The following is a 57,272-nucleotide window of genomic DNA, read 5'->3' as shown; positions in this document are numbered from 1 at the left end:
CCCGCAGAAGGAATGGAAGCAGAGCCATTCGGACCGCGAGAAGCTCGACGGCCTCTACGAATGCATCCTGTGCGCCTGCTGCTCGACCTCGTGCCCAAGCTATTGGTGGAACAGCGACCGCTTCCTCGGTCCGGCTGCCCTCCTTCAGGCCACCCGCTGGGTCAAGGATTCGCGCGACGAAGCCACCGGCGAGCGCCTCGACAATCTCGAAGATCCGTTCCGGCTCTATCGCTGCCACACCATCATGAACTGCGCCAAGGCGTGCCCGAAGGGTCTCAACCCCTCTGAAGCCATCGCCGAGCTGAAGATGAAGATGGTCGAGCGTCAGGTCTGACGTTTTAAGGATCCGGGTTTGCCGATTGTCTTTGGACAATAAAGTTCTTACTAAACAATAGAGTCCTTACGGCGCCATGACGAAAGTCGCGGCGCCGTAGCTCGTTCAGGGATAGAGCCAATTGTCGGCGCACAAATAGTCGTTTCTGCTCTTCGTCAGCCGCCCATCAAGGGCCGGTATTACGAACCGTAAGGGCCGCCTGCGGGTCGGGTAGCTTTTCCGAAACCGTATAAAATTGTTTGACCTTCTCATGATCCGTCAGGTTTGACGGCCGGTACCCGGCTCGTTGGCACGCACTGCGGCGGCTTGGACCGCTAAGGCGTGTTCGAATGCGTCGGTGTTACCCGGCGCGATGGTGAGTTCGACCCTGATCCCAATCATCGTATCGCCTCGCATCTACGGCCGACGGAAACCCGGCCCTATAACCGGGCCGGGTCCAGCGGCGGATTATGCCTTAGCCACGAACTCCTGCGTGGTGACGGCGTTGGCGTAAAATGGGGCGATCTCGGCGACGAAGTCGTCCTGCTGTTTGCGAGTATAGCCGGCTGACGCGTCGTAGATGACGTTGGTGTGGTAGCCGAGGTCGTGCGCGTTGCGCATCGAAGACTCGACGCACTGTCGCAGCGAGAAGCCGGCGAGGTAGATGTCGAAGATGCGGTTGTTGCGCAGGTAGCCGTCGAGCGTGGTTCCAACAAAAACGCTGCTGCCGCCGGCGCGCTCGCGAACGACATGCTCGCCCGCCGCCGGCTCGAAGCCGGGGAAGAAATCGGCCTGCTCGCCCAGGAACGCGCCATGGTCGCGCGTGATCTTGCGCAGGCCGTACTTGGCCTCGCCCAGCACCTTGAAGGTCGGCTCGAACTTCAGCGCTGCGTGGATCACGTGCAGGCCGCGACGGCGGGCCTCTTCGAGGATGATCTTCGAATTGGCGATAGCGGTGTCGACCTGCTCCCGGTCCTGAAACACCGGATAAATGCCGCCGGTCGGGGAGAGCCAGTCGTTGACATATTCGACCAGGATCAGCGCGCTCTTGGATGGGTCGGTCATGATATCACTCCTTGGAATTCTGGTTGTTAAGCCGCGATCATTGCGCCCTGCTGGCGCAGGTGATCGCGAAACAGGTCGGGATAGGTGTCGATCACGGCGTTCTGGACGCTGGATCGCTCGGCAAGTGCCGCGCGCCACGCCGTCACACGTGGCAGGCCAGCAAAGATCGGGTCCGCTACTTCCGGATCGGTGATCCCGAAATAGCGAAACAGCGGTGCGTAGACCGCATCGACCAGACCAAAGTCCGCCCCGGCGAAATAGGGGCCGTCGCCCAGTTCCGCCTCGATCTTGCTCAGCCGATCACGGAAGGCGGCCCGCTTCGCGTCGGCGGTCGCAATGTCCTTGGCGTGGAGGAACTGCCAGCCCTCCGTAAAGGTCTGGGTGGCGAATTCGATCCAGGCGCGATGCCGCGCACGCAGCAATGCATCGTCGGGGTACATCGCCGCGCCACCCTGCGTCTCGTTCAGATATTCGCAGATAACCACGCTTTCGAAGAGGATCGCATCCTCACCGTTCGGCTGGTGCACCTTCAGCACCGGCACCTTGCCGGTCGGCGACAGGGCCAGGAACCAGTCGGGCTTGGCTGATAGATCGACGTTGACCCGGTCGAACCCCACCCCCTTTTCGAGCAGGACGATCGCGGCACGCTGGACGAACGGGCACAGTGGGTGGCTGATGAGAGTAAGATCGGTGTCGGTCATGATGGTTTCTCCGATGGAGCCGGATGCAGCATCAGAGCGACTGACCACCCGAGACATCGAAGGTAGTGCCGTTGGCCCAGCCCATGTCATCGGACAGGATCGCTGCGACTGCGCCACCGATATCATCGGGTTGACCGGCGCGGCCGAGCGCGATCTTGCTCGCGACGAAGGCATTGGCCTGTTCGTCGTCGCGGACCCGGCCACCGCCGAAATCGGTGGCGATGGCGCCGGGCGCGATGGCGTTGACGCGGATCTGCCGCGCGCCGAGCTCGAGCGCCATGAACCGGGTCAGCGTCTGGAGCCCAGCTTTGGCCGCCGCATAAAGGCCGAAGCTGGCCATCGACGTGCGCGTGAAGCCCGTCGAGACGTTGAGGATGCGTCCGCCATCGGCGATGATCGGTAGCAATGCCTGCGTCAGGAACACCGGTCCGCGCAGGTGCATGTCGATCATCATATCGAACTGTTCCTCGCTTGCGTCAGCGACCTGCACGTGGACGACCGCACCGGCGTTGTTGACCAGATAGTCGAACCGGTCGCTGCCGAAGCGGCTCCGGAGCGTCTCGGCGAAGGATGCGGCGAAGGCTGGGAAGCTTGCTACCTTGGTGACGTCGAGCGCGAGCATCGCCGCTGTGCCGCCCAGCGCCTCGATCTCGCTTACCAGCGTCTGGGCTTCCGCGGCGCCCTGGCGATAGGTGCCGACGATGCCGACGCCGCGACGGGCGAGGTGCAGCGCCATGCTGCGACCGAGGCCGCGGCTGGCGCCGGTAATGAGTGCGATCTTCTGAGACATGGCTACATTCCTTGTGATTTGGATTTTCCGGACGGCGCGCCGCTTAGGCGTCACGTTCGCTGCCAGCCAGATAGGCGCTTGCTGTGTCCAAAGCCCCGCCTGATGCTCTCAATTACTTGCCTGATTGTCTCAGGCTCTTTGCGGACGTGAGGATTGATGTCATACTCCTTGGCATGACCGACAGCCTGAAGCCCCTTTGCGATCTCGCGCTCCGCCACGGGCGGACCGGAATGCCCCTCACGCCCATCCCGCGCCTGGAAATCGGCGTCGGACAGGCGACCTCGGGCACGTCGCCATGTCTCTACCGTTCGATGATCTGCTTCATCCTGCAGGGATCGAAAGAGGTGGCCATCCACGACGAGTTGCTGCGCTATGACGCGTCTCAATATCTGGTCAGCGCACTCGATCTTCCCTTGAGCGGACAGATCCATGACGCTGACGACGGCAGTCCTTTTGTGGCGGTTTCGCTGGTCCTTGATCCGGCACTTCTCGCCGAGGTCGCATCGACGATGCCGGCGGTGCGCGACGCGGAATCGCCAGGCAGCGGCATCGCGATCAATCCGATGACGCCCCAGCTACGTGATACGCTGCTACGACTGCTGGCGTTGCTCGACACGCCGGCGGACATCCCGGCGCTCGCGCCGATGGCGGAGCGCGAATTGCTCTATCGTCTCCTGCAAGGCCCGCAGGGGCGACTGTTGCGCCACATCGCCCGCCCGGAAGGCGCGATCGGCGGCATCCGCCGCGCGGTTGAATGGATTCGCGACCGCGGCAACACGCGGCTGCGGATCGAGGCGCTATGCGAAGCCGCCGGCATGAGCCGCGCCAGCCTGCATCGCCACTTCGTCGCGCTGACTGGATTGAGCCCGATCCAGTATCAGAAGCAGATACGCCTTCAGGAAGCACGCCAGTTGCTGCTCGCCGGCGACCATAGTGCCTCCGACGTCGCCTATGCGGTCGGCTATGAAAGCGCCTCTCAGTTCAGCCGCGAGTATCTTCGGCAGTTCGGGGCTCCGCCCGTCCGCGACGTGCGCAAGCTCAGGCAGTCAATCGACAATCAAATGATCAATTAGACGGCTGTCAACTTCGATGCTGTTGACGCCAGGCTGTTCAAGGGATCCGGGGGGCATCGCCCAATGCGAGCCGTCGCGCTGGACTTACCAAGTCACCATCCTCTCCGGAAAGCGTGAGGCGCAACGTCATGCCGATGGCACAGGACCCAATGATCGGGACGGACGAAGACGGCCGCCTACTAGGGCGTGTACTCATAAATCGAGGATCGTGAGCAAGCTCAACCCATTTCGCTATCCGGCGGATTGCAGACTCAAACCTGACATCGCCTCAGGTCCCTTTGGTGCCAATAAGAGACATGCTCCCTTGGAGTTTCCGCGCAATTCGGTGTCTACTTGCAGGACATTTGGAGGACTGCATGTCGGCGCAGCAATATTCTCGTCGTAGGGCCGTTTCATCCCTGGTTGCTACACTCGCCTGTGCGATGGGCGGCCCCATCTTCGCAACCGCAGAACCAACATTCCCCGACGCGTCGCAAGACTGCACTGGTCCGATTTTCTCCACAACAGGTCCAAACGCCGAGCTTTACGGCGCAAAAGATGGCTATCCCCTTCCCGACATTGGGGAAGCGCGGAGGCAAGGCGGCCCTTGGGAGCCAAGACACCGTGTCGGTGCATTTACCCACATCGACCGAATCTATCCTACACGGCTCATCAAGCGATCTATGATGCCTTGGAAGTTCAAGTGCTCAAAGGCGGAAGTTTACTACAATTTTCAGGGAAGCAAGTTTTCTCCCCTCGACTACATGTCGCGCAATCCGGTTACTGGGCTGCTGATCGCCAAGGACGATCAGATTATCTTCGAGCGCTATCAGTACGCGCGAACTGATCAAGATCGGTTCGTGTCCCAGTCGATGGTCAAGTCAATAACCGGACTGTTGATCGGCATCGCTATCTCAGAGGGTGCGATTAAGTCGGTCGATGATACCCCTGAAATCTATGTGCCGGGCTTTGTAGGTACCGAGTACGGCAGGACACCAATCCGCGATCTGTTGCACATGTCTTCCGGCGTCGATTTCGGTGAAACGAGAGATGGAGGACGCGACCTTAATCGCCTGTGGAACGGCATGGGGATCGCGTTCCCGGAATGGAAGTTGGGCACTGTTAAGAGCATCGTGCAATTCAATCATCGTATCGCCCCATCGGGAACGAGATTTTACTACGCCAGCATCGAAGCCGACGTGCTCGGCATGGTGCTTCAAGGTGCTGTCAACAAGTCAGCCTCCGATTATCTGCGCGAGAAAGTGTGGGAGCCTATCGGCGCGGAAGCCGATGCTAATTGGTTGATAGACGCAGAAGGATTTGAACTAGGGCACTTTGGCTTCAATGCCGTTCTGCGCGATTACGCCCGGCTTGGGCGCTTGCTGGCGCATGATGGCGCATGGGATGGCAAGCAAATCGCTCCGGCGCAATGGATGATTGATGCAACAACAGTCCGAGCCTCGGATCGCTATTTGCTGCCGGGCGCGGCGACGAAAGGATTTGGCTACGGTTATCTCTTGTGGCTGTTTCCCGGCGAGAGGCGACAGTTCGCGTTGTTAGGATACAAGGGCCAGTATATTTGCGTTGATCCGCCCTCTAAGATTGTCATGGTGCACACTGCAATTGAGGACCCGGTACATCGAGCCGAGCCATGGGCCCTATGGTCGGCACTGGTCGATCAGCTAGGCTGACAATAGCTCGCGGCAGACCCGGCATCGACCGCTGTTGGTTATTCGCGTCGCTTTTGACATGTCTGCGGAATGTCCGCTATCCGACTCATTTCGGACCTTCAAGTCGGCGTTGCAAATACTAAGATAGGCATGATTCAAGCTCCCGAACCGGGGCCTCGAATCATGAGATATGAACTCACGGACTTTGAGTGGGCTGTCCTCAGACACCGATCAGGACACCGGTCTGCGCAAGCAGGCCGGTGTTCTTTTTTGCTCACGATTTAAGCATATTGCCTCCTCGAACCCGATCCCTCGGAGCCGCGGCGCTATTTCTCGTTGAAAAGGGGACTCGCCAAGGTTGGCACGGGCTGTGCTAGCCTGTGCCTGATAATTGATCAGGGGGAGTTTTTCATGTTTCGTCAGCTGGGTTTGAGCGTCATGGCGGGTGCAGCGCTGCTGGCGTCTGCGCTATCTGCGAGCGCCGACACCGATGTCAAATTCGCGCTCGACTGGAAATTCGAAGGTCCGTCCGCGCCGTATTTCGTTGCGCTCGACAAGGGCTACTACAAGGCCGAAGGCCTCAACGTGACCATCGACTCCGGTCCAGGCTCGGTCGCCGGCATCGCGCGGGTCGCGGCGGGCACCTATCCGATCGGCTTCTTCGACATCAATTCGCTGGCGCGCTTCCGCGACCAGAATCCGGACAAGGACGTCAAGGGCGTCCTCATGGTTTATGACAAGCCGCCCTTCTCGATTGTCAGCATCGCGAAGTCCGGCATCAATGGGCCGAAGGACCTCGAAGGCAAGATCCTCGGCGCACCGGCGCCGGACGGCGCCTTCGCGCAGTGGAAGGCCTTCGTCAAAGAAAACAAGATCGACGACAGCAAGGTGAAGATCGAGAATGTCGGCTTCCCGGTACGCGAGCCGATGCTCGCCGACGGCAAAGTCGATGCGATCACCGGCTTCTCGTTCTCGTCCTACTTCAACCTGATGTCCAAGGGCATCGCCGAGAAGGACATCAAGGTGATGCTGATGTCGGACTACGGCATCGTGCTTTATGGCAACGCCATCATGGTGAACCCCGAATTCGCAAAGGCCAATCCGAAACTCGTCGCTGGCTTCGTGCGCGCAACTGTCAAAGGCATCATCGACACCATCAAGGACCCCGACACGGCCATCAAGTCGGTGATGAAGCGCAACGAGACCGCCGACGAGAAGATCGAACTCGCCCGTCTCAAGATGTCGCTGAAGGACAACTTCGTGACCCCGTGGGTGAAGGCCAATGGCGTCGGCGGCATCGACGAGAAGCGCATGACGGATGCCATCGATCAGATCGCCGTGACCTACGAGTTCAAGAATCCGAAGCCGAAGGCAGGGGATCTGTTCACCTCGGAATATCTGCCCCCAGCCGACGCGCGAAAATTCTAAGCGTCACGACAGAAGGCCAGGTCGTCGCGCATGGAAGCGTTCGTAGATATCGACGGCGTCACGCTCAAATACCGTGGCGCCTCGGGTGACATTGTCGCGCTCCAGGATGCGACGCTCAAAGTCCAGCGCGGCGAATTCGCCGCGGTGGTCGGCCCCTCCGGCTGCGGCAAGTCCACCTTGATGCGGCTTGTCACGGGCCTGCACAAGCCGACGGCCGGCACTATCGCCATCGACGGCAAACAGGTGACAGGCCCGGTCAAAATGGCCGGCATGGCGTTCCAGAACGCCAACATGCTGCCGTGGCGCAAGGTGATCGACAACGTCCTGCTGCCGCTGGAAATCGTAGAACCACATCGCTCGCAGTTTCGTTCCAAGAAAGTGGAGTTCCGCGCCAAGGCCGAGCAGCTTCTGGCTACCGTCGGTCTCGCCGGCTTCAGCGACCGTTATCCCTGGGAATTGTCCGGCGGCATGCAGCAGCGCGTGTCGCTGTGCCGCTCGCTGATCCACGAGCCGGCGCTGCTGATGCTCGACGAGCCCTTCGCCGCCCTCGACGCGTTCACGCGCGAGGAGCTGTGGTGCGTGCTGCGCGATCTCTGGCAGCGACTGGGCTTCACGGTGATTCTGGTGACGCACGATCTGCGCGAGGCGGCGTTCCTCGCCGACAATATCTACGTCATGAGCGCGCGCCCCGGTCACATCGTCCAGATCAAGCCAGTGGATTTCCCGCGCCCGCGCGATCTGCAGGTGACCTATGAAAAGGATTTCGGCGACATCGTGATGGAGCTGCGCATGAAGATCGCACAGGTGCGCCAGTCATGAACCCGCGGACTCTCGAAAAGCTTTCGCCCTGGCTCTTCACCATTGCCATCTTCCTGGTCTGGGAGCTGGCCTGCATCGTCTTCAAGGTCAACACGTCGGTGCTGCAGCCGCCATCGGCCGCCTTTGCGGCGATGTTCAAACTCTGGCGTGTGTTTCTCTATCATTCCTGGGTCACGCTCTGGGTGACCATGGTCGGATTTGCCCTGGCCGTGGGCTTCGGCATCATTCTCGGTCTCGTCGTGGGCTGGTCGCGGGCGATCTATCGCGGGCTCTATCCCGTGATGATCGGCTTCAACACGATCCCGAAGGTCGCCATTGTCCCGCTGCTGATCCTGTGGTTCGGCATCGGCGAAGTGCCGGCAATCGTCACCGCCTTCCTGATCTCGTTCTTCCCTATCGTGGTCAATATCGCCACGGGTCTGGCGACAACCGAACCGGAACTCGAGGACGTGTTGCGGGCGCTCGGCGCCGGCAAGCTCGACATCATGCTCAAGGTCGGCATTCCGCGTGCGCTGCCATATTTCTTCGGCTCGCTGAAGATCGCTATCACGCTGGCTTTCGTCGGTACCGTCGTGTCGGAGACGCTCGGCGCCAATGCCGGGCTCGGCTATCTGATCGCGCTGGAGGGTGCCAGCTTCCGTATGGCGAATGTCTACGCCGCCCTGCTGCTGCTCGCCTTTGAAGGCGTGCTCATGTACGCGGTCTTCGCGGGGATCGAGCAGCATTTCACCAAATGGGCCTTCCGGTCGCAAATGAGCGCGGCCGGCTAACGCCACAGGACCTCCTCCCGGCTACGGCGGGTTCCCGCCCGCGGAGCGGTTGGTGAGACACCGCCCTTGCGCTAGACTGCAGGGAGTCGGGCAGGTGCTGTGAAGACCGAACACCAAAATTCGTTGAGAACGCTGCAATGGATGATGGCCGCTTCGCTGGCCCTTCCGCTTGCACTGTTTCTGTTCGCGGCGGCGACATCGTGGGTGTCGACCCGCGAAATCGCCGACCGTGAGATCGAGCGTGCGCTCGATGTGGCGCATGAACACGCTTTAAAGGTGTTCGAGACGATCGACCGCAGCCTGTCGGAAATGAACGAGATCGTACGCGGTAAATCCGACGACGAGCTGCGTGCGCAATCGGACCGGATGGCGGGCCGGCTGAAGCAGCTCACCGATGCGCTGCCGCAGTTGAAGTCGGTCTGGGTGTTCGACAATAAAGGTCGCGCGCTGGTCAACAGTCTGGATCTGACGCTGCCGGATCTCGATTTCTCTGATCGCGATTATTACAGGGTCCATATCGCAGGTGATGCCGGCACGTTCATCGGTCAATCATTGTTGCCGCGCCCGCCCTATCAGGGGGCGCCGTTCTTTGGTGTGAGCCGCAGGCGGGTCTCGGCCGACGGCAGCTTCGCCGGCGTGGTGCAGGCCTCTGTCTTTCCGGAATATTTCGATCGTTTCTATGCGCGCATCGGCCACGATGCCGGGAGCTTCTTTGCGCTTGGTCTCACCGATGGTTCGATCCTGGCACGTTATCCGCAGCTCGACCGTGAGGTGCGTCTCGATCCCAAGGGGCCCGTGGGCCGCACCCTGTCGGCCCATCCTGCTGGAGGATTGGTCACGCTTGTCTCGCCCGGCGACAATGTCGAGCGCCGTATCGGCTATCAGCAGCTCGCCGGCTATCCGGTCTATGTCGCGGCAGGTCTTGAGACGTCAGCGATCCGTGCGCGCTGGCTGCGCACCATCAGCTATCATCTGATCTTCGGCGTTCCTGCGACGGCATTGCTGTTCCTGTTGCTGGCATTCGCGATCCGTCGCACCCGCCGGCTCAATTTCGAAGCGCTGAAACGGCGTGAGGCCGAAGAAGCGCTGAAACATGGCCAGCGCCTCGAAGCACTCGGCCAGTTGACTGGCGGCGTCGCGCATGACTTCAACAATTTGCTGACCGTGATCCGCTCGTCAGTCGACTTGCTGCAACGGCCCGATCTCTCGCCGGATCGTCGTGCCCGCTACATTGCAGCGATCTCCGAAACAGTGAATCGCGCCGCCAAGCTGACAGCGCAATTGCTGGCCTTTGCGCGGCGCCAGACGCTGAAGCCTGAAGTATTCGACGTCGGCCAATGCGTGCATTCGGTGAGCGAGATTATCGGCACGCTGACGGGGGCGCCTATCGAAATTATGACCCATGTGCCCGATGAGGCGTTGTTTGTGGATGCCGATATCGGCCAGTTCGAAACCGCGTTGATCAACATCGCGGTTAACGCGCGCGATGCCATGGCGGGCGAGGGGCGGCTGACGATCGCCGTCAGCGCGGCAGAGCAAGTCCCCGTTGCGCTTGCCCTGAGGTCTGACGGCTATGTGGCGATCTCAGTATCCGACACCGGCAGCGGTATTCCTGCCGATCAGTTCGAGCACATCTTCGAGCCATTCTATACGACCAAGGAAGTCGGGCAGGGCACAGGCCTCGGACTTTCGCAGGTGTTCGGCTTTGCCAAACAATCCGGCGGTGAGGTCGTGGTCGCCAGCGAAGTCGGCAAGGGCAGCACTTTCACGCTTTATCTGCCGCGCGTCTCCGGCGACAGCATCGCGCCGGCGCTGTCGGCGAGCGAAGCGCCCGTCGTCGATGGCCACGGCATGTCGGTGCTGGTGGTGGAAGACAATCGCGACGTCGGGACTTTTGCGACCGATGCGCTGAGCGAGCTTGGCTACACCACGGTGTTGCGGCCGAACGCTCAGGAAGCGCTCGTCGAACTCGCCCGTCATGCCACGCACTATGACGTCGTGTTCTCCGATGTCGTGATGCCTGGAATGACCGGCATCGAACTGGCGCAGGAGATTCGAAAACTCTATCCGGATCTGCCGGTGGTGCTGACCTCCGGCTACAGTCATGTGCTGGCGCAGAACGGTACCTTCGGGTTCGAGCTGCTGCATAAGCCCTATTCGATCGAGCAATTGTCGCGGGTGCTCACCAAGGCCGGCACCTGGCGCAAGGCTCAGCGCGAGGCTGTCTGAGCCGCTGGGAACTCCAAGGAACCTTTTGATTTCCTTGGCGTTATCGCGCCATGAGCAAACATTCAGTTAACGAAGCCAAGCCTGCATCCGACGCGTCCGATCTGAAGGGGCCGATTGTCGGGGTCGTTGGCGAGGACGGCAAGCATATCGAGCCGCCGCCGCCTGAAGTCGTGGAGCCCGATCCGGACCTGACGCCGGAAGAGGCCGAGCAGGCACGCAAGGACTATCTGCTGACGCGATTCTGGATCAGCGCGCGTGGCTTCTGGGGCAAGTCGGGCGACAGATTAGCCTGGGTGTTCTCGGTCGGGCTGCTGCTGCTCATCGTCGCCAATGTGGCGTTTCAATACGGCATCAATGTCTGGAACCGCGCGATCTTCGACGCCATCGAGAAACGCGATGCGGCCAGCGTGTTTCATCTCACTGGCGTGTTCTTTCCGCTCGCCATCGGCAGCGTGTTGCTGGGTGTCGCGCAGGTCTATGGCCGCATGGGTATCCAGCGTCGCTGGCGCGCATGGCTGACCAATTCTGTGGTGTCGCGCTGGCTCACCAGCGGCCGCTATTATCAGCTCAATCTTGTCGGCGGCGATCACCAGAATCCCGAATATCGGATCGCCGAGGATCTGCGCATCGCGACCGACTCGCCCGTCGACTTCGTCTCCGGCGTCATCGCGGCATTTCTCTCCGCCACCACCTTCATCGTCGTGCTGTGGACCATCGGCGGCGCGCTGACGCTGACTGTGGGCGGCAGTCTCATCACCATTCCCGGTTTCCTCGTCATTGCCGCGATCATCTATGCGGCCATTGCGTCCGGCTCGATCATGGTGATCGGCCGGCGTTTCGTGCAGATTTCCGAGGACAAAAACCAGGCTGAGGCGGAGTATCGTTATGCGCTTACCCGCGTGCGCGAAAACGGCGAGAGCATCGCGCTGCTCGGCGGCGAGGAAGAAGAGCGCGACGGCATCGACAAGACCTTCGGCAATGTCCTCAGGCAATGGGCACGTCTCGCCGGACAGCATATGCGTACCACGTTGGTGTCGCAGGGCTCGAGCCTGATCGCGCCCGTCGTACCGCTGTTGCTGTGCGCGCCGAAGTTTCTCGACGGCAGCATGTCACTCGGTCAGGTGATGCAGGCGGCGTCTGCCTTCACCATCGTGCAAAGCGCATTCGGCTGGCTGGTCGACAACTATCCGCGCCTTGCCGACTGGAACGCCTGCGCGCGCCGCATCGCCTCGCTGATGATGTCGCTGGACGGCCTCGAACGCGCCGAGCTCGGTGACGGTATCGGCCGTATCAAGCGTGGCGAAACGACGGATGAGACGATGCTGAGCCTGCATGATCTCTCGGTGACGCTCGACGACGGCACTGCCGTCGTCGGCGATGCCGAAGTGAAGATCGAGCCTGGCGAACGTCTGCTCGTCGCGGGCGAGTCCGGTACCGGCAAAAGCACGCTGGTGCGCGCCATTGCGGGCCTGTGGCCATGGGGCGGCGGCAGCGTCAATTTCCATCCGGACCGGCGGCTCTTCATGCTGCCGCAGAAGCCCTATGTGCCGTCAGGCACCTTGCGCCGCGCAGCCGCCTATCCCGCGGCGTCGGAAGACTGGACCGTCGAGCAGATCGGCGAGGCCCTCGACAAGGTCGGGCTCGGCCATCTCAAGGAGAAGATCGAGGAGGATGCGCCGTGGGACCAGACACTGTCCGGCGGCGAGAAGCAACGTCTCGCTTTCGCACGGCTGTTTTTGCACCGCCCTGATATCATTGTGCTGGACGAAGCGACCTCGGCGCTGGACGCGAAGAGCCAGGACAAGATGATGGAGCTGCTCACCAAGGAGCTGCCCAACGCCACGGTGGTATCTGTCGCGCATCGCGTCGAGCTTGAAGCCTTCCACAGCCGCAAGATCGTGCTGGAGCGCCGCAAGGGCGGCGCCAAGCTGGTCAGCGACATCGATCTCATCCCGCGCAAGGGTAAGCGCCGTCTGCTCGGCCGCTTCCTGCGCCAGCGCAAGCCGGCCAGGAGCGCGGCATGACATCAGGCGCTATGAGGTGCTTGCTGCGTGTTTCGACTTAGAAGAAGTTGATCTTCAGCGCCGGCGACAGGAAGATCGCGATATTGGCGAAGAGGCCGCCGGCATAGGCGGCTGAGCGCAGCGACGATTTATCCGCGATGTACAGCAGCGCGTGCGCAATCCGAAACGCAAGATAGAGAGCGGCCAGCACGCTTACGGTCGTCGCCGATGCGCCAAAATTCAACGCTGCAACGACCGAGACTGCGTAGAACGGGAAGCTCTCGAAGGCATTCTGGTGCGCAGCATAGGCGCGGCGTTTGGCACCTGAGAGGTTCTCGGCGCTGTCGCGCGGTGCGCTGTTATCGCGCGATCCCGCTTTGGCATAACCAATAATGATCAGCGGCAGCAGTGCAGCAATCAGAATGCTCCAATAGGCGAACGGCATCGAAATCCCCCAGGTCAAATAGTATGGCCAAACTGCGTCTTGATGGGCGGTTCCTGTTCCGCTGTCAAACCCGCCTTCATCCGGCCCGTTGTCGCGGAACATCGCATCGATCGCGCCGTTGTTAGTTCAGCCCCAAGGGAGACAGATGATGGACAATGACAATACCCGTGATATCGAACGCGCCTGGGAATTGATGAAGAAGATCGGTTTCGCCATGCTGGTGACGCATGATGGCGACAAGCTGCGAGCGCGCCCGATGGCCGCCTATGTGGATCGCGAAGCCGATGCGGTCTACTTCCTCAGCGATGCGCGCAGACACAAGGATGATGAGATCAAGCGCAATCCGAACGTGAATCTCTCTTTCGCGGATGCGAGCGATCAGAAGTATGTCTCGGTGAGCGGTACTGCTGCCGTCTCGAACGATCGCGCCAAGATCAAGGAGCTGTTCACCACCTCCGCAAAGGCGTGGTGGGACAGCGCGGAAGATCCGAATATTCGTGTGCTGAAGTTCACGCCTGACGATGCCGAGTTCTGGGACTCGCCGGGCACTGTGATCAGCTATGTGAAGATGGCCGCTGCGGCTGTGACTGGTACGCGTCCGGACATCGGCACCAACCGTAAGGTCGCAATCTAGATGCCTAAAGACGATTCACCCGGCATCGATCCCGTCGAGGATCCGCCGATCAAGCCCGGTCAACCCTCCGAACCGCCGCAGGAGAGCCCGCCGGGCAATCCGCGGCCCGAGGTACCGCCGCCGGTGCGCGATCCCGGTGAGCCGTCGCGACCCGAAGAGTTGCCTGGAGATGTGCCTGATGAGATGCCGGTGCCAAATCCTGATATCAATCCGGATCAGCAACCGCCTGCAGTGATGTAGCGAACTACAGATCGATGGCCTGAACGCGCAATGAACAAAGCGCGTTTGGGCCATTGTCGTGTCGAAAATAAAAACGAATTTGCATTTGCCTGTCGCCACATTCCGGCCCAATGCATATCAGTTGATCAATGTGCCGATTTGTTCGGCCGACAAAAATCAGTTTGTTGAAGATCCTTATCCGGGGGCCCAAGGTCTATCATGACAAAACTTCGTCTCGTATTACTGGCCACGACGACGCTCGGCGTTGCGCATATCGCAGCGACCGCTGCTTATGCGTCGAGTGTCGATGCGCCGATCGTGCTCGCGCAGGCCGCACCTGCTGCGCCTGAAGGTGAGCCCAAGGCTCCCCCGAAGGCACCACCCAAGGCTCCACCAGCTGCTGCGCCTCCCGCCGCTGCGCCGCCAGCCGCACGCCCTGCGGCGCCTCCGCCGCCGCCACCGGCTCCCCCTGCTGCGCGTCCCGCGCCTCCGGCACCTCCTGCTGCGCCGCCGCCTGCGGCTGCACCTCCGCGCCCGGCACCGCCGCCACCCCCACCACCTGCGGCCGCTCCGCCGCCGCGCCCAGCTCCGCCGCCGGCTCCCGTCGCGCCTCCGGCCCCGCGCGCCGCACCTCCAGCGCCCGCCGTTGCGCCTGTAGCTCCGTCCGCGCCAACGCCGCCCGCTGCGCGTCCCGAACGTCGCGAGCCCGGCGAAGGACGTCCTGAGCGCCGTGAACCCGGTGCAACGCCGCCGGCCGGCGCACGTCCCGCGCCTGCAACGCCACCAGCCGCGGCGCCGGCGACACCGCCTGCAGCAACTCCGCCTGCCGCGCGTCCGGCACCTGCTGCTGCGCCGACACCGGCTCCAACACCGGCGACGCCGCCAGCGGCTGCGACTCCCCCTGCGGCAACGCCTCCTGCAGCAGCACCGGCGCCGTCCGCAGCTCCGGCTGCGCCGGGCACACCGCCTGCTGCGGGTGCGCCTCCGTCTGGTCGCCCCGGTGGCCCTGATGGCCGTGGTCCTGACGGACGAGGTTCGGATGGCCGCCGTGGTCCTCCTGGTGGTCCGGGCGCAGGCGCGCCCGGTGCACCCGGCACGCCGCCCAACGCTGCTGCGCCCGGTGTTACGCCGAACGCTACGGCGCCCGCTGCTGCGCCGCCCACGAGCACTGCTGCACCTCTCGTGGTCGCCCCCGGTGGCGGCAATATCAAGGTCGTGCAGCCGCCCGCACCGACCGTGACGGCACCGATCCCTCAGGCGCCGCCGCCGGCAGTAGCGCTGACGCCGATCGCACCGGGCGCTGCCCCCCAGGGGCCGCGCAACATGGGCGATTTCCGCGGCCAGCGCAGCGAGCGCCAGGAAGGTGGTCGCACGATCATCACCGAGCCTGGACGCATCATCGTGCAGGATCCGAGCGGTCAATCGTTCATCCGCCACAACGAGGTCGATCGCTTCCGCTACGGCGCGCGTGACATCCGTACGGATCGGGTCGGCGGTGAGGATCGGACCATCGTGATCCGTCCCGACGGCTCGCAGATCATCACGGTGGTTGGCCGCGACGGTCAGCTGCTGCGACGTATCCGCAGGGACCGCGAGGGACGCGAGATCATCATCATCGATAACTCGTTCCGTGGTCCGCGTGGCCCCGGCGGTCCGGGTGGTCTCGGCTTCTATGTCGATCTGCCGCCGCCGATGATCCGGATTCCGCAGAACCGTTACATCGTCGATTACGATCAGGCCTCGCCCGATCTGGTCTACGACACGCTGATCGCGCCTCCGGTGGATCGCATCGAGCGCCGCTATACGCTCGATGAAATCCGCTACAGCCCGATGGTGCGCCAGCGCATGCCGTCGATCGATCTGGACTCGATCAACTTCGAGCTAGGCTCGTGGGATATCCCGCCGGATCAGGCCTCGAAGCTGCAGGTGATCGCAGACGGTCTCAACCGGGCAATCTCGCGCAACCCGCGTGCGGTGTTCCTCATCGAGGGTCACACCGACGCGGTGGGATCGGACGTCGACAATCTGTCGCTTTCGGATCGCCGCGCCCAGTCGGCGGCTGAATTGCTCACCCAGCAATTCCAGGTGCCGGCGGAAAACCTGACGTCGCAGGGTTATGGCGAGCAGTATCTGAAGATCCAGACCGACGGTCCGGAGCGCCAGAACCGCCGCGTCACGATTCGCAACATCACGCCGCTGTTGAACGGCGGTCAGGCTTCGCTGCCGCCGCCGCCTCCGGGTACCGCACCGCCGCGTCGCTGAGCGGTTTGATATGAAAGAAAATGGCCGGGAGCGATCCCGGCCATTTTTGTTTTGATAGTACGCTGCTGCCAATGGCTTCCCTCCCCATTGCGCGGCTGAGCCGCTTGAGGGAGGGAAAGACGCTACTACTTCGCCGCCAATCCCAACGCATCCACCATCACGCGAAACACGTCCGTATTATCCATCGAGCCCTTCACCCGGTCGCTGCCGGGGCCGATGGCGGTGAGGATGACGTCCTCGCCGGAATGCACGCTGGCGCCCATCATGGCCGGCAGGTTGCCGAGCCGCAGCATGCTGCCCGGCGCATTCTTGTATTTCTCGTTGGCCTTGAAAGTGCCGGGCTCTTCGCCCTTCTCGGTGGGATCGTTCGGGTTGTCGAGCTTCGGCCGCAGCGTCTCGTAGTGATCGGGAAGGCTCGCCGACATGATCGCAAGCCGCCGGCTGACATCGATGCGTGATGGATAGCCTTCGGCATCCGGCGCGGGATAATTAGGGAAGCCGGCCTTGTCATAGACGCCAAGCCGTTCGCGCAGCGGCAGGTTTGGCTCCTTGCTCATGTCGTCATTGACGGTGCCGACGAGGCTGTTGGGATGGCTGTGGTCGGAGACGACGAGGATTAGCGTGTCGTCGCCGCGCTTGGCTGCCCAGTCGCGGGCGAGCTTCACGGCATTGTCGAGCATGATGACGTCATAGACGGCGCGGTCCATGTCGAGCAGATGGGCGTATTTGTCGATCAAGCCGGACTCGACCATCAGGAAGAAGCCGTTGTCGTTGCGCGACAGCACCTTGAGCGCGGCATGCACCTGCTCGGTCAAATCAGGCTGCTGCGGATATTTCTTCACGCCGCCGCCGCCGAGAAACTTGCGGTCCAGCACGCCGTCCATATTGCCAGGCGTAAAAAGTCCAAGCAGCTTGCGCGTCTCCGGCTTCTTGGCGAGGCCGTTCAGTTCGGGCGCCGTGGTCGCCACCGAATAACCCGCATCGCGGAAGCGCGCGACATAGTCGATGTCATCCTTGCGCTTCGAGGTGGCGGCTGCCTGCGGCAGGTAATTTGCGGCGCCGCCCCCCATCAACACGTCCGGCTTGGCCGCAAGGAACTGCGCGACGATCTCGTCATAGGCCGCGCGGCGGCGGGTATGCGCGATCATCGCGGCGGGCGTCGCGTCCTCGACCTCGGTATTGGTGACGATGCCGATCGCCAGATCGAGCTTGCGCTTCGCGAGGCTGGTGATGGTCTCGACCTGCGGGTCATCGAATACATTCGCCGTGCGATCCGCATAGACGCCCATCGCATTGGTTGCGGTCTTGTGGCCGGTGGCATAGGCGCTGGCCGAATTCGCGGAATCGGTGATGATGGAATCGGAGCCCGCCGTTGCTACCATCGCCATATGCGGCATGTCGTCCATGGCGAGCTTGCCGCGGCTCTTGCCTTCGGTGATGCCCTTCGACAGCAAGCGTGCGCCGACGCGATGCGCCAGCGACATGCCGTCGCCGATGAACAGGATCACGTTCTTCGCCTTGCGCGGGCCGGTATCGTAGACGTTCCACGTCACCGCGCGGCCGCGTACGCCGTCGCTGACTTCGATCTTGTAAGTCCCGGCTTTATCGAGCGTCACGTCGCGCAGCAGCAGCGCGGACTGATCCTTGCCGTCTTCCTTCGCGATGTAATCAGCGGATTTGCCGAACGCTGCGGTCTGATCGGCGCCGTTGATCGTCACCTTGATGTCGGTGACCTGAACGAGTTCGGGAAACTCGACCTTGAAGTCGAATTTCGCGCCCGCGAGGATATCAGCGCGGTCGAGCGGATAGATCGTCTGCGCGCAGATTGGCGCGCTCATGAAAAAAGCCGCAAACGCGGCCAGCAACGACGTGTTTCTCATGGTGGACGTCCCGAGCGAGAGCCTGCGTGAGGCGATGTCCTTCCAATACGACGGCCGGATGACGTGACGACGACATCCGGCCGCTAGATCGTAGGGCAGATTAGCGAAGCGTAATCCACCGCCGAGGCTGTAACGACGATCGGCGGGCTACGGCTTCGCCTAACCCGCCTTACTTGTCACAGCCGCACCGCGCAATTCAGCTCTTGTCGTTCTCGAGCTTCGGAATGTTTGACCCCTCACCGGCGCTCAATAGACCCGTCTTCGAATACAGATCCAGCTTGGCGCGGGTATCGGTGATGTCGAGATTGCGCATGGTGAGCTGGCCGATGCGGTCTGCAGGCGTGAACGGCGCATCCTCGACCTTCTCCATGCTGAGCCGCTCCGGTGCATAGGTCAGGTTGGGGCTCTCGGTGTTCAGGATCGAGTAGTCGTTGCCGCGGCGCAGCTCGAGCGTCACCTCGCCGGTGATCGCGCGGGCCACCCAGCGCTGCGCGGTCTCGCGCAGCATCAAGGCCTGGGAATCGAACCAGCGGCCCTGATAGAGCAGCCGGCCGAGCTTCATGCCGCTCATGCGATACTGCTCGATGGTGTCTTCGTTGTGGATGCCGGTCACGAGACGCTCATAGGCGATGTGCAGCAGCGCCATGCCCGGCGCCTCGTAGATGCCGCGGCTCTTCGCCTCGATGATCCGATTCTCGATCTGGTCGCTCATGCCGAGGCCATGGCGGCCACCGATCACATTGGCCTCCAGGAACAGCGCGACAGGATCGGTGAAGGTCTGGCCGTTCAGCGCAACCGGCTGGCCATCCACAAACCGCACCACGACCTTCTCGGCCTTGACGGCGCAGTCGTCGCGCCAGAACGGCACGCCCATGATCGGGTTGACGATCTTGATGCCGCTGTCGAGCTGTTCGAGATCCTTGGCTTCGTGCGTTGCGCCGAGCAGGTTGCTGTCGGTCGAATACGCCTTCTCGGCGCTCATCTTGTAGGCGAAGCCGTGGGCGGTCATGAAGGCCGACATTTCGGCGCGGCCGCCCAGTTCGTCGATGAATTGATCGTCGAGCCAGGGCTTGTAGATCTTCAGCTCCGGATTGGTCAGCAATCCGTAGCGGTAGAACCGCTCGATATCGTTGCCCTTATAGGTCGAGCCATCGCCCCAGATATTGACGCCGTCTTCCTTCATGGCCGAGACCAGCATCGTGCCGGTGACGGCGCGCCCGAGCGGCGTGGTGTTGAAATAGGCGATGCCGCCGGTCGAGACATGGAAGGCGCCGGCTTGAATCGCGGCGATGCCTTCATGGACCAGCTGGGCGCGACAATCGACGAGGCGCGCCTTCTCGGCGCCGAACTCCATCGCCTTGCGGGGAATCTCGTCGTAGTCGGCTTCGTCAGGCTGGCCGAGATTGGCGGTATAGGCAAAGACCTTGGCGCCCTTCTGCTTCATCCAGAGCAGCGCCGCTGACGTGTCGAGGCCGCCGGAGAAAGCGATGCCGACGTTTTTGCCCTTGGGCAGGCTCTTCAAGATCGTGGTCATGGAACGTCCAATCGGGGCAATTTCTGCGGCCAGCGATAGCCCGGCCGGGCAAAGCGCGTCAACGCGGCATCCGCTTGAGGCCGCTCAATCGTGGTGCTGCTCGGTGATCCGGTTGACGAAAGACGGCTTTGGCTGCCGCCCGATCATGCGCAGGCGCCAGCGATAGCCGGGCCAGGCGATCCTGGTCAGCCAGCGATCGACATCCTCATCCGTCATCCGGGTCGAGGGCCAGCGGTAAATCCATCCGTGAATCAACCAGATAACCACGAACGACACGAGGCCGGCGATGGTCACGTCGGTAAAGAAATGGCCGCCGAAAGCCATCCGCCAGCCCGAGGTGGCGATTCCGAACACCGTCGCTGCCACATAGGCGTAGGGCCGCACCGAGGGCGGCGCGAGCGCGGCCGGAGCATAGGTCCAGAAGGCCGTGGCGCCCTCACCCGAGAAGAACGAGCAGTTGCGGCCGCATTGGCCGGTCGGATCCCACCAGGCCTTGTATTGCCAGGGGCCATTGAATTCGGAGACCATCACCGGCCGCGGGCGGCCCCAGAAGGTCTTGAAGGTCAGATTGGTCAGGACCCCGGCCGACATCAGCATGGTGAGGATCAGGAAGGCCATGGTGCGGCCCTTCACCAGCAGTGGCCGGTTCGGCCAGATCAGCTTCACGATCAGCGCGAGGATCGAGGGCGCGACAAAGGCCCATGCGATCCACATCGCCGCATCGCGGGCGAATTGCGCATAGGGCAGCGACGTCGTGGGGAAGCGTCTGGTCTCGGGATCGTAGAACAGTGCCGCGAGCTTGAGGTCGAGGTCGGGCCAGACTCCGAAGATAATGGCAATGGCGGCAAACAGCCCAAGCGCGATGAGGAGTCCGGTCCGGTTCATGGCGGGCGGTTTAACCGAGGCAGGAGTTGAAGGAAAGGCAGTGCACTAGGGGCCGGCCGCGACATCGGGCTGCGGTGGTGCGCGCCGTGGCTGCCGCCAGGCGCCGGCATTGCGGCCCGCGATCACCCAGTAGATCAGTCCGGCAACGATACCCGCGCCGGTCATGACTTCGAGATGCCGACGTACAATGCCGTCGAAACTCATCGTGGCAGGGTCATAGGGGATCAGGCCGAGATAACAGGCGAGCCCGACCGCCGCGCCGCCGAGCGCATAGACGATGACGCTGCGAATGTAGAAAGCCTCGGTAATGAGGACCACAAGTATCGCCGGGATCAGCGCAAAGCCGCTGATGAAGACGAAGCCGAAGCCCAGCAGAATATTGATCGTGTTGGGATCGATGACGCCGGTATCGAGCGCGCTGAGTTCCGGAAACAGGATCGAAAACACCACGATCGCGCCGCCGACGAGACAGGCGGCGCAGAAGCCGAGAAAGATGACGAACAGGCGGCCGATCAGCGCCACTGTCAGTCCGTCATCGCCATCGCGCGCAAAGCCTGACGCTCGCGCACCGACAGTTTCTCGGTCTCCGACTTCAACTGGCCGCAGGCCGCGAGAATGTCGCGGCCGCGCGGCGTCCGCACCGGCGAGGAATAGCCGGCATTGAAGATATATTCGGAGAACTTCTCGATCTGGTCCCAGTCCGAACATTCGTAGCGCGTGCCGGGCCACGGATTGAACGGGATAAGGTTGATCTTGGCATGGATGCCCTTGAGCATCTTCACCAGCAGCTTGGCGTCCTCGAGCGAGTCGTTAACGCCTTTCAGCATCACATATTCGAAGGTGATGCGCCGTGCGTTGGAGGCGCCGGGATAATCGCGGCAGGCCTGCATCAGTTCTTCGAGCGGATATTTCTTGTTCAGCGGCACCAGCTCGTTGCGGAGTTCATCGCGCACCGCATGTAGCGAGATCGCCAGCATCACGCCGATCTCGTCGCCGGTGCGTTTGATGTTCGGCACCACGCCGGAGGTCGACAAAGTGATGCGCCGGCGCGAGATGCCGATGCCTTCATTGTCCGACACGATCAGCAGCGCGTCGCGCACCGCATCGAAATTGTAGAGCGGCTCGCCCATGCCCATCATCACGATATTGGTGACGCGGCGGTTGCCGTCTGGCGTTTCCCTGTCGGCCCAGTCGTTGAGGCGGTCGCGGGCAACCATGATCTGGCCGACGATTTCGCCGGCCGTCAGGTTGCGCACCAGCCGCTGGGTACCGGTGTGGCAGAACGAGCAGTTCAGGGTGCAGCCGACCTGCGACGAGACGCAGAGCGTGCCGCGGTCGGTTTCGGGGATATAGACGCACTCGACCTCGTGGGCCTTCTCGCCGGCGGTACCTGAAGGCAGCCGCAGCAGCCATTTCCGGGTGCCGTCATTGGAGATCTGCTCGACCACGACCTCGGGCCGTGCCACCGTGAAATGCTTCTCGAGGTCTTCGCGCATGCCTTTGGAAATACTGGACATTTCGGCGAAGGTCTGGACGCCCCGGACATACATCCAGTGCCAGATCTGCTGCGTCCGCATCTTGCGCTGGGCCGGCGCCACGCCGATGGAACCGAGCTTTTCCGCGATTTCCGTGCGCGACAGGCCGATCAGGGACGGCTTGGCCAGCGGCACATAGGTCTCGGTGGCGATCTTCTCCAGCGGCACCTCGCCCGCGGGCAATGCGCGGGAAGCGTCGATGGCGGAGCTTGATACGGAAGCACTTGCCTCGGCTGAAACGGGGGTCATGACGTTCGATCTATGATGTCGCGGGAAATCAGGCCTTAAACAGGCCGACCTCAAATAAGCATTTCGCGCCCGAATGAAAAGGCGCGAAATGCGGCAATATTAACGGCGACAAGGATTTAGCCGGTGTTTGGCGGCAATTACCGCCGGCAATCCTGCGCCAGCCGGTCCAGCGCCTGGGCTAGGCCCTTCAGCGAAAACGTGTCGGTGGTCTCGGTGCCCTTGGCGGAGACGCCCTTCACAGTCACGTCGGCCGCCTTGCGCAGGGCTTCCACCATGCGCTCTTCTTCGGCGGCATTCTTGATCCAGAGCCCGTCGCCCTGCGTATACATCGCATAGCGCGCGCCGCCGACTTCCAGCGTGGACTCGGAGCCCGGCTTCAACTGATAGCCGATCATGATCGAGACTTCGTTGGTCACCTTCTCGGCCGGGCGGGTCGAGACGAAGGCGTAAGCGGGATCGCGCGGGCGGTTCGCCGGATTGGTCTTTGACGACGCCGGCTTGGCCAGCGCGAAGCAGACTTTCTTGCCGTTCGGTGTCGCGGTGTAGGCGCCCCACGAGCCGAACTGTCCGACCAGCGTGGGCTCTGCGCCACCCGCTGCAGCAGGCGGCGCCGCCGCTGCGGGCTTTGCCGGTGTGGGCGCTGCCTTCGGTGCGGCGGCCTTGCCCTTCGATGCAGCGCTCTGCGCCTGCGCAAGATCGGAGATACCGACCATCGCTACACTCATCGACACAACTGTCAGGAATCGCCGCACGGACATCAAGTCTCGATCCTCTATCATTGTGACTGGAAGATGGCTCGCAACAAGACGGCTTTACCAAGACGATCTGGAATCGCTGACGTCACGATGTCTGCCATATCCGCAAATCGCTTTCTTGAAAAGGCAGACGCGACTCCCGCAAGGATAGCAGTCCTTGCCTTGCTGCGCGCTGACGGCGCAGGAGTCATCCTCAGTTTTCTGCTCAGTTTTTTGCACGCGCCGCACGCTGCGCTGCCCACTGCGCATCGCTCCACTGCAGCAGATCCTCTGCGCCAGATGCGCGCAGGTGTGCGCCCCCATCCTGCACCACCATCTCGCCATTGATATAGCCGGCCTGCTCGGAAATCAGGAAGCTTGCGAGATTTGCGAGCTCGCTGTGTTCGCCGACGCGGCCGAGCGGGTTCTGCGCCGCAGGGCCGCTGTCGCGTCCCTCGGGCCGCAGCTGCCCGGTCGCGCCGGTGGTGGGGAACGGGCCGGGCGCGATCGCGACGGTGCGGATGCCTCTGGGTCCCCACTCCACCGCGAGCGACTTCGTCATTGCAAGGAGTCCAGATTTGGCCATCGCCGATGGCACCGTGAAGGCGCGCCCGGTGATCGTGGATGTCGAGAGGATGCTCAGCACGACGCCCTTGTGGTGTCCTGCGATCCAGCGCCGTCCGGCTTCGAGGGTGCAATACATGGCGCCGTGCAGCGTCGGTGCGAGGATCGCATCGGCGGCGCGGGCAGAGAGGTGCTCGCTCTGTGCGATGAAGGTGGCCGCGGCATTGTTGACGAGGACGTCGAGTGGCCCGTCGCGCCAGATTGTCTCCATCATCGCCTCGACCGCCGCTGCGTCACGAATGTCGCAGGTGAAGGTGCTGACCTTGGCGCTGAGATCGGTACGCAGTTGTGCTGCAGTTTGTTCGAGCTGTTCAAGTCGGCGACCGCAGATGATGAGCTCGGCACCCAGCTCCGCAAAGCGGCGACTCATGGACGCACCGAGGCCGGAACCGCCGCCGGTGACCAGAATGCGCTTGTTGGCGAGCAGCGTTGTCTCGAACATGGGACGGTTCCTCGGTTGGCCGCGTGGCGGAATTACCTTTTCTCGAATCAGATTGTAGCGCGCCGTCAAATCCGGCATGACTCCCTTCAACTGTCTCAAGCCGAAGGTCAGATGATCAGATGAAAGCCATTCTCTGCTCGCAATTCTGCGAACCCGATGATCTCGTTCTCGCCGATATCGATGATCCCGTTGTCGGTGACGATCAGGTCGTTATCGCGATCAAGGCGGCGGCGCTGAATTTCTTCGACATCCTGATGATCCAGGGCAAGTACCAGATCAAGCCGCCGTTCCCGTTCTCGCCGGCTGCGGAAGTCGCTGGTGTGATCGAGAGCATCGGCAGCGGCGTGACCGGCCTCAAGGTTGGTGACCGTGTGGTCGCATCTGTGGGCCACAATGGCGCCCGTGAAAAGATCGCGGTGCCTGCGGCGTCCGCCGTGAAGATTCCCGACAATCTCGATTTCGATCGCGCCGCCGGCGTGATCATCACTTACGGCACGGCGCTGCATGCGCTGGAAGACCGCGCCAGCCCGAAGCCCGGCGAGACGCTGGCCGTGCTCGGCGCCGCGGGCGGCACTGGGCTCGCGGCCTGCGAACTCGGCAAGCTCTTGGGACTCAAGGTCATCGCCTGCGCATCGTCGGACGAGAAGCTGGAATTCGCCAAGAAGCACGGCGCGGATATCGGCCTGAACTACGCGACCGAAGATTTGAAGGAAGGTCTGAAGAAGCTGACGGACGGCAAGGGTGTCGACATCATCTTCGATCCGGTGGGCGGCAAATATGCCGAAGCCTCGCTGCGTGCCATCGCCTGGGAGGGCCGCTTCCTGGTGATCGGCTTCGCCGCCGGTGACATTCCGAAGATGCCGCTTAATCTAGCGCTGCTGAAGGGCTGCGACATCCGCGGCGTGTTCTGGGGCGCCTGGGTACGGCAGAATCCCGAAAAGAACCGCGCCAACCTGGAAAAGCTGGTGAAGTGGGCCGCCGAAGGGAAGATCTCATCCCATGTCGACAGGACTTTCCCATTAGCCAAGACAGCCGATGCGTTGAAGGTACTGGCGGGCCGTCAGGCCATGGGCAAAGTGATCCTTCATCCATAAACTGAATGAGGCGGACGCGGATTACGCGTCCGTTTCACCCTTCGCCAATCCACGTGCGATGGCCGCTCTGGCGGCTTCGCGGTGGTCCGCGTTGATGTGGCTCGCCACCATGCGCAAGGCGGTGGCCAGCACCGCGGCATCATCAGTGAATCCCAGAACGGGCAGCATGTCCGGCACGAAATCGAATGGCAGTACGAAATACGCGATGGCGCCGAGCAGCGCCGCCTGGACATGGCGCGGTGTCTGCCGGTCGAAGGCGCAGTAGTAAGCCGCCAGCAAGTCTTCGGCGAAAGGCAGTTTGACCGCCAGTCGCTTGAGCTTGTGCCAGAACTGCTTGCGCACGCTTTCGCGGTCTTTGGCCAGTTCATCGGCTGGCTCGAAGCCCACGCTGTGGTCGGTTGCCATCGGCAATGTCCTCGCGGCTGCAGTTTGCAGCCTTTCCGGTAAATGGTGATCCGGCTCCGGCGTCGCAACATTCAGCAACGCTCAGGAGTGGCCGAGTTGCCCGGCGATGGTATTCATGGCCCTGGCCAGATCGACATCGCGCTTGGTGACGCCGTCGGCGTCGTGGGTGGAGAGTACTACCTCCACTGTCTTGTAAACATTGCGCCATTCCGGGTGGTGGTCGCTCTTCTCGGCGACCAGGGCGACCCGCGCCATGAAGCCGAAGGCCTCGTTGAAATCCTTGAACGTAAAGGTCCGGGCGATGGCATCGCGCCCGGAAACCTCGCTCCAGCCCGAGAGCTCCTTGAGCGCCGCCTTGCGGGCCTCGGCCGAGAGTCGTTCCACCATGCCAACCTCCTGCTTCACTTGAACTTTACTCTAACGCCCGGTGACACAGTTGGGATCCATGCCACAATAAGGCAGCAAATGCCGCGCATGCAGGAAAGTAACCAAGCCCGTCGGTAACCATGCTGCCGGTGGAACGGCGCGTCGACCCGAAACTTTGCTACATTGTCGCTCGAACCCATTTGGCGCAGATGAATTTGAAGCGATTGTTTTCCAGATCCATGGCAGACGGTCCCGATGTTATCGGGCCGATAGGGCCGCCGTCACCGCGGTCGATCCGGCGCAAGATGACGCTGATCACGCTGGCCGGGACGTTGGCGATCGTCGCAGCCGTGGCAGGCGCTTACTACTTCGCCATGAAGCCGGTGCCGCTGCGGATCGCCGTCGGTCCGCCGAACAGCGACGACGTGAAGGTTGTGCAGGCGCTGGTGCAGTCGTTCTCGCGCGATCACTATACGGTTCGTTTGCGGCCGATCCTCACCGAAGGTGCCACTGCCAGCGCCAAGGCGCTCGCGGATGGCAAGGCCGATCTCGCGATCATCCGCGGCGATCTCGAAGTGCCAAAGAATGCGCGCGCCGTCGCCACGCTGCGCAAGAACGTTGCTGTGATCTGGGTGCCGCCGGCCGCCAAGGGCAAGAAATCCGGGCCGAAGATCACCAAATTCTCGCAGCTCGCCGGACGCCGCGTCGGCGTGATCGGCAAGACGCAGGCCAACGTCAACCTGCTGAACATCATCCTGCGGCAATATGGCGTCGATCCGGCCAAGGTCACCATCGTGCAGTTCTCGACCACCGAAGTGGCTGAGGCCGTGAAGGACCAGAAGGTCGATGCGTTCATCGCGGCAGGTCCGGTGAACAGCAAGATCACCAATGATGCGATCCAGGCTTCGAGCCGCGATGGCACGCCGACCTTCCTCGCGATCGATTCCGCAGAAGCCATCGCGCAGAATTTCCCGATGTATGAATCATCGGAAATTCCTGCAGGCGCATTCGGCGGCGCGCCGGCGCGGCCGGACGACGACGTCAAGACCATCAGCTTTTCGCATCACATCGTGGCACGGCAGAGCCTGTCTGATGTGACCATCGCCGCCTTCACGCGGCAGCTGTTTGCGATCCGTCAGCAGATCATCAACGACTTCCCGCTGGCGGCGAAGATCGAGACGCCGGATACCGATAAGGATGCGGTGATCCCCGTGCATCCCGGCGCGGCCGCCTATGTGGATGGTGAAGAAAAGACCTTCCTCGATCGCTATAGCGATTACATCTGGTGGAGCCTGATGGGGCTCTCGGCGATGGGCTCGATCGGCGCCTGGTTCGCGAGCTATCTGAAGAAGGATGAGCGCAACGTGAATGTGTCAGAGCGCGATCGTCTGCTCGACATGATTGCCGCCGCGCGCAAGAGCGAGTCCCTCGAAGAGCTCGATACGATGCAGGCGGAAGCCGACGATATTCTGCGTCATACGCTGAATTGCTACGAGCATGGTGCCATTGAGGAAGGCACGCTGACAGCCTTCAATATTGCGCTCGAGCAATTCCACAACGCCGTCGCCGACCGCAAGGCGCTGATCGGCATGATCCCGCCGGAGCCGATGAATCCGCCGGAGCAATTGCGTCAGCCGCCGCGGCCGCTCGCGGTCTAGAGTCTTTCGTTTTGACGCGTTTTCTTCACGCGAACCGGGACCACTTCGCTCGAAAACGCTTTAGCGCTTGAGATAGCGCCAGCCGATCACGACGCCGCTCACCGAGACCATGGTGCCGAGAATCGACAGCAGCCACACCACGATGTCCCAGGCCGGACGATACATCAACAACAGCTGAAAATCGAAACTGTGCAGCGCATTGAACAGCCAGCGATAGGTGCGCCGGCTTGAGTCGACGCGGCCGAGGATGTCGCCGGTGACCGGGCTGATGTGAAACCAGGTTTGCGCGTCATCATCAAATGTTGCGCGTAACACTGGCAATTCGCGGTTATTGTGGTGCGCGTACCAATAAGCGTCGTATTTCCCGAGGGTTACCTGGTTTTCGAGGCGCGAGTCTGGCAGCAGTTTTGTTGCGGCGTTCCAGAGGCGGTCTTGCGGCAGTCTTGCGATTTCGCCACTTGTCGGATTGATCGCCATTTTCGTGCCGTCGCGCTTCGCGACGATCATCAGCGGCATGCCGTCGATCCATACGAAGCGCGCTTCGACCGCGGCCTTGTCCGCCGGTGCGCGAATAGCCGCAGCGATATCAGGCGCGTCGTGGCCGGCATAGCGCTGCAATACCTCACGTGGCGTATTGCGGTCGGCAAAAACACGGCCGGGATCGAGCGACAGCCAGCCCGAGAACATCCAGGTCAGCACGAACAGCCCGGCGATCAGTCCGGTGACGTGATGCCACGCCATCCAGCCGCGATAGGGCGTGATGTTGCCGCTCGCATAACGCCGCTTGAGGCGCACGCGCAAAATGCCGATCCAGATTCCGGTAACGCCGACGATCAAACAGATGCCGGAGATCCAAAGCACCACGAGCCGCCACAGCGGGCCGTCCTTGCGCAACACGGTCGGATAGATCCAGTGCGGGATCGAGCCGAGCCAGTTCCAGACGCGCTCCGTGCGGTTGGTATCGAGTGCGATCTCGCCAGAGCGTGAGGAGACGTAGAGTTTTGTACCGGCGCCGTCGCCGAGTGTGATCAGATACAATGGGCGTAGCGGATCGTAGCGTGCGGTCACGCTCCACTGGTCGCGATCGACGATCTCTTCGAGCTGAGGCGACTTGCTGGCGGGATGGTGCCGCGCGACTGCAAGTGCCTGCTGTTCGTTGATGTCGGTGATTGCGCGGCCATCGGCGGCGGAGATCGTCTGCCGTTTGCCGTCCCAGCCAGTCAACCGATACACCGGCTCGTCGGCAACCATGTTCAATCGCAATTCGCGCGGATAGCGCGTGGCACCGGCAGCCTTCATCGCCTCGTCGGGAGAGAGCGCCACTTTCTCCCAGACGATATCGGGCAATGCCGCCAGCCGCTCTTTATTGGAGAGGCCGGGAAACGCGACATACATCATCACCACGCCGGAGATGAACCACATCGCGAAGAAGAGGCAGGTGACGATGCCGACCCAGCGGTGACCGATATACAGCCACCGCCGGAGTGTTCGTGTCAGTGTGCGTGGCACGCTCAGAACTTTACATTGACGGCGAGTTGAGCGGTGCGCGGTAGGCCGAGCAGCCACTGATTGGTGCCGCCCGATGTTGCATAGACCTCGTCGAGCAGATTGTAGACTCGGAACGACACCGTCGTATTGCGGTCGGCCTTCCACTGCACGCCGGCATTGACAACCTGATAGGCAGGACGCACGAGCGTGTTGGCGTTATCTGCATAGATGCGGCCGACGAATTGGACGCCCACATTTGCCGACCAATCCTGTGCAAAGGCCCAGGTCGCCCAGATGTTGGAGACGTTCTGTGGCACATTGGCCGGCACGTTGCCGGCGTAGTTCACCGCAACGCCGCCAACTGACTGCACGAAGTCATCATATTTCGCACGCAGGAAAGCGGTATTGGCATCGATGCGCCACCCGTGGTCGAGGGCGAGGCCCACCGAAGCCTCGACACCGCGCGACGACTGCTGACCGACCTGGACAACCATTGACGGCAAGTTCGGATCGCGCGCCAACAGGTTGTTTTTGACGATCTGATAGCCGGCTAAGGTCCACTCGCCGCGGCCACCCCAGAACGATTGTTTGACGCCGATCTCGACCTGCTTACCGGTCGCTAGTTCGAAGCTCTTGTTTGTTGCCGCCAGCGAGACTAGGCCGCCAACCGGATCTACGGCTGTAGAGTATTGGCCGTAGAAGGCCAGGTCCTTGATGGGCGTATAGACCGCTCCGGCGCGCCAGCTGGTCGCTGAGAAGGATTTCTCGAAACTGTTACCGGGGGTGACGTAGTCGGTGCGATTGATAGTCGGCTCGTCCTGCCGGATCCCAGCGATCAGAGAGAGTTGTTCCGTGATCGACAGACGGTTCTCGGCGAATAGGCCGTACTGGTTGGTCGTGGTGCTGAAGCCCGGAACCGTTTGGGTCGTTGTCGCAGCGAAGGAGCCAGGGAAGAAATCGGTGAGCGACACCGACGACGTGCCGCCATAGGGCGAGTTGTTGATGTGTTTGAAGTCGATCTGGTTGACGTCGAAGCCGGCGACAAATTCGTTAACCATGCCAAAGATATGGCCGCGGAACGTCGCGTCGAAGCGGTCGCCGATCTGCTGCTGGTCGTGGAAGATCTCGATATAGTCGCTGCGATTGATGCGGCCCGTTGCGGCGCTGAAGTTGTAGGTCTCGACGTCTTTCCAGTGCCGCTGGCTGTTCAGGTAGTACAGGGTGTTGCGCAGCGTAATGCTGTCTGTCACCTGCCACTCGGTCTTCACCTGGTTCCAGCTGTCCTGATAGCGGATGCTGCTGTCGCCGACATTGTAATTCCTGAAGCGCAGGGACTCATCGAGCTTGCCGTTGATCAGCGGTGTGCCGAAATAGCGCGACGGGCTGCGATCGCCGTAATCCGTAGAGATCGTCCAGGTGATGTCTTCGGTCTGCTTGATCTGGACGGCGGCATGCACTTCGACATTGGAGGTGTTGTCACGATCGACCCAGCCGTCCGACATGTTGCCGGTCGCGGTGATGCGATAGGCGACATCCTTGTTGATCGGTCCACCGCTATCCACTGCAATGCGCCGGGTCATGTTGCTGTCGAGCGAGATTTCGGCCTGATTGCGCGGCACCCAAAGCGGCAGTTTCGAGATGACGTTGATGGCGCCGCCGACGGCTCCTTCGCCATACATCACCGATGCCGGGCCGCGTAGCACCTCAACGCGCTCAGCTGACCAGGTATCATAGGGGAAGGTCAGCGTGCCCGAGCCGACATAGAGCCGTGTGCCGTCATACAGAGTCATCACGGTGCCGTTGCCGGTGAAGCCGCGGGTGTTGAAGGCGATGCTGCCATTGCCCGGCGCCGGGCTTGCGGTGAAGCCGGTGGCGTTCTGTGTCACGGCGTCAATCAGATTCTGCTGGCCGCGTTCGGCCATGGTTTCCGCTGAGATGACCTCGACGCTGGCCGGCGTCTGCAGGCGCGTCAGGCCGAGGCGGCTGCCGGTGGATGTGGTGCCGGTGAGGTTGAGCGTCGGCGCTGCGAAGACGGGGCCTGTCGGCGTGGCAACCGGCGCGCCGGTATTGGCGGCGACATTGCGCTGCTGCCGCGAGCGCGCAGCGCGCGATGCATTGCCGTTCGTGGCGCGGCGTGCGCGTTGAGGTGTCGCTGACGGCTGAACGACAACAGGATCGAGCGTCTGGCTCGACTGTGAGGTTTGCGACCAGCTTTCGCTCGGACACAACAAGCAGGAGAGAGCAACAGAATAAAGAAAGGGAGTATGTCGCTTCAATGCAACGGGAGAAACGGAGGTCATGAACAGGACTCGCGGTTACGTGGCACGTCACCGCAAACCAAGTCGCCCCGCCGCTTTCAAACAGGCAGTGTGACTTCCACCAGGACACCCCGCCCAATGTGCTCGCGTGTGACCACGACTGGCGGCAGGTCTCCTGGCTCGCGGGTCAGTGCCTGTCGCCGCCTTCCCAGGTGAACACCCAGTGGCTCTTGGCGCAGGCTCGCCGCTTACAGTTGCGGGGGCAGCCGCGGAATCGGGGGATCCCCTCACCGCATTCCCTTTTGATCCCCGAAGGGAACCGTCGCGTTCACGTTAAGGTGAAATTTCCAAATGTGTCAATCAAGCTGCCAGCCATTCGCAACTTGCTTTGGCGGGTGTTGATATTGCGCATCACCTGTCATCGCAGCGTCAAGTGTTCTGCCTAGCACCACGGGTGCCAGAGCCAGGATCAGGAGTTCGCCATGGCACTACGTTTATCCCGTCGTCGCTTCCTCGCGCACTCAGCCGCAGCAGGCGCAAGCTTCCTGGCGATGCCTTACCTCAGCCGTGCGGCGGATCGTCCGGTCGTGTCGCATGGCGTGCAGTCCGGCGATGTCGGGACGAGCAGCGGCATGATCTGGTCGCGCGCCGATCGCCCGGCGCAGATGATGGTGGAAGTCGCCACTACCGAATCCTTCAGCAATGCGCGCATGTTGCCGGTTATCACGGCGCTGCCCGAGAGCGATTTCACGGCGAAGTTGCTGCTCGATAATCTGCCAGCCGGGCAGGACATCTTCTACCGTGTCAAATTCCGCGATCTCTCGCATACCGACATCGTCGGCGAGCCCGTGATCGGCCGCTTCCGCACCGCGCCGGCGGATCGCCGCGATGTGTCCTTTGTCTGGGGCGGCGATGTCGCCGGCCAGGGCTGGGGTATCAATGCTGACGATGGCGGCATGGTCACCTTCGCCACCATGCGAAAGCACAACCCGGATTTCCTGATCCATTCCGGCGATACGATCTACGCCGATGGTCCGATCCTGCCTGAAACGAAACTGCCTGACGGCGCGATCTGGAAGAACACCATCACGGTGCCGGAGAAGGCGAAGGTCGCCGAAACGCTCGATGAATTCCGCGCCGCGCACAAATACAATCTGCTCGACGACAATGTCCGCGCCTTCAATGCGCAGGTGCCGATCTTCGGCCAGTGGGACGATCACGAGGTCACCAACAACTGGTCTTCATCGAAGCAGTTGCCCGCGTCCTACAAGGAGCGCGACGTCACGCTGCTGGCGGCGCGCGGTGCGCGTGCCTTTCACGAGATGTATCCGATCTCGATCAATCCGAACGAGCCTGGCCGCGTCTATCGTACGCTGAATTACGGCCCGCATCTCGATGTCTTCATGCTGGACGAGCGCAGCTATCGTGGGCCCAACGGCCCGAACCTGCAGGAGAGCTATGGTCCCGATGCGTATTTCGTCGGTCCGGAGCAGATGGCCTGGCTGAAGCGCGCATTGATGGCCTCGAAGGCGACCTGGAAGGTCATCGCCTCGGATATGCCGATCGGCCTCGTCGTCTATGACAACGCCGCCGACAAAACCGGGTCTGAGGCCATCGCGCAGGGCGACGGACCAGTGCGGGGCCGCGAGCTGGAAATCGCCGATATCCTGCGCTTCATCAAATCGGCCGGTATCCGCAACACGGTCTGGCTGACCGCCGACGTGCATTACACGGCGGCGCATTACTACAATCCGGAAAAGGCGCAGTTTCAGGATTTCGAGCCGTTCTGGGAGTTCGTTTCGGGCCCGTTTCACGCCGGAACCTTCGGGCCGGCGGCGCTCGACAATACCTTCGGTCCTGAGGTCCGTTTCGTGAAGGCGCCGGGGCCCGATAAGCAGAATTTGCCCCCGTCGGCCGGCATGCAGTTCTTCGGTCACGTCAAAATCGACGGCCAAAGCGGCCAAATGACCGTTACCTTGCGGGATCGGGCCGATATGGCCCTTTGGGCCACGGTTCTGGACCCGAAATTGGGCTAACCATTTGGCAGATTCGCATTGTTTTTCGGCGATTTCCCCCTATATTGCGCCGCAACGCGTCCGAGTACCCGGCCCCTTCTGGCCGGGTTTGCTTTTGGAGGGATTGCCCCAGCGCGTTTTCAGACGAGGCAGTTATCGAACGCGCTCGAGCGCAAGGCATAAGCCTTTTGTTGTCGAGCATGTCTTGTTGAACCCGCTCAAGGGCACCCAGACCGTAACCAGAAGAAGACCTATGAACCTTCGCAACATTGCTATCATCGCCCACGTTGACCACGGCAAAACCACTCTCGTGGACAAGCTGCTGCAGCAGTCGGGCACGTATCGCGACAATCAGCGCGTCCAGGAACGCGCGATGGATTCGAACGACATCGAAAAAGAGCGCGGCATCACCATTCTCGCCAAGTGCACCTCGGTGCTGTGGGATGAAGTCCAGATCAACATCGTCGACACCCCGGGCCACGCTGACTTCGGCGGCGAAGTCGAACGCATCCTGTCGATGGTCGATGGCGTGATTGTGCTCGTCGACGCCGCTGAAGGCCCGATGCCGCAGACCAAGTTCGTGGTCGGCAAGGCGCTGAAGCTCGGCCTCAAGCCGATCGTCGCGATCAACAAGGTCGACCGTCAGGACGCCCGCATCACCGAAGTCGTCAACGAAGTGTTCGACCTGTTCGCAGCGCTCGACGCCACCGACGACCAGCTCGATTTCCCGATTCTGTACGGATCGGGCCGCAACGGCTGGATGGCCGACAGCCCGGACGCGTCGCATGATGTCGGCATGAAGCCGCTGTTCGATCTCGTCATCAAGCATGTCGCGCCGCCGGTGGTTGAAGAAGGTGCGTTCCGCATGCTCGGAACCATCCTGGAAGCCAACCCCTATCTCGGTCGCATCATCACCGGTCGCATCTCGGCCGGTTCGGTGAAGCCGAACCAGGCCGTCAAGGTGCTGTCGCGTGACGGCAAGGTCGTCGAAACCGGCCGTATCACCAAGATCCTGGCCTTCCGCGGCCTTGAGCGCCAGCCGGTGGAACTCGCCGAAGCCGGCGACATCGTTGCCATCGCCGGCCTGCCGAAGGGCACTGTTGCCGATACCTTCTGCGATCCGTCGGTTGAAATTCCGATCCAGGCGCAGCCGATCGATCCGCCGACCGTGTCGATGTCCTTCATCGTCAACAACTCGCCGCTCGCCGGCACCGAAGGCGACAAGGTCACCAGCCGCCTGATCCGCGACCGCCTGTTGCGCGAAGCCGAAGGCAATGTCGCGCTCAAGGTCGTCGAATCCGCCGATCGTGACGCGATGGAAGTGTCGGGCCGCGGCGAATTGCAGCTCGCGATCCTGATCGAGAACATGCGCCGCGAAGGCTTCGAACTGTCGGTGTCGCGTCCACGCGTGGTTCTTACCAAGGACGAAAACGGCAACACGCTGGAGCCGGTCGAGGAAGTCGTCATCGACGTCGATGAGGAATTCTCCGGCGTGGTCGTTCAGAAGATGAGCGAACGCAAGGCCGAGATGATCGAGATGCGTCCTTCGGGCGGCAACCGCCTGCGTCTGGTGTTCTACGCGCCGACCCGCGGCCTGATCGGCTATCAGGGCGAACTCATGACCGATACCAAGGGTACCGCGATCATGAACCGCCTGTTCCACGACTACCTGCCCTACAAGGGCGAGATCGCCGGCCGCCGTAACGGTGTGTTGATCTCCAACGACCAGGGCGAAGCGGTGGCCTACGCCATGTTCAAGCTGGAAGATCGCGGCCCGATGATGATCGAGCCCGGCTGGAAGGTCTACAAGGGCATGATCATCGGCGAGCACACCCGCGAGAACGATCTCGAACTCAACGTTCTCAAGGGCAAGCAGCTCTCCAACATCCGCACCACGTCGAAGGACGAAGCGGTGCGTTTGACGCCGCCGATCCGCATGACCCTTGAAAAGGCGCTGGCCTATATCGAGAGCGACGAGCTGGTCGAGATCACCCCGAAGTCAATCCGCCTGCGCAAGAAGCATCTCGATGCCAACGACCGCAAGCGCGCCGAAAAGACCAAGGAAGTGATCGCGTAAGCGAGAGCATTCTTTGACTGGTTACGAAATGCCCGGCGAAAGCCGGGCATTTTTGTTTGGTGCGATGCCTTCACTCCGCCCCTCATGGTGAGGAGGCGCGCAGCGCCGTCTCGAACCATGAGTTGGTGTCGCGCCGACGCTTGTGGCCATCCTTCGAGACGCCGCTGCGCGGCTCCTCAGGATGAGGGCAGAGTCAATTTGCCGGCGCTCCCACCTGCTTCAACGGATCCGCCTTCGCAAACGCCTCCATCGCCTCGCAGGTAGCGACGATGCGGTCGATGGTCGGGATGCCTGCAATCTCGATCTTCAGCACCTTCATGGTCGCGGTGATGCTGAGCAGGCAGATGTCGGCGATGGTCACCTCGTCGCCATGACAGAAGCGGCCGGTGGCGGGTTCGCTGGCGAGGCGCTCTTCCACGGCGGCAAGGCCCGTGGTGAACCAGTGCACCAGCCAGGCGCGAACTGCGGCATCGTCGAAGCCGGCGGTGATGGCGAGATATTTGCGTACACGCGGCGTAATGAGTGGGTGGGTGTCGGCGGCCAGCATCGCGGCGATCGAGCGCACCCGTGCGCGGCCGTGTGGATCGCTCGGCAGCAGCGGCGGGGTCGGATGGATCTCGTCGAGGAATTCCAGGATCGCCAGCGACTGCGTCAGCGGCAGGTGGCCGGGCTCGATCAGGGCCGGAATCGCGCCGAGCGGATTGATCTTGAGGAACGCGTCGCCGCGCTGCTCGCCCTTGTCGAGGTCGATCACGCGCTCGTGCGCTTCCAATCCCTTCAGGTTGAGCGCCACGCGGACGCGATAGGTCGCGGACGTCCGCCAGAAGCCGTAGAGTTCGAAATCGTGTGGGGCTGTCATGCATCTTCTCCGGGGGCAGCGGTGGCTTGAATAATTCAAGCAAGCCTTTATCCCGTTGTCACCCGTTTCCCATCCGCTGTGAATACCGACGCGATGACCAGACTGCCTTCCGAAGTAGATGTCGCCATCATCGGAGCCGGCGCTGCCGGCCTCGGCGCCGCGCGTATGCTAGGAGGTTCCGGGCTCTCCGTGATCGTGCTGGAAGCGCGCGACCGGATCGGCGGCCGCGCCCATACGATCATGGCGGCCCCCGGCATTCCGTTCGATCTGGGCTGTGAATGGCTGCACTCCGCCGACAAGAATGACTTCGTCGGCATCGCGAAAGAGCTCGGCTTCGCCGTCGACAAGTCGCGTCCGCCATGGCGGGATCAGGCCTATGACGCCGCCTTCTCGAAGGCGAAGCGCGATGAGTTCTTCGCCGCGATCGACGCGTTCTACGACCGCGCCGAGGAAGCCGCGGAAAACGAGATCGATGCGCCGGCGGCGACATGCCTTGAGCCCGGCAATACATGGAATCCGATGATCGATGCGGTCTCGACCTATATCAACGGTTTCGAGCTCAAGGATGTGTCGCTGCACGACATGGATGCCTATGAGGACACGGACATCAACTGGCGCCTGCCCGATGGCTACGGCGCGCTGATCGCAGCCTATGGCGCGCCGTGTCCGGTGGCGCTGAATACCGAAGTCACTGTTATCGATCATTCCGGCGCGCGCATTCGCATCGAGACGTCGCGCGGCACGCTCAGCGCGGCGAAAGTGATCGTCTGCGTGCCGACCAATCTCATCGCCAATGAAAATATCCGCTTCACGCCGCCGTTGCCCAGCAAGGTCGAGGCCGCCGCGGGCCTGCCGCTCGGCGCGGACAACAAGGTGATGCTGGCGCTCGCCGATGCCGAGAAGTGGCCGTCCGATATCGGGTTGCGCGGCGCCGCCATGCGCACCGGTGTCGGCAGCTTTCATCTGCGCCCCTCCGGCCGCCCCTGCATCGCCGGCTTCTTCGGGGGCAGGTTCGCACGCGACCTGGAAGACGCCGGCCAGGGTGCACTCGCCGCGCAAAGCATCGACGAGATCGTGGCGCTGCTCGGCTCAGACATCCGCAGCAAGCTCACGCCGCTCGCGGAATCCCGCTGGGGACATGATCGCTTCGCGCAAGGCGCCTATTCGGCGGCAAAGCCCGGCCATGCCGATGCGCGCGCGGTTCTCGCGGCGCCAGTGGATGGCAGGCTGTTCTTTGCCGGCGAAGCGACATCGCCGAATTTCTTCTCGACGGCGCATGGGGCGCGAGAGAGTGGAGAGCGGGCGGCGAAGGAAGTGATGGCTACAGGCAAGCAGAGCAAAGCGTAGACGCTCGCTTACTCTATCACCCTCGCCCTCATCCCCGCGTCCGGCACGATACACGCCTCGGTCTTTCCGAAGATACGATAGCGGTTCGTTGCGATCAGGCTGTAGACCGGATTGCGCAGCGCCTTCGGCACGGCGAACAGCACGCGCACCCATTGCCAGCCGGGCAGGGTCGACAGCACCGTCAGCGCCGCATCGGATCTGACATAAGCCACGCCGCCATGGATCACCGCATTGGTGTCGGGATCGGCGGGATCGATGCCGAAATGGCGGGCGAGGCGGCTGCCATAGTCGGACTGGATCGGGGTGAAGCGGAAGCGATGATCGGTGTCGCGTTTGGCGACGAACTGGATCCAGCGCGAGCAGAAGATACAGACGCCGTCATAAAGGATGACATTGTCATCGGGCCAGGGCTCGGTCACTGCACTGTCCATTCCGGTTGCGCAGGTTTGCGCGTCATCGCTTCCTCGCCGTGATTGCCTTCAGCGCCTTGTCCAGCGTGGCACCATAGATGTCGTCACCGCCGTTGCTTTCCGCAAGCCAGTGGCCTTCGCTCCGGAAGTCCGGCAGCTCGTGGACATCGACCCTGGCGCCACCCTTGCGAAACGCATCCGCCAGCTGGCGTGACAAGTCCGGCGAAAAATAGCTGTCATTGCGCGCAACGAGCCAGATCACTGGTGTGTGCGCCGTCTGTCCGAAGGTTGCGGCCGCGGCGATCAGGCGCTGCGGCGCGCAGACGTCATTCGGCCGGTCATTGGCATGGCCGCCGCGTCCGGGGGCAAAGGCAATGATCGCTCTGACGCCTTGCGGATTGGCGCCGGCCATGGCGAGCGCGCCCCAGCCGCCCGCGGAATGGCCGACGACGATCGTGCCGTCGCTGCGAATGAAGGGTTGTTTGCGAATGTCAGTCATCGCTGCGGCGATACTATCCGCCGTGGCGCGGCCGGCGCCGACATAGTCGGCATTGTCGCAGCCGCCCTGGTCTTCGAGATAACGCCCGCCGGTTAAGCCATGGCCGGGGCGCTCGGGCACCAGCACGGCGTAGCCACGCCCAACGAACCAGGAGGCCAGTGCGCGATATTCCGGTTGCGGCATCTGCGCGCGGCGCAGCGCATTCTGCGTGGTGGCATGCGCAATGACAGCGAGCGGGAACGGGCCATTGCCGGGTGGGCGGAATAGCACCGCGCGGGAACTGGTATTTGGATCGGGCGACGCTACCGACCAGACCTGCCGGCGATGCGGCGCTTCTTCCGGGGCCTGCGCGCCTGATGTCTGGGCTGCGGCAGTAGCGGCGCTTCCGAGCAATGCAGCCAGCAGGCAAAGCGCTTGGACGTGTTTCATGAGCGCTCAGGGACTTTCGTGCGGACGCAATGCCTGTCGCACTCTACACGCCGCGAATCACATCGGTGCAGTTGTGCACATCGATACGCGTGTGCAACTGCGACACGACTCGCGCGATACGTGCCAGCAGTGGAAAACATGGCGTTCGGCGCGCATTGGATGCAGCTCTGTCCTTTTTCGATACAACTCTTTCGGTAAACTGATGCTGAAAATCCACACGTTAACCGATAATTAACGATGGACCTTGAAGAGCGCCCGCCGACTTGCTTTGATCCCCTCCATGAGCACAACCCTGATCGAGGTTCGGCCGGCCAAAGCTGCGGATGCAGCCGCGGTGGCGTCCACCCATGACGAAGCCTGGCGCGCGGCCTATCAAGGTCTTATCCCGGGCCCCGAATTGGAAAAGCTGATCAACCGCCGCGGTCCCGGCTGGTGGGATTCCGCGATCCGCAAGGGCAGCCGCGTCAGCGTTTTGTGCTTCGGTGACAAGGTCGCTGGCTACGCCAATTACGGTCGCAACCGCGCCCGCAGCCTGCAGTTCGAAGGCGAGATCTACGAACTTTACCTGCGTCCGGAATTCCAGGGCCTCGGCTTCGGCCGCCGGCTGTTCGCCTCCGCCAAGCGCGACCTCGTGCAGAGCGGGCTGAAGAGCATGGTGATCTGGGCGCTGTCGGACAATGAGGGCGCCACGGAGTTCTACCGCGCTCTGGGTGGCCGCATGGTGGCCCGCTCCTCGGAGCGTTTCGGCGCAAAATCGCTCGATAAAGTGGCATTCGCCTGGACGAATTAAGCCATTAAGCCGGTTCATGATTTTCTGGTCTCGCAGGCGTTGAATCCGGGCTCCCGCTCGGCTACGCCTGTCGCAACCTGTCCTATGAAATCTGGAGTGTTTGATGCGTCTTGACGCAATCCCGCTCGGCGCCAAGGCGCCGCATGAAGTGAACGTCGTCATCGAGGTCCAGGTGGGCGGCGAGCCCATCAAATATGAGATGGACAAGGAATCCGGCGCCCTGTTCGTCGATCGCTTCCTCTATACGCCGATGCGTTATCCCGGGAATTACGGCTTCATCCCGCACACGCTGTCCGGCGACGGCGATCCCTGCGACGTGCTGATCGCCAACACCCGCGCCATTGTGCCGGGCGCGGTGATGAGCGTGCGTCCGGTCGGCGTGCTCTTGATGGAAGACGAAGGCGGTCTCGATGAGAAGATCATCGCCGTGCCGACCTCGAAGCTGACCCAGCGCTACGACAAGGTGAAGAACTACAGCGATCTGCCTGAGATCACGCTGCAGCAGATCCAGCACTTCTTCGAGCACTACAAGGATCTCGAGCCCGGCAAGTGGGTCAAGGTGGTGCGCTGGGGCGATGCAGCCGACGCGCAGCGCCTGATCCTCGAAGGGATCGAGCGCGCCAAATCTGCAAAAGAATCGGCGGCCAAGACCAAGTAACAGAGACCGGCGTAGCAGAAGGGGACTTCCGATGCGCCGATGGATCAAACTGCTCCGAACGGCCGCGGTGATCGTCATCGCGGCCGTTTTGCTGCTCGCGGGCATCGTGCTCGTCAAGACATTCAGTGGAGGATCGCGGCAGCTTCAGGTGACCGCGGCGGCGAAAGCGCCGGTCAATGAGCAGGCGGCGGCAGAGCGACTTGCGGAAGCAATACGCTTCCCGACCATCTCCAATTTCCTCAATCCCGATCAGGCCGCCGAACCGCTGCGCGCGATGCAGGCGCATCTGGTGGCGAGCTTCCCGGCCTTCCATGCCGTGGCGAAGCGCGAACTCGTCGGCAACTACAGTCTGCTCTACACATGGGAAGGCAGCGATCCCGCCTTGAAGCCGATTGCGCTGCTGGCGCATCAGGATGTCGTGCCCGTCGCACCGGGCACCGAGAAAGACTGGCAGCAACCGCCGTTCAAGGGCGTCGTCGCCGATGGCTTCATCTGGGGCCGCGGCTCGTGGGACGACAAGGGCAATCTGTACTCAATCCTCGAAGCCTCCGAAGCCATGGCGAAGGCAGGCTTCAGGCCGAAACGTACGATCTATTTCGCCTTCGGTCATGACGAGGAAGTGTCCGGCATGCGCGGCGCGCGGGCCATCGCTGCGTTGCTGAAATCGCGTGGCGTGAAGCTCGATTTCGTACTCGATGAAGGCCTGCTGATCACCGAGGGCATTCTCAAGGGGCTCGACAAGCCGATGGCGCTGATCGGCGTCGCCGAGAAAGGCTATGCGACGCTGGTGCTGACCGCGCATGGCACGCCCGGTCATTCGTCGATGCCGCCGCGCGAAACCGCCATCGGCATGATGAGCGCGGCGCTGACCCAGCTCGAAAACAAGCGTCTGCCGATGCAGATCCGCGGCACCGTCGGCGAGATGTTCGACACCATCGCGCCGGAGATGAGCGGCTTCAACCGCGTGGTGCTGTCCAATCTGTGGCTGTTCAAGCCGCTGCTGTTGCGCGAATTCGAGAAGAGCGGCCCGACCGAAGCGACGGTGCGGACGACCACGGCGCTGACGATCTTCAAGGCCGGCGAGCAGGACAATGTGTTGCCGGGCAATGCGGAGGCCACGGTGAATTTCCGGCTGTTGCCCGGCGATACCCAGGCCAGCGTTACCGAACATGTGCGCAGCGCAGTCAGCAACGACAAGATTTCGATTGCGCCATTCCCCGGCAATACCGATCCGCCCCCGGTGACCGGCACGGCGAGCTCGTCCTATCGCGCGCTCAATCAGACCATTCGCGAGATCTTCCCCGATGCGCTGGTGGCGCCTGGTCTGATGGTGGCGGCGACGGACTCCCGGCACTACACGGACGTCACCGACAACATCTTCCGCTTCTCGCCGGTGCGCGCGACGTCGGAAGACCTCAAGCGCTTCCACGGCACCAATGAACGGCTGAGCGTGGCGAATTACGCCGACATGATCCGATTCTACCGACGGTTGATCGAGAATACGGCGAAGTAAGAGTTCTGCGTCGACCCCTCAGCCGTCATTGCGAGCGCAGCGAAGCAATCCAGAAAGCCAAGAACTGGATTGCTTCGTCGCAAGGCTCCTCGCAATGACGTGGATGGGCCGGAGCGAGCGCTTTAAACCGCCGGCGCCGCCAGCTTGTGGATCGCGCATGCCGCACGCAACGTATTCACCAGCAGACATGCGACGGTCATCTGGCCGACACCGCCGGGCACCGGCGTGATCGCGCCGGCGGTCTTCAGCGCTTCCTGATAGGCCACGTCACCGACGAGGCGCGTCTTGCCCTCTGCGCCGGGCAGCCGATTGATGCCGACATCGATCACGGTCGCGCCGGGCTTGATCCAGTCGCCGCGCACCATTTCAGGGCGGCCCACTGCCGCATAGACCAGATCCGCCTGCGCGCAGAGCTCGGCAAGATCGCGCGACTTCGAATGCGCGATGGTCACCGTGGCGTTTTCATTGAGCAGCAGTTGCACCAGCGGCCGGCCGACCAGATTGGAGCGGCCGATCACGATGGCATTCATGCCTTCGAGTGATTTGTGCACGCTCTTGGTCAGGATGATACAGCCGAGCGGCGTGCAGGGCGACAAAGCGGGCATGCCACTGGCGAGACGTCCGGCATTGGTCGGGTGCAGGCCATCGACGTCCTTGGCGGGATCTATGGCATTGACGACGGCGTCGGTATCGAGACCCTTGGGCAGCGGCAGCTGCACGAGAATGCCGTGCACGGTGGGATCGGCGTTAAGCTTCTGCACCAGCGCGATCAGATCGGCCTGCGCGACATCGGCCGGCAGCTTGTGTTCGAAGGAGGCCATGCCGGCTTCCTGGGTCTGCTTGTGCTTGCTGCGCACATAGACCTCGCTGGCAGGATCGCTGCCGACCAGCACTACGGCGAGGCCGGGCGTCACGCCATGTTCGGCTTTGACGCGCGCGACTTCGGCGGCGACGCGGCCGCGCAATTCAGCGGCAATGATCTTTCCATCGATGATGCTGGCGGTCATGTGTCGGTCCTGTCGTCAGTGTCGTCGGGCGTTGCTGCAGTGATCCTGCGCAGCATCGCGCCCAGTTTCGTCGGGTCGCCGTCGATCGCGATCTGCTTCACGCGCGACGTGGTGCCGGACAGCACGCGCACATCGCGCCTCGGCACGCCGAGCTGCTTGGCAAGCAGTTCGGTCACGGCGCGGTTGGCTTCGCCGTCCTCGGCGATGGCGCGCACCCGCACCTTCACTACCGAACGGCCATTGGCCATCGTCTCGATCCCGTCGATATCGTCTCGGCCACCCCGCGGCGTCACGCGAACGGCGATGCTGACACCGTCAGTCGCGTAGCGCCAGGGATCTGCCACGAACCCGGCCGATCAGAAGACGCTGGGATAGATGTAGTAGGTGATCACCCGCTGCAGGAACATGATGATCAGGATCAGGATGATCGGCGAGATATCGAGACCGCCGAGGCTCGGCAGCATCCTGCGGATCGGCGCCAGCACGGGCTCGGTGATCCGGAACAGGAATTCGGCGATCGCGGAGACGAACTGGTTGCGGGTGTTGACGACGTTGAAGGCGATCAGCCAGGACAGGATCGCCGAGGCGATCAGCAGCCAGACATAGAGATCGAGAATGATCAGCACGATATCGAGAACGGCGCGCATGGCGGGGATGGCTCGCGGGTTAGGTCGCGGATTCGACTGTCCGCTAAATATCGGTTCAGGCCCCCTCAAACAAGGGAAGTTCCGGGCGAAAAGTGCCGGAAAACCGCGCTTTTGCGACGTTCTTGACTTGCCGTTAACGGGGATTGTAAATGGCGCCGATTGCTGATCGGATCGCATGGGCGACCCGGTTCGTATCGGGGCCATAGCTCAGCTGGGAGAGCGCGTCGTTCGCAATGACGAGGTCGGCGGTTCGATCCCGCCTGGCTCCACCATCCTTCGCTTGCTTCGCAAGCTCCGGCTCGGCAAGCCACCCTCCCGACCATAAAAAGCGAAGCAAACGAAGGATGTCTCGCCGAAGCCCGCAGGGCGTAGGCGGACCGGATTCACACTCGTCTCAACTGCAACCTTGCCACCGCCCCCGCGATGAAGCCGCGCGGAAAAAGCCGCAGCAGCAGCGGCACGATCTTGATGCCGAGGCCGGGGAAAACCGTGCGCTTGTTGGCCATCAGGCCCTGATAGCCCAGCAGGGCGACGTCAGCCGCCGAGACATTGAGGATCGCCGAGTCGAGGCCCGGCGTGAATCCGGCGCGCGCCTGGAATTCCGACGGCACCGGTCCGGGGCACAATGCGGTCACGCGCACACCCTTGGAGCCGAGCTCCTGACGCAGCGCTTCGGTGAAGGACAGCACATAGGCCTTGCTGGCGTAGTACACGGCCATTCCGGGACCCGGCAAAAAACCCGCGATCGAGCTGAGATTGAGAATGCCGCCCTTGTTGCGGATCAGGCTCTCGGAAAAGCGCAGCGACAGATCCGTCAGTGCGCGCACATTGACCTCAAGCATGCCGAGTTGCCGGTCGCGGTCCATGTCGATGGCGCGACCGAACATGCCGAAGCCGGCATTGTTTACGACGTACTCCACCTCGACATCGGCAGCAGCAAGGGCAGCCGCGATCTGGGCGCAGGCGTCGCGTTGTTCGAGATCGCAGGGAATGATGATGGGCGCAGCACCGCCGGCGGCCGTGATTTCAGCGGCCAGTGCATTCAGACGCTCGGCACGGCGTGCAACCAGAGCGACGCGATGCTTGTTCGCGGCGAAGATGCGCGCGAACTCGGCGCCAATTCCGGCCGAGGCTCCGGTTATTAACGTCACGCGCTCAGTCACAATAAGGTACTCTTAAAATACGTGAGGACGATTTGCATGCATCTACAGGCGTAATAGGGATACCCGTGATGTGCAAGTCGGAATGACCACCGGAGTACCGTAGGACCTCCAGTTCCCGAGCGTGTAGCAGTGGCATGAATTATCGGGGACCGCGCATTAAACTTTGGTTATGCGTCGTGGTGCCGTCATTTGCCGGTCGGGCTGCGCCTGCTCAGACAGTCGTATCCGTTGTGGCCGTACCGCCCGCCACGCGTCGTTTGAGCTCCATCCGGTCACGTGATGAAACTGCGAGCAAGTCGGCTGCGCGCCAGACCACATTTTCCTCGAACTCACTGACGCGGCCGTCAGCATAGACCAGCTGCCACATCATCTCGACGAGACGGACACGACCGGGCTCGTCGACCACGCGCATGATGACGCTTGTAAAGTGATAGAGATCGACGGCCTCGCCTTCGACGAGGGTGGCAGCCGAGATGAGCCTGTCAGCCGTGCCGGGATCGAGCTCGAAACGCGACTCGATCAGGCTGTGCAACTTGGCTCTCTCGATAGCTGAGGGCTCACCGTCCAGCGAGATGACGTGAAGCATCAGCGCCGTGGCGGCAAGACGGAAGCCGGTATCGTCGAATGCCTGATTTCCGTGCGCATCGGGAGACACCACGTCGGCAATGAATTGGCGCAGTTTTTCCAGCATTATTCTTTGAACCAGATGATCGCGAGGCCCGCCATGCGGCGAAAGCGCTCGTGCTTTGTGGCGCGAAAATGGAACGCATGCAATGCGGCCGGGTTCCCGAAGCACTGATGACAGTTAAGTAACAATTGAGACGATCGGTAGTTTATGGGATCTCGTGTCACGGAATCTCATAGACCACAATCTTGTCGGCGATGCCGCGCAAGGCGGCGTGCTTCTGGATCGGTGTGATTTCAGCCTTCCGCAGAATGGCTTCCACGGCCTGCGCCGATATCACCGGGCTGGTAACGTGGATCGCTTGCGAGGTTGACAAGCCCTGCACCCTGGCAGCGATATTGACGGTCTGGCCAAAGTAATCCTGCCGCTCGTTCAGCATCACAGCGAGGCAGGGCCCCTCATGGATCCCGATTTTGACCACGAGGTCCTTGGTGCCGCGCTCCTCGTTCAACCGCTCCATCGCGGCGCGCATGCGCAGACCTGCGGCCAGCGCCTGTTCGGGCCGTGTAAAGGTCGCCATCACGGCATCCCCGATGGTCTTCACGACGGCACCGGCTTCCGACGCAATGATCTCCAGCAGTGCGTGGAAATGCGCGCGCACCAGATCGAAGGCTGCGAGATCGCCGACGCGCTCGTACAAGGCAGTCGAGCCCTTGAGGTCGGTGAACAGGAAAGTCAGCGAGGTAATCTTGAGTCGCTGATCGATATTGAGGTTGTCGGCCTTGTAGACATCGCGAAAGGTCTGGTTGGTGAGTATCCGCTTGGCCGTGAGGAACGGTTTGCGCTTGCCGATCAGGTGATGGAGGCCCTCGGCCGCGACAAATACCGATGGCAGCACGCGCACCTCGGTCTGGTTCTCGAGGGACAATCGCAACGGTCCGGGTTGCAGCGTGATGGTGCCGGTCGGTGTATGCTGCCGGTTGTAGATCAGCGACAAATGCTGTCGTTCCTTGGTCGGTTCGCCCTGCACGTCAATGAACTGCGCGGCATGGGTTACCGGCTCGAACACGATGACGAATTCCGACGGCAAGTGCAGCGACATCACCGCTTTTTCATGCGCCGGCAATTCCATTGCGTCCAGTGTCACTTCATCGGTGAGTGACGCAAACGATTCCTGATCGAGATCGACGCCTGAGCTCCAGAACACCTGCTTGAAGTATTCCCAGAGCGGCAGCGTATTGGGGTCGTGTGCAGCGATGTGCCTGACGCGCGGTGCGACCGTGAACGCCACCTCGACCTGCTCGTCAACCGACGCTTCATAGCCGCAGGCGCAGAGCCCGCAATGGTAGTCGTCATGGCGCAGCGATTTCAGCGTGCTGTGGGCGTCGAGGACGCCGCTGCAGCCCGGGCACAACACATTCCAGGTCAGGTCGAACAGGCCGAGGCGGGAGGCATGCAGGAAGCCGGAAATGACGCGCTCTTCGTTCAGGCCACGGCGTGCCGCAAAATCCAGCACGTTGACACGATTGAGTTCGTGGTCCGCGCCGTCGCGGATCAGCTGTGCAATGGCATCGGCTACGGCCGGATCGGTCGCCTGGTTCAATGTCGCGAATAGTGCCTGAACATCACTCATGGCTTCAGTTTAGGCCAAATAGGCGCTGCATCCAAGACAGGGCTTTGACGCAACACTTCAACTTGTCGTTCCGCCCGCGTGCCATGAGCGCGCGGGGTAACGGGGAAGGCGTGAGGAGAGGGCGTGCTGAAATAACGTCAGCGCCGCTCAATGCGGAACATTGGCGAGCGATCCGGTTGTGTCGTCACCACGCCGATCGGCATGACGGGGGCTTTATCCGGCAGCTCGACGCGGAACGCGCCGATGATTTTCGCCAGTGCCAATGTGGCCTCGACAAGCGCGAAATGCGCGCCGATGCAGACCCGGGCACCGACGCCGAAAGGCAGATAGGCGAAGCGGTCAGGCGGCGTCGCGCCGGGCATGAAACGGGACGGCATGAAGGCGTTGGGCTCGTGCCACAATTTCTCGTGCCGATGCAGCAGCCAGGGTGCGATCAGAATCACGTCCTTGCTGGCGACAGACTGACCAGCCAGACGATCAGGGCCCGCGGCGGCGCGTGCGATCAGGAAGGCGGGCGGATAGAGCCGCATGGTTTCATCGATCACGGCGCGGGTGAACTTCAGATGCTCGATGTCGAATGTGCCGCTCGCGCTGGCGGCACGGGCTTCGGCCGCGACCTGCTCCTGGGTCGCCGGATCGAGCGTCAGCATATACAGCGCCCAGAATAGCGCCGTTGCCGTCGTCTCATGGCCGGCGAGGATCATCGTCGCCACCTGATCGCCGAGCTGCCCATCGGTGAAGGATGCGCCGGTTTCCGGATCGCGCGCGGCCACCATCAGGTCGAACAGATCGCGCGGCGTGTCGTCGTTCTTGCCGGCGGCGCGACGTGCGGTCATCAGCTCGCCGACGAATCTCGTCCAGCGTCTGCGGAAGAAGGCGCGCGAGATATCCTGCGGCGTCGGCCAGCCCAGCGGCAGCAGCAGATCGAGGAAATGCGGCCGTGCCAGGTTCATGCCGTATTCCATCACGAAGTCGCGCAGCTTCGCGCCATGCTCGGCCATGCCGAAGGAGAACATGGTGCGGCCTGCGATCTCCAGCGTCATCCGCTGCATGATCGCGCGAAGATCGACCGGCTTGCCCTCGGCGCACTGTAAATCGGCGAGCGTATCGTCGACGGCCGAGATCATGTGCGGCACCAAAGTCGTCACCGCGCGCGGCGTGAAAGCCGGCGCCAGGGTGCGGCGCTGGTGTTTCCAGGTGCGGCCTTCGGCGAGCAGCAGGCCCTCGCCGAGCATCGGCCGCAGCACGCGGAATGCAGCGGGCGTGCGGGTATAGTTCTCGTAATTGTCCACCAGAACATGGCGGATCGCATCGGGGTCGTTGAGGATGAAGCTCGCGTGGCCGAAGAAGCGGCCCTTGACGATGTCATCTTCATAGGCGCGCTGACCCCAGGTCTCGATGGCGCTGCGGCGCATTGCCGACATACGCCCTAGCGCACCCATGTTCTCGGGCGCACGTGGCGGGCTCGGCGGCACCAGGGGCGCTCGCGCAGCGGAGAAATCGTAGACCTCGGCAATGCTCACGATGGGCCTCGCAATTGATCCAGGGACCGGAGCGTCTCGTCATTATAGCAGGCGTCCATCCGCGCGCCATGGAGGCCTCGATGGAAAGCGTGGCCGCAACGCACGCATCGACCAATATTGCGGTCCAGCGGGCGCATCCCTCGGAACGATACTCACGCATGCACATTAGGGAGGCAGTGGCTCCATATCGGACCGGCCTGAGGATTTAAAATGATCGATACCGTTGTCGTCCAACCCAATGTAAGCGTCGACGAACCGCAAACCTCCGGCGTATCGTGGGCTGCGGTTGCAGCCGGTGCCGTGGTTTCGCTCGCACTGACGCTCGTCCTGATTGCCTTTGGCACAGGTCTCGGTCTGTCTGTCGTGTCTCCGTGGGCAAGTGCCGGCGCCTCCGCGACCACGTTCAAGATCACGACCGGTATCTACCTGATCGTCATCGCGATGATCTCGTCATCGCTCGGTGGTTATATTGCCGGCCGTCTGCGGTCGCGCTGGATCGGCGTGCATTCGGACGAAGTCTACTTTCGTGACACCGCGCATGGATTCCTGGCCTGGTCGTTCGCGACGGTTTTGGGAGCGATCCTGCTGGCATCTCCAGCAACTACTTTGCTGAGCGGAGCCGCGTCGGGTGTTGCTGCCGGTGCAACCGCTGCTGCAGCCCAGTCAGGTCCGAGCGATGGCTACCTGGATTCGCTGCTGCGTCCGACGACGCCGTCGGCCGATGGCACCAGCGCGGAAGCGCGTGGTGAACTGTCACGTGTGATGGCTGCCAGTTTCCGTGGTGGAGAGCTCAAGCCTGCCGACCGCAGCTACGTCAACAAGGTTGTCGCCAGCCGCACCGGTCTGAGCGAGGCAGATGCCGACAAGCGCGTCACTGAAGTCATCAACGATGCGAAGACCGCGGTGGATGCCGCACGCAAGGCCGCGATGCAGCTCGCATTCTGGCTCACGGCGTCGCTGCTGATCGGCGCCTTCTCCGCCAGCCTTGCCGCGACGGAAGGTGGCGGGCTTCGTGACGGGACCTGGAAGAAGCGTCGTTAACCCCAATCAAAGGAGACAACCATGCCCATTCTTCTGTGGCTACTCGGAATCCCGCTTCCCCTCATCATCCTGGTACTGTTGCTGCGATAACAGAATAACGAAGGAGCCCCGCACATGGCGGGGCTCTTTGCGATTTCGAACAATGCCTCATGCGATCTGACCGGAGACGCGCAGGGAAGTCAGCAAAGCGGTTATATAGAAAGCCAGACCGCTGAGGCGCGCGAGTTGGCGTGAACTACTCGGTGAATTCCGCCACCGTGATCCGGTTTTCCGACGCCGGCCAGGCGCGCGCCACGATCCGCTCCTGATTGAACAGCGCCGCCACCGGACGTCCGATGTCCGTGGCCGGAAGGCGGATAGTCGAGAGCGAATCCGTGGGCACGCCGGCTTTCACGTCGGCCGGCTCCTTGCCGTCGAGCAGCACGACATCGCGCGGTAATCCAAAATAGCCACGGACGCGCGACATCGACACCACTGCACCGGCATTGGCATCGGTGGGTCCCAGCGGCCGGCCGGCGCGTAGATGCACGACGTCGGACGAGCGGGGGAATGGCGAGCGATAGGAATGCGTGATCGGCGCTCCGGCCGATGTCAGCACGATCTCAACAGGCCAGGCCGGATCGACCCGAACGGGACCCCAGCGGCCATCGGCGGATGTGCGGGCCGAATGGAGCGCTGCCCCGATCCGCTCGCCAGTGTCCGGCGCCACGCGGTACACCTCGACCAGGGCATCCGCGACCGGCCGGTTGGTGGGCACGCCGCCGGGCGTGCCGGTGACGAGACCGCTGATTTTCACCTCAGCTTCCGGCGCGATATCGATCCGCACGGGCTCGCGGCCGACGATAAATTTGTAGATATCGCGGAAGGCGCGAGGGTGAAAGCCCGTCTCGCGATGATCGATGGCGCCGAGGACGAGATTGGTGGCGCCGCGCAGCGCCGGACCATCGGCGGTGACGCCGGTGGCCACGCCCGGCTTGCCGAGCAGGCGACCGTCGGCCTGCGCATATTTGTCGATGCCATCGCTGCGGAGGGTGAGGAAGGCGGTACCTTCAGTCACCTCAGGGCCTTCGCCGGGATTGAGGCTCTTGAGGAACGGGCTGCGGCCATTGAATTCGCTGCCGGGACTATCGGTCCCGTCGAACACGCCGTGATTGGGGGTGCCGCATAGGACGGCGTGGCTGACATCGGCGCTGCCGCCATTCTTGATGTAATTGCGCACCGCATTGCCGCCGCGCGAATTGGCGACCAGCGCCACTTTCGCAGCACCAGTGCGCTTTTTCAGTTCCGCGATGGCTTCGCCGAGTTCGCGGCGCTGGTCTTCGGTGGAGGAGCGGCCCTGCTGCGCCACAGCATCGTCGGAACGCGCCAGCGGATCGGTGAAATTGAGCGCCATCAGGCGGTTGCGCGGGATGCCATTGGTTTCCATGCGCCAGATCTGCGTCATCCAGAGCGCCGCGTGGTCGCCATTGCCGTGGACGAACAGGATCGGGGGAATGTCGGAACCAGCCGCTGCGCCGGGGCCCGTCTGTGCTGCGGCCTCGAAACGGAGCGCATGGGCAGCCAGCGGCAGCATGGCTGCGCTCGTGAGGATGGTCCGTCGCGACAGCGCCATGGCTGGTCTCCCTCTATCTGCACACGTCCGGTGCTTGCCGCTGTGATAGCGGAGCAGGCACTGGACAGACAACGCGTTTCGCAGGCATCACCTTGATACGCCAAGTGGGGAATCAGGCCCGCATGGCTCTGCAGTCGCTATCTGCAGCAGACGACGGGACGATGATGGCCGAAGCAGCGAAACCAGTGGTTCTTCCCTCCGACGGCATTGCCGCCCCGCTGCGGTTTGCGGTGTTCCGGCGGATCTGGCTCGCCAGCTTGCTGTCCAATCTGGGCCTGATGATCCAGAGCGTGGGCGCTGCCTGGGCCATGACGCAGATGACCGCGTCGGCCGACAAGGTGGCGCTGGTGCAGACCGCCTTGATGCTGCCGATCATGCTAATCTCGATGCCGGCGGGCGCCGTGGCCGACATGTATGACCGCCGTGTCGTGTCGCTGGCTTCGCTGGTGCTGTCGCTGGTCGGCGCCTGTGTACTGACCATGCTGGACTGGACCGGTCACATCACGCCGAACCTCCTGCTCGCCTTCTGCTTCATCATCGGCAGCGGCATGGCGCTGTTCGGACCGGCCTGGCAATCCTCCGTGGGCGAGCAGGTGCCGCCGGAGGTACTGCCATCCGCCGTGGCGCTGAACGGCATCAGTTACAATATTGCGCGCAGTTTCGGCCCGGCGATCGGCGGCATCGTGGTCGCCACCGCCGGTGCTGTCGCAGCCTTCGCGGCCAATGCGGTGCTCTACATCCCGTTGCTGGTGGTGCTGTTCCTGTGGCGTCGCAAGGTCGATGTGTCGCGGCTGCCGCGTGAGCGGCTGAGCCGGGCCATCGTGTCCGGCGTGCGTTACATTGCTAATTCGCCGTCGATCAAGATCGTGCTGACGCGCACGCTGATCACCGGCATCTGCGGTGGTTCGGTCTCGGCGCTGATGCCGCTGGTTGCGCGCGACCTGCTGCATGGCGGCGCGCAGACCTATGGAATCATGCTCGGAGCTTTCGGCATGGGTGCGGTGATCGGCGCAATGAATATTGGGCATGTCCGCAAGCATCTGAGCGGCGAAAGTTCGATCCGGGCCTGTGCGCTGATCATGGGCGTCGCGATTGCCGTCGTCGCGGTCAGCAGCGAGCCGGTCATCACGGCGGCGGCGCTGGTGGTGGCCGGCTCGGTCTGGATGCTGGCGGTCGCGCTGTTCAATATCGGCGTACAGCTCTCGGCGCCGCGCTGGGTTGCCGGACGTTCGCTCGCCGCCTTTCAGGCTGCGATTGCCGGCGGCATCGCGATTGGCAGTTGGGGCTGGGGGCATCTCACAGACATGGTCGGCGTCGAAGCGGCATTGCTGGTGTCGGGCGGAGCGATGTTTCTCTCGCCGCTGTTTGGCCTGTTCCTACGGATGCCGCCGACCGGCGCGCGCGACGAGGATGCGGAGCGTCTTGAAGATCCGGAAGTGCAGCTGCAATTGACCGCGCGCAGTGGTCCGCTGGTGGTGGAGATCGAATATCGCGTGGATCAAGAGAATGCGCGCGCATTCCACGGCGTGATGCAGGACGTGCAGCTCTCGCGCCAGCGCAACGGCGCCTATGGGTGGTCCATCGCGCGCGATATCGCTGATCCCGAATTGTGGACCGAACGCTACCACTGCCCGACCTGGCTCGATTTCCTGCGCCAGCGTAATCGTTCGACGCAGTCCGAGCGCGCTTTGTATCAGCGCGCGGCGGACTATCATCTGGGGCCGGATCCGGTTCGCGTGCGCCGCATGCTGGAGCGGCCGTTCGGTTCGGTGCGCTGGAAGGACGATACGCCCGATCGCGCAGCGACCGAGGTGCTTCCTGTCGCGACGCCGGCCGGCAGCAGCGGTTAGAGCTTCTTATCTTGACGCGTTTTCCTGACGCGAACCGGTGCTCACTTCGCTCGAAAACGCTAGTCGCGCTATTGATTATTCTCGGCGAGAACTTTCGCGCAGGCCTTGCTGAGCTTCGAACGGTTTTCCTTGAGGCAGCTGAGCACGACCATGTCACCATCGTTCATCTTGGCGCGGCAGAAGCGCGAGACGTCGCGTGAGCAGGCCGACTGATTGGCTGATGTGTTACCGCCCTGCGCGAAAGCGGACGTTGCGATCAGCAGGAACGGGATGATCAAAAGTCGGGTCATGAAATGGGCCTCCCTAAAAATTGGCTATCTGATTCTATGGCGCGCAACGAAGTACGCGGGAATGGCGCAATGATGGCGAGCGTCCGGCGCCAAGTTTACGGATTGCGCGTTACGTCATTCAGGCGAAGCGTCGCTGCTTAACTTCGTGATCCCGAAATCACGAGATCGTCGCGATGGATCATTTCGGCGCGGCCGCTGATCCCAAGAATAATCATCACGTCCGGAGATGAGCGGCCTTTGATCTTCTCAGCATTGTCTGCGTCATAAGCCACGAGGCCGCGGCCAATTTCGTGCGTGTCCGGTCCACGCACGATAACGGCGTCGCCGCGTGCGAAGTCACCTTCCACCTTGATGACGCCGGCAGGCAGCAGACTCTTGCCGGCACGGAGTGCGGCGACCGCACCTGCATCAATAGTCAGCGTGCCTTTCGGTTCCAGCGATCCCGCAATCCAGCGTTTGCGCGCAGTGACGGGATTTGCAGGAGTCAGGAACCAGGTACACAGGCCGCCATCGGCGATCTTCTGCAGTGGATGCTCGACCTTGCCGGACGCGATGATCATATGCGTGCCCGCGGTGGTCGCGATCTTGGCAGCTTCGATCTTGGTGTACATGCCGCCGCGCGACAATTCGCTCTCGGCAGCGCCCGCCATGCCTTCGATCTCGGCAGTGACGCTGTCGACGATGGGAATCAGCTTCGCATCGGGATTGGCGCCGGGTGGTGCGGTGTAGAGCCCGTCGATATCCGACAGCAGCACCAGCAGATCGGCGGATGCCATGGTCGCGACGCGCGCCGCGAGGCGATCATTGTCGCCATAGCGGATCTCGTTGGTCGCCACCGTGTCGTTCTCGTTGATGACCGGCACCGCGCGCCATTCCAGCAGTTTGCCGATGGTCGAGCGCGCATTGAGGTAACGACGACGTTCCTCGGTGTCCTGCAGCGTCACGAGAATCTGTCCGGCACCGATGCCGTGATGGCCCAGTACTTCCGACCAGATGCGCGCCAGCGCGATCTGCCCGACGGCAGCGGCGGCCTGGCTCTCTTCGAGTTTCAGCGGACCGCGCGGAAGCTTGAGGCGGCTGCGGCCGAGCGCGATCGAGCCTGATGAGACCACGAGGACGTCGCGACCGTCCGCATGCAGCTTGGCGATATCGGCGGCCAATGCCGCAAGCCATTTGGCTCTGACTTCGCCGGCCGCGGAATCGATCAGCAGCGACGAGCCAACCTTGACGACGATACGGCGAAAGTTCTTCAGCTCGGGGCGCGACATGATGTGGGCTTTGGCAGGACGTGTGATGCTTGGACGGACGTGAGAGGCAGATTAGCTCGTCGCCGGCGCCCATGGCGCAGACTGCGCTGCGCTCTTGGCCTTGTCCGACACCGGCGCCTCGCCGATCACTGCAACGAGCGCACGCAATGCGTCCGGCACGCCTTCGCCCGTTGCGCCCGAGATCAGCAGCGGCGTCTGCTTCGCAGCGCGCTTCAGTCGGTCCTTCTGCTTCTTCAACTCGTCCGGCTCGACCGCATCGATCTTGTTGAGCGCGACGATCTCGACCTTGTTGGCAAGGTCGCCCTCATAGGCATCGAGTTCGGCGCGGACGGTCTTGTAGGCCTTGCCCGCATGTTCGCAGGTCGCATCGATCAGATGCAGCAGCACGCGGCAACGCTCGACGTGGCCAAGAAAGCGATCGCCGAGGCCGGCGCCTTCATGCGCGCCCTCGATCAGACCGGGAATGTCCGCCAGCACGAATTCGCGCGCGTCGACATCGACGACGCCGAGCTGCGGATGCAGCGTGGTGAACGGATAGTCCGCGATCTTCGGCCGCGCAGCGCTGACCTTGGAGAGGAATGTGGACTTGCCTGCGTTGGGCAGGCCGACGAGACCCGCATCCGCAATCAATTTCAGTCGCAGCCAGATCCAGCGCTCTTCGCCGGGCTGGCCGGGATTGGCATTGCGCGGGGCGCGGTTGGTCGATGACTTGAAGTGAGCGTTGCCAAAGCCGCCATTGCCGCCTTCGGCCAGCACATAGGTCTCGCCGAGCTTGGTGAAGTCGTGGATCAGGGTCTCGCGATCCTCATCGATGATCTGTGTGCCGACCGGAACTTTGAGCGTGATCGGCTTGCCATTGGCGCCATGGCGGTCCTTGCCCATGCCATTGGTGCCGCGCGGCGCCTTGAAGTGCTGCTGGTAGCGATAGTCGATCAGCGTGTTGAGGCCGTCGACCACTTCGATGATGACATCGCCGCCGCGGCCGCCATTGCCGCCGGAGGGACCGCCGAACTCGATATACTTCTCGCGGCGAAAGGCCACGCAGCCGTTTCCGCCGTCGCCGGAGCGAATGTAAACCTTGGCTTCATCGAGGAATTTCATAGCGTATCCGTATCGCAGGGGGGTGGTCGCGGCAACCACTTCGTCGCCGGAGCATCGTGAAAAGCCCTTATTTGGGGGCCTTGCTGCGCATCAGGTGACGTCCTAAACGACTCATCTTGCCGTTAACCAAGCGTGCGCATTCCGCGACTTTCCTACAGGCTCATATAGGCATGTTTGCGACCATTTCGACCGCAGCCGACAATCGTGCCGCCCGGCTGGCCGGTATCGGCCTGATGCTCCTGGGCATCAGCATGTTCTCCTGCGGTGATGCGATAGGCAAATTCCTCGTCGGCACCTATTCGGTCGGGCAATTGATGCTGCTGCGGGCCTGCGCGGCGCTGGCGCTGCTGGCGCCGTCGATCTGGCGGCATCGTGCGGACTTCCTGCAACTCGACCGGCCGGGTCTGCAGCTCATTCGCGTGGTGCTGTCGACGCTGGAAGTCGCGGCGTTCTTCTGGGCGGCGGCCTATCTGCCGCTGGCGGATGTCATCACCTATTATTTGGCCTGTCCGATCTTCGTCACCGCGGGCTCCGCGATCTTTCTCCGCGAATCTGTCGGCTGGCGGCGCTGGAGCGCGATCTTCGTCGGCTTCTGCGGTGTACTGATCGCGCTGCAGCCCTCGGCGCAGACGGTGACATGGCCGGCGCTGATCGCGCTCGGCGGCAGCCTGTCCTTCGCCGCGCTGATGCTGATTACCCGCTCGCTGCGTTCCGCGCCGGACGTCGTGCTCGCGACAACCCAGTTCATCGGCACGTTTACTTTCGGCGCCGTATTCACGGCGTTCGGATGGGTGACGCCCGATCTGCGCGATCTCGGCCTGTTCTTTCTGGCGGGCGTTGTCTCGGTCTGCGCGCTGCTCTGCGTCAATCGCTCGCTGAAGCTGGCGCCGGCGAGCACTGTGGTGCCGTATCAGTATTCGATGATCATCTGGGCGGTGATCTTCGGCTATCTCGTGTTCGGCGAATTGCCGTCGTGGGCCACGCTGATCGGTGCGGCAGTCATCATCGCAGCAGGGCTCTATATCTTCCTGCGCGAGCAGCAGCTCGGAAAGATCGCCGACGAAGTACCGCCAGCGGTGTGAACTTCTTTTCCCTCTCCCCCAGCGCAGCGAAGCTGCGCGCCGTGGGAGAGGGTGGATCGAACACGCGAAGCGGGTTCGAGACGGGAGAGGGAGAGCCATGGAACGAGAGCCTGTCCCCTCTCCCGCCTCGCGAAGCTTCGCTTCGCGCGGGGGAGAGGGGAAGTAAGAGTCGTTCACCGTCGCGTCGACGTTCCCCAGTTCTTCAGCGAACTCCACACGCCCCTTGTCAGCTTGAAGCAGTCGACCGGTGTTGACGAGCCGATCGCTTCGAAGCGGTGCAG

General features: G+C 62.4%; 52 protein-coding genes, 1 tRNA gene and 1 riboswitch (2 of these 54 only partly in view). Of the genes, 23 read left to right on the top strand and 30 right to left on the bottom strand.

What is annotated here, in order from left to right:
- A protein-coding gene (locus tag AB8A23_RS04255) for a succinate dehydrogenase iron-sulfur subunit (RefSeq protein ID WP_068737894.1) crosses the window boundary here: on the top strand, positions 1-334 show its 3' end. It extends 449 nt beyond the left edge of the window; 334 of the gene's 783 nt are visible here — the last part of the coding sequence; its start codon lies off the left edge, out of view; its stop codon occupies positions 332-334.
- A gap of 447 nt (positions 335-781) precedes the next feature.
- Here AB8A23_RS04255 and AB8A23_RS04250 read toward each other — a convergent pair whose 3' ends face one another.
- The 3 genes from AB8A23_RS04250 to AB8A23_RS04240 are packed head-to-tail and all read right to left on the bottom strand — an operon-like array spanning position 782 to position 2,869.
- A complete protein-coding gene (locus tag AB8A23_RS04250; protein ID WP_439060335.1) occupies positions 782-1,378 on the bottom strand; it encodes an isochorismatase family cysteine hydrolase in 597 nt (198 codons plus the stop codon).
- A gap of 26 nt (positions 1,379-1,404) precedes the next feature.
- Complete coding sequence (locus AB8A23_RS04245; RefSeq protein WP_439060336.1) at positions 1,405-2,079, bottom strand: glutathione S-transferase family protein; 675 nt, start codon at positions 2,077-2,079, stop codon at positions 1,405-1,407.
- A gap of 31 nt (positions 2,080-2,110) precedes the next feature.
- Positions 2,111-2,869, bottom strand: a complete 759-nt coding sequence (locus AB8A23_RS04240) for an SDR family NAD(P)-dependent oxidoreductase (protein WP_439060337.1) — start codon at positions 2,867-2,869, stop codon at positions 2,111-2,113.
- 173 nt (positions 2,870-3,042) lie between these two features.
- Here AB8A23_RS04240 and AB8A23_RS04235 point away from each other — a divergent pair, with 173 nt between their 5' ends.
- From AB8A23_RS04235 to AB8A23_RS04205, 7 genes are all read left to right on the top strand, one after another.
- Entirely contained in the window at positions 3,043-3,942 is a 900-nt protein-coding gene (locus tag AB8A23_RS04235; protein ID WP_439060580.1) for an AraC family transcriptional regulator N-terminal domain-containing protein, read from the top strand.
- A gap of 356 nt (positions 3,943-4,298) precedes the next feature.
- Complete coding sequence (locus AB8A23_RS04230; RefSeq protein ID WP_439060338.1) at positions 4,299-5,612, top strand: serine hydrolase domain-containing protein; 1,314 nt, start codon at positions 4,299-4,301, stop codon at positions 5,610-5,612.
- A gap of 390 nt (positions 5,613-6,002) precedes the next feature.
- A complete protein-coding gene (locus AB8A23_RS04225) occupies positions 6,003-7,019 on the top strand; it encodes an ABC transporter substrate-binding protein (RefSeq protein WP_246297930.1) in 1,017 nt (338 codons plus the stop codon).
- A 30-nt stretch (positions 7,020-7,049) separates the two neighbouring features.
- Positions 7,050-7,838, top strand: a complete 789-nt coding sequence (locus AB8A23_RS04220) for an ABC transporter ATP-binding protein (RefSeq protein ID WP_175369458.1) — start codon at positions 7,050-7,052, stop codon at positions 7,836-7,838.
- Positions 7,835-8,608 carry an ABC transporter permease gene (locus tag AB8A23_RS04215; protein WP_093757930.1) on the top strand — a complete coding sequence of 258 codons (774 nt, stop codon included), beginning with the start codon at positions 7,835-7,837 and terminating at the stop codon, positions 8,606-8,608. The genes AB8A23_RS04220 and AB8A23_RS04215 overlap by 4 nt, the downstream gene beginning before the upstream one ends.
- Positions 8,609-8,707: 99 nt before the next feature.
- Complete coding sequence (locus AB8A23_RS04210) at positions 8,708-10,837, top strand: ATP-binding protein (RefSeq protein ID WP_175369459.1); 2,130 nt, start codon at positions 8,708-8,710, stop codon at positions 10,835-10,837.
- 50 nt (positions 10,838-10,887) lie between these two features.
- Positions 10,888-12,861 carry an ABC transporter ATP-binding protein/permease gene (locus AB8A23_RS04205; protein WP_439060339.1) on the top strand — a complete coding sequence of 658 codons (1,974 nt, stop codon included), beginning with the start codon at positions 10,888-10,890 and terminating at the stop codon, positions 12,859-12,861.
- A 37-nt stretch (positions 12,862-12,898) separates the two neighbouring features.
- On the opposite strand, the gene AB8A23_RS04200 is transcribed toward AB8A23_RS04205, so the two are convergent.
- Positions 12,899-13,285, bottom strand: coding sequence for an MAPEG family protein (locus AB8A23_RS04200; protein WP_089266507.1), 387 nt, complete (start codon positions 13,283-13,285; stop codon positions 12,899-12,901).
- Positions 13,286-13,433: 148 nt separating this feature from the next.
- On the opposite strand from AB8A23_RS04200, the gene AB8A23_RS04195 reads away from it, so the two are divergent.
- The 3 genes from AB8A23_RS04195 (at position 13,434) to AB8A23_RS04185 (ending at position 16,400) form a co-directional block, all read left to right on the top strand.
- Positions 13,434-13,919 carry a pyridoxamine 5'-phosphate oxidase family protein gene (locus tag AB8A23_RS04195; protein ID WP_439060340.1) on the top strand — a complete coding sequence of 162 codons (486 nt, stop codon included), beginning with the start codon at positions 13,434-13,436 and terminating at the stop codon, positions 13,917-13,919.
- Entirely contained in the window at positions 13,920-14,159 is a 240-nt protein-coding gene (locus AB8A23_RS04190; RefSeq protein WP_439060341.1) for a hypothetical protein, read from the top strand.
- Between the two features lie 198 nt (positions 14,160-14,357).
- Positions 14,358-16,400: an OmpA family protein gene (locus AB8A23_RS04185; RefSeq protein ID WP_439060342.1), complete on the top strand. Its 2,043-nt coding sequence runs from the start codon at positions 14,358-14,360 to the stop codon at positions 16,398-16,400.
- A 125-nt stretch (positions 16,401-16,525) separates the two neighbouring features.
- On the opposite strand, the gene AB8A23_RS04180 is transcribed toward AB8A23_RS04185, so the two are convergent.
- The 7 genes from AB8A23_RS04180 to AB8A23_RS04150 form a co-directional block, all read right to left on the bottom strand.
- Complete coding sequence (locus AB8A23_RS04180; protein WP_439060343.1) at positions 16,526-18,280, bottom strand: alkaline phosphatase; 1,755 nt, start codon at positions 18,278-18,280, stop codon at positions 16,526-16,528.
- A gap of 196 nt (positions 18,281-18,476) precedes the next feature.
- Positions 18,477-19,814 carry an argininosuccinate synthase gene (gene argG, locus AB8A23_RS04175; protein WP_439060344.1) on the bottom strand — a complete coding sequence of 446 codons (1,338 nt, stop codon included), beginning with the start codon at positions 19,812-19,814 and terminating at the stop codon, positions 18,477-18,479.
- 84 nt (positions 19,815-19,898) lie between these two features.
- Positions 19,899-20,699 carry a phosphatase PAP2 family protein gene (locus AB8A23_RS04170; RefSeq protein WP_439060345.1) on the bottom strand — a complete coding sequence of 267 codons (801 nt, stop codon included), beginning with the start codon at positions 20,697-20,699 and terminating at the stop codon, positions 19,899-19,901.
- 45 nt (positions 20,700-20,744) lie between these two features.
- Positions 20,745-21,221 carry a hypothetical protein gene (locus tag AB8A23_RS04165; RefSeq protein ID WP_175369467.1) on the bottom strand — a complete coding sequence of 159 codons (477 nt, stop codon included), beginning with the start codon at positions 21,219-21,221 and terminating at the stop codon, positions 20,745-20,747.
- Between the two features lie 2 nt (positions 21,222-21,223).
- Positions 21,224-22,417 carry a 23S rRNA (adenine(2503)-C(2))-methyltransferase RlmN gene (rlmN, locus tag AB8A23_RS04160; protein ID WP_439060581.1) on the bottom strand — a complete coding sequence of 398 codons (1,194 nt, stop codon included), beginning with the start codon at positions 22,415-22,417 and terminating at the stop codon, positions 21,224-21,226.
- A gap of 203 nt (positions 22,418-22,620) precedes the next feature.
- A complete protein-coding gene (locus AB8A23_RS04155; protein ID WP_120287794.1) occupies positions 22,621-23,241 on the bottom strand; it encodes an invasion associated locus B family protein in 621 nt (206 codons plus the stop codon).
- A 202-nt stretch (positions 23,242-23,443) separates the two neighbouring features.
- Complete coding sequence (locus AB8A23_RS04150) at positions 23,444-24,283, bottom strand: SDR family oxidoreductase (RefSeq protein ID WP_439060346.1); 840 nt, start codon at positions 24,281-24,283, stop codon at positions 23,444-23,446.
- A gap of 119 nt (positions 24,284-24,402) precedes the next feature.
- On the opposite strand from AB8A23_RS04150, the gene AB8A23_RS04145 reads away from it, so the two are divergent.
- Positions 24,403-25,377: an NADPH:quinone oxidoreductase family protein gene (locus tag AB8A23_RS04145; RefSeq protein ID WP_439060347.1), complete on the top strand. Its 975-nt coding sequence runs from the start codon at positions 24,403-24,405 to the stop codon at positions 25,375-25,377.
- Positions 25,378-25,398: 21 nt separating this feature from the next.
- On the opposite strand, the gene AB8A23_RS04140 is transcribed toward AB8A23_RS04145, so the two are convergent.
- Positions 25,399-25,782, bottom strand: coding sequence for a YkvA family protein (locus AB8A23_RS04140; protein WP_231078525.1), 384 nt, complete (start codon positions 25,780-25,782; stop codon positions 25,399-25,401).
- An 81-nt stretch (positions 25,783-25,863) separates the two neighbouring features.
- Positions 25,864-26,187, bottom strand: coding sequence for a 4a-hydroxytetrahydrobiopterin dehydratase (locus AB8A23_RS04135; RefSeq protein WP_256461208.1), 324 nt, complete (start codon positions 26,185-26,187; stop codon positions 25,864-25,866).
- Positions 26,188-26,387: 200 nt separating this feature from the next.
- On the opposite strand from AB8A23_RS04135, the gene AB8A23_RS04130 reads away from it, so the two are divergent.
- Positions 26,388-27,806 carry a TAXI family TRAP transporter solute-binding subunit gene (locus AB8A23_RS04130; protein ID WP_089266522.1) on the top strand — a complete coding sequence of 473 codons (1,419 nt, stop codon included), beginning with the start codon at positions 26,388-26,390 and terminating at the stop codon, positions 27,804-27,806.
- Between the two features lie 60 nt (positions 27,807-27,866).
- Here AB8A23_RS04130 and AB8A23_RS04125 read toward each other — a convergent pair whose 3' ends face one another.
- Together AB8A23_RS04125 and AB8A23_RS04120 are read right to left on the bottom strand one after the other, a co-directional pair.
- Positions 27,867-29,315, bottom strand: coding sequence for a PepSY domain-containing protein (locus AB8A23_RS04125; RefSeq protein WP_439060348.1), 1,449 nt, complete (start codon positions 29,313-29,315; stop codon positions 27,867-27,869).
- 2 nt (positions 29,316-29,317) lie between these two features.
- Positions 29,318-31,594: a TonB-dependent receptor gene (locus tag AB8A23_RS04120; protein WP_439060349.1), complete on the bottom strand. Its 2,277-nt coding sequence runs from the start codon at positions 31,592-31,594 to the stop codon at positions 29,318-29,320.
- 106 nt (positions 31,595-31,700) lie between these two features.
- A riboswitch (cobalamin riboswitch) is annotated at positions 31,701-31,889 on the bottom strand.
- A 145-nt stretch (positions 31,890-32,034) separates the two neighbouring features.
- Between AB8A23_RS04120 and AB8A23_RS04115 the strand changes: the two genes are divergently transcribed.
- Positions 32,035-33,588 carry an alkaline phosphatase D family protein gene (locus AB8A23_RS04115; protein WP_309941158.1) on the top strand — a complete coding sequence of 518 codons (1,554 nt, stop codon included), beginning with the start codon at positions 32,035-32,037 and terminating at the stop codon, positions 33,586-33,588.
- Between the two features lie 232 nt (positions 33,589-33,820).
- Complete coding sequence (gene typA / locus AB8A23_RS04110; protein WP_089266528.1) at positions 33,821-35,644, top strand: translational GTPase TypA; 1,824 nt, start codon at positions 33,821-33,823, stop codon at positions 35,642-35,644.
- Between the two features lie 193 nt (positions 35,645-35,837).
- Here the strand turns inward: typA and maiA are convergent, their stop codons facing one another.
- Complete coding sequence (gene maiA / locus AB8A23_RS04105) at positions 35,838-36,503, bottom strand: maleylacetoacetate isomerase (RefSeq protein ID WP_089266530.1); 666 nt, start codon at positions 36,501-36,503, stop codon at positions 35,838-35,840.
- A 93-nt stretch (positions 36,504-36,596) separates the two neighbouring features.
- Here maiA and AB8A23_RS04100 point away from each other — a divergent pair, with 93 nt between their 5' ends.
- The gene (locus tag AB8A23_RS04100; protein ID WP_439060350.1) at positions 36,597-37,850 is read left to right on the top strand and encodes a flavin monoamine oxidase family protein; all 1,254 of its coding nucleotides are present in this window, start codon (positions 36,597-36,599) and stop codon (positions 37,848-37,850) included.
- An 8-nt stretch (positions 37,851-37,858) separates the two neighbouring features.
- Here AB8A23_RS04100 and AB8A23_RS04095 read toward each other — a convergent pair whose 3' ends face one another.
- Entirely contained in the window at positions 37,859-38,281 is a 423-nt protein-coding gene (locus AB8A23_RS04095) for a thiol-disulfide oxidoreductase DCC family protein (protein WP_439066015.1), read from the bottom strand.
- 22 nt (positions 38,282-38,303) lie between these two features.
- Positions 38,304-39,188 (bottom strand): alpha/beta hydrolase family protein, encoded by an 885-nt coding sequence (locus tag AB8A23_RS04090; RefSeq protein WP_439060352.1) that lies wholly within the window; start codon positions 39,186-39,188, stop codon positions 38,304-38,306.
- 280 nt (positions 39,189-39,468) lie between these two features.
- Here AB8A23_RS04090 and AB8A23_RS04085 point away from each other — a divergent pair, with 280 nt between their 5' ends.
- The 3 genes from AB8A23_RS04085 (at position 39,469) to AB8A23_RS04075 (ending at position 42,149) form a co-directional block, all read left to right on the top strand.
- Positions 39,469-39,978, top strand: coding sequence for a GNAT family N-acetyltransferase (locus tag AB8A23_RS04085; protein WP_068737851.1), 510 nt, complete (start codon positions 39,469-39,471; stop codon positions 39,976-39,978).
- A gap of 103 nt (positions 39,979-40,081) precedes the next feature.
- The gene (ppa, locus tag AB8A23_RS04080; RefSeq protein WP_089266533.1) at positions 40,082-40,636 is read left to right on the top strand and encodes an inorganic diphosphatase; all 555 of its coding nucleotides are present in this window, start codon (positions 40,082-40,084) and stop codon (positions 40,634-40,636) included.
- 31 nt (positions 40,637-40,667) lie between these two features.
- A complete protein-coding gene (locus AB8A23_RS04075; RefSeq protein ID WP_439060353.1) occupies positions 40,668-42,149 on the top strand; it encodes a M20 family peptidase in 1,482 nt (493 codons plus the stop codon).
- Positions 42,150-42,271: 122 nt separating this feature from the next.
- On the opposite strand, the gene folD is transcribed toward AB8A23_RS04075, so the two are convergent.
- Genes folD through AB8A23_RS04060 form a run of 3 tightly spaced genes read right to left on the bottom strand, consistent with a single transcriptional unit; the run spans position 42,272 to position 43,803 of the window.
- Entirely contained in the window at positions 42,272-43,156 is an 885-nt protein-coding gene (gene folD, locus AB8A23_RS04070) for a bifunctional methylenetetrahydrofolate dehydrogenase/methenyltetrahydrofolate cyclohydrolase FolD (RefSeq protein WP_439060354.1), read from the bottom strand.
- Positions 43,153-43,500, bottom strand: coding sequence for a DUF167 domain-containing protein (locus AB8A23_RS04065; protein ID WP_439060355.1), 348 nt, complete (start codon positions 43,498-43,500; stop codon positions 43,153-43,155). Before AB8A23_RS04065 ends, folD begins: the two co-directional genes overlap by 4 nt.
- A gap of 12 nt (positions 43,501-43,512) precedes the next feature.
- Positions 43,513-43,803, bottom strand: a complete 291-nt coding sequence (locus tag AB8A23_RS04060) for a YggT family protein (protein ID WP_068737841.1) — start codon at positions 43,801-43,803, stop codon at positions 43,513-43,515.
- A gap of 196 nt (positions 43,804-43,999) precedes the next feature.
- Here AB8A23_RS04060 and AB8A23_RS04055 point away from each other — a divergent pair.
- A tRNA-Ala gene (locus tag AB8A23_RS04055) sits at positions 44,000-44,075 on the top strand.
- A 111-nt stretch (positions 44,076-44,186) separates the two neighbouring features.
- Here AB8A23_RS04055 and AB8A23_RS04050 read toward each other — a convergent pair.
- The 4 genes from AB8A23_RS04050 to AB8A23_RS04035 all read right to left on the bottom strand — a co-directional run bounded on the left by AB8A23_RS04050 (position 44,187) and on the right by AB8A23_RS04035 (position 48,747).
- On the bottom strand, positions 44,187-44,966 hold the full coding sequence (locus AB8A23_RS04050; protein WP_089266539.1) for an SDR family NAD(P)-dependent oxidoreductase: 780 nt from the start codon (positions 44,964-44,966) through the stop codon (positions 44,187-44,189).
- Positions 44,967-45,177: 211 nt separating this feature from the next.
- Positions 45,178-45,657 carry a TerB family tellurite resistance protein gene (locus AB8A23_RS04045; protein ID WP_089266541.1) on the bottom strand — a complete coding sequence of 160 codons (480 nt, stop codon included), beginning with the start codon at positions 45,655-45,657 and terminating at the stop codon, positions 45,178-45,180.
- Between the two features lie 157 nt (positions 45,658-45,814).
- On the bottom strand, positions 45,815-47,224 hold the full coding sequence (locus AB8A23_RS04040) for an adenylate/guanylate cyclase domain-containing protein (RefSeq protein WP_439060356.1): 1,410 nt from the start codon (positions 47,222-47,224) through the stop codon (positions 45,815-45,817).
- Positions 47,225-47,361: 137 nt separating this feature from the next.
- A complete protein-coding gene (locus AB8A23_RS04035) occupies positions 47,362-48,747 on the bottom strand; it encodes a cytochrome P450 (RefSeq protein WP_439060357.1) in 1,386 nt (461 codons plus the stop codon).
- Between the two features lie 210 nt (positions 48,748-48,957).
- Between AB8A23_RS04035 and AB8A23_RS04030 the strand changes: the two genes are divergently transcribed.
- Positions 48,958-49,788, top strand: coding sequence for a hypothetical protein (locus AB8A23_RS04030; RefSeq protein WP_439060358.1), 831 nt, complete (start codon positions 48,958-48,960; stop codon positions 49,786-49,788).
- A gap of 235 nt (positions 49,789-50,023) precedes the next feature.
- Here the strand turns inward: AB8A23_RS04030 and AB8A23_RS04025 are convergent, their stop codons facing one another.
- Positions 50,024-51,400 (bottom strand): hydrolase, encoded by a 1,377-nt coding sequence (locus AB8A23_RS04025; protein WP_439060359.1) that lies wholly within the window; start codon positions 51,398-51,400, stop codon positions 50,024-50,026.
- Positions 51,401-51,564: 164 nt separating this feature from the next.
- Here AB8A23_RS04025 and AB8A23_RS04020 point away from each other — a divergent pair, with 164 nt between their 5' ends.
- Complete coding sequence (locus AB8A23_RS04020; RefSeq protein WP_439060582.1) at positions 51,565-53,250, top strand: MFS transporter; 1,686 nt, start codon at positions 51,565-51,567, stop codon at positions 53,248-53,250.
- A 68-nt stretch (positions 53,251-53,318) separates the two neighbouring features.
- Here the strand turns inward: AB8A23_RS04020 and AB8A23_RS04015 are convergent, their stop codons facing one another.
- The 3 genes from AB8A23_RS04015 to obgE form a co-directional block, all read right to left on the bottom strand.
- Positions 53,319-53,540, bottom strand: a complete 222-nt coding sequence (locus tag AB8A23_RS04015) for a cysteine rich repeat-containing protein (RefSeq protein WP_068737829.1) — start codon at positions 53,538-53,540, stop codon at positions 53,319-53,321.
- Between the two features lie 137 nt (positions 53,541-53,677).
- On the bottom strand, positions 53,678-54,808 hold the full coding sequence (gene proB, locus AB8A23_RS04010) for a glutamate 5-kinase (protein ID WP_092140564.1): 1,131 nt from the start codon (positions 54,806-54,808) through the stop codon (positions 53,678-53,680).
- A gap of 51 nt (positions 54,809-54,859) precedes the next feature.
- Positions 54,860-55,909 (bottom strand): GTPase ObgE, encoded by a 1,050-nt coding sequence (obgE, locus tag AB8A23_RS04005; RefSeq protein WP_120287811.1) that lies wholly within the window; start codon positions 55,907-55,909, stop codon positions 54,860-54,862.
- Positions 55,910-56,073: 164 nt separating this feature from the next.
- Here obgE and AB8A23_RS04000 point away from each other — a divergent pair, with 164 nt between their 5' ends.
- Entirely contained in the window at positions 56,074-56,991 is a 918-nt protein-coding gene (locus AB8A23_RS04000) for a DMT family transporter (protein WP_093758225.1), read from the top strand.
- A 173-nt stretch (positions 56,992-57,164) separates the two neighbouring features.
- On the opposite strand, the gene AB8A23_RS03995 is transcribed toward AB8A23_RS04000, so the two are convergent.
- Positions 57,165-57,272: the end of a GNAT family N-acetyltransferase gene (locus tag AB8A23_RS03995; protein WP_089266554.1), read on the bottom strand. The gene runs 483 nt beyond the window's last position; only the last 108 of its 591 coding nucleotides appear in the window; its start codon lies beyond the right edge, outside the window — the gene reads right to left on this strand; the stop codon is at positions 57,165-57,167.

This window comes from Tardiphaga sp. 619_E2_N8_4 (assembly GCF_051810905.1).
In the GTDB taxonomy this organism is placed as follows: domain Bacteria; phylum Pseudomonadota; class Alphaproteobacteria; order Rhizobiales; family Xanthobacteraceae; genus Tardiphaga; species Tardiphaga robiniae.
Note: the sequence above shows the minus strand (reverse complement) of the source record. Positions and strands in the feature narration are given on the sequence as shown.

Coding starts and splice junctions, on each gene's coding strand:
- AB8A23_RS04085 (WP_068737851.1), top strand. CDS start 39,469: ATGAGCACAACCCTGATCGAGGTTCGGCCGGCCAAAGCTGCGGATGCA.
- AB8A23_RS04045 (WP_089266541.1), bottom strand. CDS start 45,657: ATGCTGGAAAAACTGCGCCAATTCATTGCCGACGTGGTGTCTCCCGAT.
- AB8A23_RS04020 (WP_439060582.1), top strand. CDS start 51,565: ATGGCCGAAGCAGCGAAACCAGTGGTTCTTCCCTCCGACGGCATTGCC.
- AB8A23_RS04095 (WP_439066015.1), bottom strand. CDS start 38,281: ATGGACAGTGCAGTGACCGAGCCCTGGCCCGATGACAATGTCATCCTT.
- argG (WP_439060344.1), bottom strand. CDS start 19,814: ATGACCACGATCTTGAAGAGCCTGCCCAAGGGCAAAAACGTCGGCATC.
- obgE (WP_120287811.1), bottom strand. CDS start 55,909: ATGAAATTCCTCGATGAAGCCAAGGTTTACATTCGCTCCGGCGACGGC.
- AB8A23_RS04205 (WP_439060339.1), top strand. CDS start 10,888: ATGAGCAAACATTCAGTTAACGAAGCCAAGCCTGCATCCGACGCGTCC.
- AB8A23_RS04100 (WP_439060350.1), top strand. CDS start 36,597: ATGACCAGACTGCCTTCCGAAGTAGATGTCGCCATCATCGGAGCCGGC.
- AB8A23_RS04215 (WP_093757930.1), top strand. CDS start 7,835: ATGAACCCGCGGACTCTCGAAAAGCTTTCGCCCTGGCTCTTCACCATT.
- AB8A23_RS04075 (WP_439060353.1), top strand. CDS start 40,668: ATGCGCCGATGGATCAAACTGCTCCGAACGGCCGCGGTGATCGTCATC.
- AB8A23_RS04025 (WP_439060359.1), bottom strand. CDS start 51,400: ATGGCGCTGTCGCGACGGACCATCCTCACGAGCGCAGCCATGCTGCCG.
- AB8A23_RS04180 (WP_439060343.1), bottom strand. CDS start 18,280: ATGAGAAACACGTCGTTGCTGGCCGCGTTTGCGGCTTTTTTCATGAGC.
- maiA (WP_089266530.1), bottom strand. CDS start 36,503: ATGACAGCCCCACACGATTTCGAACTCTACGGCTTCTGGCGGACGTCC.
- AB8A23_RS04015 (WP_068737829.1), bottom strand. CDS start 53,540: ATGACCCGACTTTTGATCATCCCGTTCCTGCTGATCGCAACGTCCGCT.
- AB8A23_RS04030 (WP_439060358.1), top strand. CDS start 48,958: ATGATCGATACCGTTGTCGTCCAACCCAATGTAAGCGTCGACGAACCG.
- AB8A23_RS04235 (WP_439060580.1), top strand. CDS start 3,043: ATGACCGACAGCCTGAAGCCCCTTTGCGATCTCGCGCTCCGCCACGGG.
- ppa (WP_089266533.1), top strand. CDS start 40,082: ATGCGTCTTGACGCAATCCCGCTCGGCGCCAAGGCGCCGCATGAAGTG.
- AB8A23_RS04240 (WP_439060337.1), bottom strand. CDS start 2,869: ATGTCTCAGAAGATCGCACTCATTACCGGCGCCAGCCGCGGCCTCGGT.
- AB8A23_RS04185 (WP_439060342.1), top strand. CDS start 14,358: ATGACAAAACTTCGTCTCGTATTACTGGCCACGACGACGCTCGGCGTT.
- AB8A23_RS04230 (WP_439060338.1), top strand. CDS start 4,299: ATGTCGGCGCAGCAATATTCTCGTCGTAGGGCCGTTTCATCCCTGGTT.
- AB8A23_RS04170 (WP_439060345.1), bottom strand. CDS start 20,699: ATGAACCGGACCGGACTCCTCATCGCGCTTGGGCTGTTTGCCGCCATT.
- AB8A23_RS04190 (WP_439060341.1), top strand. CDS start 13,920: ATGCCTAAAGACGATTCACCCGGCATCGATCCCGTCGAGGATCCGCCG.
- AB8A23_RS04060 (WP_068737841.1), bottom strand. CDS start 43,803: ATGCGCGCCGTTCTCGATATCGTGCTGATCATTCTCGATCTCTATGTC.
- AB8A23_RS04200 (WP_089266507.1), bottom strand. CDS start 13,285: ATGCCGTTCGCCTATTGGAGCATTCTGATTGCTGCACTGCTGCCGCTG.
- folD (WP_439060354.1), bottom strand. CDS start 43,156: ATGACCGCCAGCATCATCGATGGAAAGATCATTGCCGCTGAATTGCGC.
- AB8A23_RS04155 (WP_120287794.1), bottom strand. CDS start 23,241: ATGTCCGTGCGGCGATTCCTGACAGTTGTGTCGATGAGTGTAGCGATG.
- AB8A23_RS04245 (WP_439060336.1), bottom strand. CDS start 2,079: ATGACCGACACCGATCTTACTCTCATCAGCCACCCACTGTGCCCGTTC.
- AB8A23_RS04115 (WP_309941158.1), top strand. CDS start 32,035: ATGGCACTACGTTTATCCCGTCGTCGCTTCCTCGCGCACTCAGCCGCA.
- typA (WP_089266528.1), top strand. CDS start 33,821: ATGAACCTTCGCAACATTGCTATCATCGCCCACGTTGACCACGGCAAA.
- AB8A23_RS04225 (WP_246297930.1), top strand. CDS start 6,003: ATGTTTCGTCAGCTGGGTTTGAGCGTCATGGCGGGTGCAGCGCTGCTG.
- AB8A23_RS04150 (WP_439060346.1), bottom strand. CDS start 24,283: ATGTTCGAGACAACGCTGCTCGCCAACAAGCGCATTCTGGTCACCGGC.
- AB8A23_RS04145 (WP_439060347.1), top strand. CDS start 24,403: ATGAAAGCCATTCTCTGCTCGCAATTCTGCGAACCCGATGATCTCGTT.
- AB8A23_RS04090 (WP_439060352.1), bottom strand. CDS start 39,188: ATGAAACACGTCCAAGCGCTTTGCCTGCTGGCTGCATTGCTCGGAAGC.
- AB8A23_RS04120 (WP_439060349.1), bottom strand. CDS start 31,594: ATGACCTCCGTTTCTCCCGTTGCATTGAAGCGACATACTCCCTTTCTT.
- AB8A23_RS04130 (WP_089266522.1), top strand. CDS start 26,388: ATGGCAGACGGTCCCGATGTTATCGGGCCGATAGGGCCGCCGTCACCG.
- AB8A23_RS04040 (WP_439060356.1), bottom strand. CDS start 47,224: ATGAGTGATGTTCAGGCACTATTCGCGACATTGAACCAGGCGACCGAT.
- proB (WP_092140564.1), bottom strand. CDS start 54,808: ATGTCGCGCCCCGAGCTGAAGAACTTTCGCCGTATCGTCGTCAAGGTT.
- AB8A23_RS04140 (WP_231078525.1), bottom strand. CDS start 25,782: ATGGCAACCGACCACAGCGTGGGCTTCGAGCCAGCCGATGAACTGGCC.
- AB8A23_RS04220 (WP_175369458.1), top strand. CDS start 7,050: ATGGAAGCGTTCGTAGATATCGACGGCGTCACGCTCAAATACCGTGGC.
- AB8A23_RS04250 (WP_439060335.1), bottom strand. CDS start 1,378: ATGACCGACCCATCCAAGAGCGCGCTGATCCTGGTCGAATATGTCAAC.
- AB8A23_RS04195 (WP_439060340.1), top strand. CDS start 13,434: ATGGACAATGACAATACCCGTGATATCGAACGCGCCTGGGAATTGATG.